Annotated in this window: 51 protein-coding genes (2 of these 51 only partly in view); 28 read left to right on the forward strand and 23 right to left on the reverse strand. The window is 65.8% G+C overall.

The genetic code is table 11. The features are described from left to right. Positions 1 to 162, reverse strand: partial view of a hypothetical protein gene (locus tag V6W80_RS02985; RefSeq protein WP_338545810.1) — the 5' end (the start) only. It extends 642 nt beyond the left edge of the window; the window shows 162 of its 804 coding nt (coding positions 1-162); it begins with the start codon at positions 160 to 162; the stop codon falls past the left edge of the window. A 132-nt stretch (positions 163 to 294) separates the two neighbouring features. Here V6W80_RS02985 and pip point away from each other — a divergent pair, with 132 nt between their 5' ends. The 4 genes from pip (at position 295) to mdoH (ending at position 6,018) form a co-directional block, all read left to right on the forward strand. Beyond that, positions 295 to 1,260: a prolyl aminopeptidase gene (gene pip, locus V6W80_RS02990; protein WP_068384959.1), complete on the forward strand. Its 966-nt coding sequence runs from the start codon at positions 295 to 297 to the stop codon at positions 1,258 to 1,260. Beyond that, positions 1,257 to 1,694: a D-aminoacyl-tRNA deacylase gene (gene dtd / locus V6W80_RS02995; RefSeq protein WP_338545811.1), complete on the forward strand. Its 438-nt coding sequence runs from the start codon at positions 1,257 to 1,259 to the stop codon at positions 1,692 to 1,694. The genes pip and dtd overlap by 4 nt, the downstream gene beginning before the upstream one ends. 213 nt (positions 1,695 to 1,907) lie before the next feature. Next, positions 1,908 to 3,428: a glucan biosynthesis protein G gene (locus tag V6W80_RS03000; protein WP_430707799.1), complete on the forward strand. Its 1,521-nt coding sequence runs from the start codon at positions 1,908 to 1,910 to the stop codon at positions 3,426 to 3,428. Next, positions 3,421 to 6,018 (forward strand): glucans biosynthesis glucosyltransferase MdoH, encoded by a 2,598-nt coding sequence (mdoH, locus tag V6W80_RS03005; protein WP_338545812.1) that lies wholly within the window; start codon positions 3,421 to 3,423, stop codon positions 6,016 to 6,018. The genes V6W80_RS03000 and mdoH overlap by 8 nt, the downstream gene beginning before the upstream one ends. 85 nt (positions 6,019 to 6,103) lie before the next feature. Here the strand turns inward: mdoH and V6W80_RS03010 are convergent, their stop codons facing one another. The 9 genes from V6W80_RS03010 to ubiE form a co-directional block, all read right to left on the reverse strand. After that, positions 6,104 to 6,814 (reverse strand): 16S rRNA (uracil(1498)-N(3))-methyltransferase, encoded by a 711-nt coding sequence (locus V6W80_RS03010; protein WP_338545813.1) that lies wholly within the window; start codon positions 6,812 to 6,814, stop codon positions 6,104 to 6,106. After that, entirely contained in the window at positions 6,811 to 7,608 is a 798-nt protein-coding gene (tatC, locus tag V6W80_RS03015; protein WP_093254243.1) for a twin-arginine translocase subunit TatC, read from the reverse strand. The genes V6W80_RS03010 and tatC overlap by 4 nt, the downstream gene beginning before the upstream one ends. Further along, positions 7,605 to 7,961: a Sec-independent protein translocase protein TatB gene (gene tatB, locus V6W80_RS03020; RefSeq protein WP_093254239.1), complete on the reverse strand. Its 357-nt coding sequence runs from the start codon at positions 7,959 to 7,961 to the stop codon at positions 7,605 to 7,607. Before tatB ends, tatC begins: the two co-directional genes overlap by 4 nt. A 9-nt stretch (positions 7,962 to 7,970) precedes the next feature. Further along, the gene (locus tag V6W80_RS03025) at positions 7,971 to 8,237 is read right to left on the reverse strand and encodes a twin-arginine translocase TatA/TatE family subunit (RefSeq protein ID WP_338545814.1); all 267 of its coding nucleotides are present in this window, start codon (positions 8,235 to 8,237) and stop codon (positions 7,971 to 7,973) included. 27 nt (positions 8,238 to 8,264) lie between these two features. After that, complete coding sequence (locus tag V6W80_RS03030; protein WP_338545815.1) at positions 8,265 to 8,597, reverse strand: phosphoribosyl-ATP diphosphatase; 333 nt, start codon at positions 8,595 to 8,597, stop codon at positions 8,265 to 8,267. After that, positions 8,590 to 8,991, reverse strand: coding sequence for a phosphoribosyl-AMP cyclohydrolase (gene hisI / locus V6W80_RS03035; protein ID WP_093254229.1), 402 nt, complete (start codon positions 8,989 to 8,991; stop codon positions 8,590 to 8,592). The genes V6W80_RS03030 and hisI overlap by 8 nt, the downstream gene beginning before the upstream one ends. A gap of 277 nt (positions 8,992 to 9,268) precedes the next feature. Beyond that, on the reverse strand, positions 9,269 to 10,867 hold the full coding sequence (ubiB, locus tag V6W80_RS03040; RefSeq protein WP_017641040.1) for a ubiquinone biosynthesis regulatory protein kinase UbiB: 1,599 nt from the start codon (positions 10,865 to 10,867) through the stop codon (positions 9,269 to 9,271). Beyond that, the gene (locus tag V6W80_RS03045) at positions 10,864 to 11,499 is read right to left on the reverse strand and encodes a ubiquinone biosynthesis accessory factor UbiJ (protein WP_017641039.1); all 636 of its coding nucleotides are present in this window, start codon (positions 11,497 to 11,499) and stop codon (positions 10,864 to 10,866) included. Before V6W80_RS03045 ends, ubiB begins: the two co-directional genes overlap by 4 nt. Continuing rightward, the gene (gene ubiE, locus V6W80_RS03050; RefSeq protein WP_017641038.1) at positions 11,499 to 12,269 is read right to left on the reverse strand and encodes a bifunctional demethylmenaquinone methyltransferase/2-methoxy-6-polyprenyl-1,4-benzoquinol methylase UbiE; all 771 of its coding nucleotides are present in this window, start codon (positions 12,267 to 12,269) and stop codon (positions 11,499 to 11,501) included. Before ubiE ends, V6W80_RS03045 begins: the two co-directional genes overlap by 1 nt. A gap of 151 nt (positions 12,270 to 12,420) precedes the next feature. Between ubiE and V6W80_RS03055 the strand changes: the two genes are divergently transcribed. Beyond that, positions 12,421 to 12,699, forward strand: a complete 279-nt coding sequence (locus tag V6W80_RS03055) for a polyhydroxyalkanoic acid system family protein (RefSeq protein ID WP_017641037.1) — start codon at positions 12,421 to 12,423, stop codon at positions 12,697 to 12,699. 7 nt (positions 12,700 to 12,706) lie between these two features. Here V6W80_RS03055 and V6W80_RS03060 read toward each other — a convergent pair whose 3' ends face one another. The 6 genes from V6W80_RS03060 to V6W80_RS03085 all read right to left on the reverse strand — a co-directional run bounded on the left by V6W80_RS03060 (position 12,707) and on the right by V6W80_RS03085 (position 20,402). Continuing rightward, entirely contained in the window at positions 12,707 to 13,078 is a 372-nt protein-coding gene (locus V6W80_RS03060) for a DUF971 domain-containing protein (protein ID WP_338545816.1), read from the reverse strand. A gap of 227 nt (positions 13,079 to 13,305) precedes the next feature. Next, on the reverse strand, positions 13,306 to 14,655 hold the full coding sequence (gene hslU, locus V6W80_RS03065) for an ATP-dependent protease ATPase subunit HslU (protein WP_064309272.1): 1,350 nt from the start codon (positions 14,653 to 14,655) through the stop codon (positions 13,306 to 13,308). A 19-nt stretch (positions 14,656 to 14,674) separates the two neighbouring features. Next, positions 14,675 to 15,208, reverse strand: coding sequence for an ATP-dependent protease subunit HslV (gene hslV, locus V6W80_RS03070; protein WP_017641034.1), 534 nt, complete (start codon positions 15,206 to 15,208; stop codon positions 14,675 to 14,677). Between the two features lie 230 nt (positions 15,209 to 15,438). Beyond that, entirely contained in the window at positions 15,439 to 16,176 is a 738-nt protein-coding gene (locus tag V6W80_RS03075; protein WP_026083841.1) for an SPOR domain-containing protein, read from the reverse strand. 15 nt (positions 16,177 to 16,191) lie between these two features. Then, a complete protein-coding gene (gene argS, locus V6W80_RS03080) occupies positions 16,192 to 17,949 on the reverse strand; it encodes an arginine--tRNA ligase (protein ID WP_338545817.1) in 1,758 nt (585 codons plus the stop codon). Positions 17,950 to 18,188: 239 nt separating this feature from the next. Further along, the gene (locus V6W80_RS03085) at positions 18,189 to 20,402 is read right to left on the reverse strand and encodes a primosomal protein N' (protein ID WP_257704603.1); all 2,214 of its coding nucleotides are present in this window, start codon (positions 20,400 to 20,402) and stop codon (positions 18,189 to 18,191) included. A gap of 157 nt (positions 20,403 to 20,559) precedes the next feature. Between V6W80_RS03085 and rpmE the strand changes: the two genes are divergently transcribed. From rpmE to V6W80_RS03100, 3 genes are all read left to right on the forward strand, one after another. Next, on the forward strand, positions 20,560 to 20,775 hold the full coding sequence (rpmE, locus tag V6W80_RS03090) for a 50S ribosomal protein L31 (RefSeq protein ID WP_007161618.1): 216 nt from the start codon (positions 20,560 to 20,562) through the stop codon (positions 20,773 to 20,775). Then, entirely contained in the window at positions 20,775 to 21,578 is an 804-nt protein-coding gene (locus tag V6W80_RS03095) for a thermonuclease family protein (protein ID WP_338545818.1), read from the forward strand. The genes rpmE and V6W80_RS03095 overlap by 1 nt, the downstream gene beginning before the upstream one ends. Positions 21,579 to 21,690: 112 nt before the next feature. Further along, positions 21,691 to 22,959: a malic enzyme-like NAD(P)-binding protein gene (locus V6W80_RS03100; RefSeq protein ID WP_017641029.1), complete on the forward strand. Its 1,269-nt coding sequence runs from the start codon at positions 21,691 to 21,693 to the stop codon at positions 22,957 to 22,959. A 53-nt stretch (positions 22,960 to 23,012) separates the two neighbouring features. On the opposite strand, the gene V6W80_RS03105 is transcribed toward V6W80_RS03100, so the two are convergent. Next, complete coding sequence (locus V6W80_RS03105; protein WP_017641028.1) at positions 23,013 to 25,433, reverse strand: penicillin-binding protein 1A; 2,421 nt, start codon at positions 25,431 to 25,433, stop codon at positions 23,013 to 23,015. Between the two features lie 167 nt (positions 25,434 to 25,600). On the opposite strand from V6W80_RS03105, the gene V6W80_RS03110 reads away from it, so the two are divergent. The 18 genes from V6W80_RS03110 to V6W80_RS03195 all read left to right on the forward strand — a co-directional run bounded on the left by V6W80_RS03110 (position 25,601) and on the right by V6W80_RS03195 (position 49,513). Further along, positions 25,601 to 26,665: a pilus assembly protein PilM gene (locus V6W80_RS03110; protein WP_338545819.1), complete on the forward strand. Its 1,065-nt coding sequence runs from the start codon at positions 25,601 to 25,603 to the stop codon at positions 26,663 to 26,665. Next, a complete protein-coding gene (locus tag V6W80_RS03115) occupies positions 26,666 to 27,253 on the forward strand; it encodes a PilN domain-containing protein (RefSeq protein ID WP_017641026.1) in 588 nt (195 codons plus the stop codon). Next, positions 27,250 to 27,903, forward strand: a complete 654-nt coding sequence (gene pilO, locus V6W80_RS03120) for a type 4a pilus biogenesis protein PilO (RefSeq protein ID WP_017641025.1) — start codon at positions 27,250 to 27,252, stop codon at positions 27,901 to 27,903. The genes V6W80_RS03115 and pilO overlap by 4 nt, the downstream gene beginning before the upstream one ends. Next, the gene (locus tag V6W80_RS03125; protein ID WP_026083837.1) at positions 27,900 to 28,418 is read left to right on the forward strand and encodes a pilus assembly protein PilP; all 519 of its coding nucleotides are present in this window, start codon (positions 27,900 to 27,902) and stop codon (positions 28,416 to 28,418) included. The genes pilO and V6W80_RS03125 overlap by 4 nt, the downstream gene beginning before the upstream one ends. Further along, positions 28,418 to 30,682, forward strand: a complete 2,265-nt coding sequence (gene pilQ, locus V6W80_RS03130; RefSeq protein ID WP_338545820.1) for a type IV pilus secretin PilQ — start codon at positions 28,418 to 28,420, stop codon at positions 30,680 to 30,682. The genes V6W80_RS03125 and pilQ overlap by 1 nt, the downstream gene beginning before the upstream one ends. A gap of 5 nt (positions 30,683 to 30,687) precedes the next feature. Continuing rightward, entirely contained in the window at positions 30,688 to 31,206 is a 519-nt protein-coding gene (aroK, locus tag V6W80_RS03135; RefSeq protein WP_059313511.1) for a shikimate kinase AroK, read from the forward strand. A 52-nt stretch (positions 31,207 to 31,258) separates the two neighbouring features. Next, the gene (aroB, locus tag V6W80_RS03140; RefSeq protein WP_338545821.1) at positions 31,259 to 32,353 is read left to right on the forward strand and encodes a 3-dehydroquinate synthase; all 1,095 of its coding nucleotides are present in this window, start codon (positions 31,259 to 31,261) and stop codon (positions 32,351 to 32,353) included. Positions 32,354 to 32,371: 18 nt separating this feature from the next. Beyond that, entirely contained in the window at positions 32,372 to 33,970 is a 1,599-nt protein-coding gene (locus tag V6W80_RS03145; RefSeq protein WP_338545822.1) for an AAA family ATPase, read from the forward strand. 215 nt (positions 33,971 to 34,185) lie between these two features. Further along, complete coding sequence (gene gltB, locus V6W80_RS03150; protein ID WP_338545823.1) at positions 34,186 to 38,634, forward strand: glutamate synthase large subunit; 4,449 nt, start codon at positions 34,186 to 34,188, stop codon at positions 38,632 to 38,634. A 90-nt stretch (positions 38,635 to 38,724) separates the two neighbouring features. Then, the gene (locus V6W80_RS03155) at positions 38,725 to 40,143 is read left to right on the forward strand and encodes an FAD-dependent oxidoreductase (RefSeq protein ID WP_064309265.1); all 1,419 of its coding nucleotides are present in this window, start codon (positions 38,725 to 38,727) and stop codon (positions 40,141 to 40,143) included. Positions 40,144 to 40,513: 370 nt separating this feature from the next. Next, positions 40,514 to 41,581 carry a uroporphyrinogen decarboxylase gene (gene hemE / locus V6W80_RS03160; protein ID WP_184292003.1) on the forward strand — a complete coding sequence of 356 codons (1,068 nt, stop codon included), beginning with the start codon at positions 40,514 to 40,516 and terminating at the stop codon, positions 41,579 to 41,581. A gap of 92 nt (positions 41,582 to 41,673) precedes the next feature. Then, the gene (locus tag V6W80_RS03165) at positions 41,674 to 42,687 is read left to right on the forward strand and encodes an Ldh family oxidoreductase (protein WP_184292005.1); all 1,014 of its coding nucleotides are present in this window, start codon (positions 41,674 to 41,676) and stop codon (positions 42,685 to 42,687) included. A 113-nt stretch (positions 42,688 to 42,800) separates the two neighbouring features. Beyond that, positions 42,801 to 44,324: an MFS transporter gene (locus tag V6W80_RS03170; RefSeq protein WP_338545824.1), complete on the forward strand. Its 1,524-nt coding sequence runs from the start codon at positions 42,801 to 42,803 to the stop codon at positions 44,322 to 44,324. A 191-nt stretch (positions 44,325 to 44,515) separates the two neighbouring features. Next, the gene (locus V6W80_RS03175) at positions 44,516 to 44,989 is read left to right on the forward strand and encodes an RNA pyrophosphohydrolase (protein ID WP_007161635.1); all 474 of its coding nucleotides are present in this window, start codon (positions 44,516 to 44,518) and stop codon (positions 44,987 to 44,989) included. 111 nt (positions 44,990 to 45,100) lie between these two features. After that, complete coding sequence (gene ptsP, locus V6W80_RS03180; RefSeq protein WP_160924102.1) at positions 45,101 to 47,380, forward strand: phosphoenolpyruvate--protein phosphotransferase; 2,280 nt, start codon at positions 45,101 to 45,103, stop codon at positions 47,378 to 47,380. 76 nt (positions 47,381 to 47,456) lie between these two features. Then, positions 47,457 to 48,239, forward strand: coding sequence for a TSUP family transporter (locus V6W80_RS03185; protein WP_184292310.1), 783 nt, complete (start codon positions 47,457 to 47,459; stop codon positions 48,237 to 48,239). 19 nt (positions 48,240 to 48,258) lie between these two features. Then, positions 48,259 to 49,071, forward strand: a complete 813-nt coding sequence (gene lgt / locus V6W80_RS03190) for a prolipoprotein diacylglyceryl transferase (protein WP_017641011.1) — start codon at positions 48,259 to 48,261, stop codon at positions 49,069 to 49,071. Between the two features lie 85 nt (positions 49,072 to 49,156). Beyond that, the gene (locus V6W80_RS03195) at positions 49,157 to 49,513 is read left to right on the forward strand and encodes a hypothetical protein (protein WP_017641010.1); all 357 of its coding nucleotides are present in this window, start codon (positions 49,157 to 49,159) and stop codon (positions 49,511 to 49,513) included. Between the two features lie 10 nt (positions 49,514 to 49,523). On the opposite strand, the gene V6W80_RS03200 is transcribed toward V6W80_RS03195, so the two are convergent. From V6W80_RS03200 to V6W80_RS03225, 6 genes are all read right to left on the reverse strand, one after another. Beyond that, a complete protein-coding gene (locus V6W80_RS03200) occupies positions 49,524 to 49,775 on the reverse strand; it encodes a YfhL family 4Fe-4S dicluster ferredoxin (protein WP_017641009.1) in 252 nt (83 codons plus the stop codon). Positions 49,776 to 49,874: 99 nt separating this feature from the next. After that, the gene (gene coaD / locus V6W80_RS03205) at positions 49,875 to 50,360 is read right to left on the reverse strand and encodes a pantetheine-phosphate adenylyltransferase (RefSeq protein WP_338545825.1); all 486 of its coding nucleotides are present in this window, start codon (positions 50,358 to 50,360) and stop codon (positions 49,875 to 49,877) included. A gap of 99 nt (positions 50,361 to 50,459) precedes the next feature. Next, complete coding sequence (locus tag V6W80_RS03210) at positions 50,460 to 51,464, reverse strand: hydrolase (protein ID WP_338545826.1); 1,005 nt, start codon at positions 51,462 to 51,464, stop codon at positions 50,460 to 50,462. After that, entirely contained in the window at positions 51,461 to 52,030 is a 570-nt protein-coding gene (gene rsmD / locus V6W80_RS03215) for a 16S rRNA (guanine(966)-N(2))-methyltransferase RsmD (RefSeq protein ID WP_257704566.1), read from the reverse strand. Before rsmD ends, V6W80_RS03210 begins: the two co-directional genes overlap by 4 nt. Position 52,031: 1 nt before the next feature. Then, on the reverse strand, positions 52,032 to 53,471 hold the full coding sequence (locus V6W80_RS03220; protein ID WP_338545827.1) for a M16 family metallopeptidase: 1,440 nt from the start codon (positions 53,469 to 53,471) through the stop codon (positions 52,032 to 52,034). Continuing rightward, positions 53,468 to 54,829 carry a M16 family metallopeptidase gene (locus V6W80_RS03225; protein WP_338545828.1) on the reverse strand — a complete coding sequence of 454 codons (1,362 nt, stop codon included), beginning with the start codon at positions 54,827 to 54,829 and terminating at the stop codon, positions 53,468 to 53,470. Before V6W80_RS03225 ends, V6W80_RS03220 begins: the two co-directional genes overlap by 4 nt. Positions 54,830 to 55,031: 202 nt before the next feature. Between V6W80_RS03225 and ftsY the strand changes: the two genes are divergently transcribed. Both ftsY and ftsE read left to right on the forward strand, forming a co-directional pair. Continuing rightward, positions 55,032 to 56,483 carry a signal recognition particle-docking protein FtsY gene (ftsY, locus tag V6W80_RS03230; RefSeq protein ID WP_338545829.1) on the forward strand — a complete coding sequence of 484 codons (1,452 nt, stop codon included), beginning with the start codon at positions 55,032 to 55,034 and terminating at the stop codon, positions 56,481 to 56,483. After that, positions 56,480 to 57,092, forward strand: the 5' portion of a protein-coding gene (ftsE, locus tag V6W80_RS03235) for a cell division ATP-binding protein FtsE (protein ID WP_007161647.1). 62 nt of this gene lie beyond the right edge of the window; the window shows 613 of its 675 coding nt (coding positions 1-613); its start codon is at positions 56,480 to 56,482; its stop codon lies beyond the right edge, outside the window. The genes ftsY and ftsE overlap by 4 nt, the downstream gene beginning before the upstream one ends.

The following is a 57,092-nucleotide window of genomic DNA, read 5'->3' on the forward strand; positions in this document are numbered from 1 at the left end:
GGTGACATGCACCCCGGTGAGCCGAGGCCCGAGGCGCTCGATCAGAGCGGCGACGCGCTGCAGGCCGGCTACCGCGCCGGGTACCGGCAGGGCCGCACTCGGCAGGTCGCAGAAATCGTTTTGCGGATCGATCAGCAGCAACTGCAGCTTGGCGTGGGACATGGCGATCTCCTTGGGCGACTGGCCGTCGATGGTGCGGGTGCCGCTGGACGCGAGGCAAGCCCGGGCAGCGTGGAAACCCGGTAAGGTGCAGGTCTATGATGAAGGGGCCGACCCTGCCCCGCGGAGCGCGACATGCTGAATCTGTACCCGGAAATCAAGCCTTACGCCCGCCACGAGCTGGCCGTCGAAGCCCCCCATGTGCTCTATGTCGATGAGAGTGGCTCGCCCGACGGTCTGCCGGTGCTGTTTATCCACGGCGGACCTGGCTCCGGATGCGATCGCCTGAGTCGGCGTTTCTTCGATCCCAATCTCTACCGCATCGTCACCTTCGATCAGCGTGGCTGTGGTCGCTCCACGCCCTATGCCAGTCTGGAAAACAACAGCACCTGGCACCTGGTCGAGGACATCGAGCGCCTGCGCGAGCACCTGGGTATCGAGCAATGGGTGCTGTTTGGCGGCTCCTGGGGATCGACCCTGGCGCTGGCCTATGCCCAGCGCCATCCCGAGCGGGTCCGCGCCATGATCCTGCGCGGCATCTTTCTCTGTCGTCCGGTGGATCTGCACTGGTTCTACCAGGATGGCGCCAGCCGGCTCTTTCCGGATTTCTGGCAGGACTATCTGCACCCCATCGCCGAGGAAGAACGCGGCAATCTCATTCAGGCCTACTACCGGCGCCTGACCGGTCCGGACGAGCTGGCGCAGATGTCCGCCGCCCGTGCCTGGTCGTGCTGGGAAGGCCGCACCGTGACCCTGAGGCCCAATCCCGACGTGCTGGAGAAATTCAGCGAGCACGCCCTGGCCATCGCCCGTATCGAATGCCACTACTTCGTCAACGACGCCTTTCTCGAACCGGACCAGCTCCTGCGCGACATGCCCAGGATCGCCCATATCCCGGCGGTGATCGTGCACGGTCGCTATGACATGGTCTGTCCCCTGGACAATGCCTGGGCCCTGCACCATGCCTGGCCCGGCAGCGAATTGCAGATCATCCGCGATGCCGGCCATGCGGCCAGCGAACCCGGTATCTGTGACGCCCTGGTGCGGGCGACCGACCAAATCGCCCGCCAGCTGCTCGATCTGCCCCAGGAGGCCGAGTGAAGGCATTGCTGCAACGGGTCGCTCGCGCCAGCGTCGAGGTGGCGGGGGATACGGTCGGCGCCATCGGCCCGGGCCTGCTGGTCCTGGTCGGCATCGAGCCGGCGGATGACGAGGCCGCCTGCGCCCGGATGCTCAAGCGCCTGCTGGAGTACCGGGTGTTCGCCGACAGCGAGCAGCGCATGAATCTGTCGCTGCAGGACGTCGGCGGCGGGCTGCTGCTGGTCTCGCAGTTCACCCTGGCCGCCGATACCCGCAGCGGGCGGCGGCCGAGCTTTTCCACCGCCGCACCGCCGGCTCAGGGCGAACGGCTGTTCGATTACTTGGTGAGCCTCGCCCGTGACCTGCATCCCGAGGTCCAGACCGGTCGTTTCGGCGCCGATATGCAGGTTTCCCTGGTCAACGACGGACCGGTGACATTTTTATTGTCGATTTAGTGAGGGCGCCCCTTACAGCGCCCTGCCAAGTGTCTATGATTGCGCAGTTCGAGTTTGAACGGTCGTCCAACTGGGGAATCATTGACCCTTGCGGGAGTCGGACCTCTGCCTATCCGTTTCGCGACCACCGGTCGCCGAACGTATTCGTACGCTGATTTAGGAGGCTGCGTGTTATCTCATTCCAAAGTTAAGCCGGGCAAGCAGGGCTTCGCCCTGATCGGGCTCTCCGTCGCACTGGGTCTCTTCAGTGCCCAGGCCCTGGCCTTCAGCCTGGACGACGTGGCCGCCAAAGCCAAAGAACTCTCCGGCCAGAAATTCGTCGCGCCCAAGAGCAACCTGCCCGCATCCTTCAGCGGCATGAAGTATGCCGATTATCAGCAGATCACCTTCAATCAGGACAAGGCCTACTGGAAGGATGCCAAGACGCCCTTCCGGCTGAATTTCTATCACGAGGGCATGCACTACAGCGTGCCGGTGAAGATCAACGAGGTCACTGCCAGCAGTGTCGAGGAGATCAAATACGATCCCTCGATGTTCAACTTCGGCAACCTGCAGATCGACCAGGCCCAGCTCAAGGATCTCGGCTTCGCCGGTTTCAAGGTGCTTTATCCGCTGAACAAGGCGGACAAGCATGACGAGCTGATGACCATGCTCGGCGCCAGCTATTTCCGCGTGATCGGCAAGAACCAGGTCTATGGCCTGTCCGCCCGTGGCCTGGCCATCGACACCGCCCTGCCGTCCGGCGAGGAATTCCCGCGCTTCACCGAATTCTGGGTCGAACAGCCCCAGTCGGATCGTCGCAACCTGGTGATCTATGCACTGCTCGATTCGCCGCGGGCCACCGGTGCCTATCGCTTCGTGCTGACGCCTGGCAAGGACAGCACCGTCGACGTCGAAGCCAAGGTGTTCCTGCGCGACAACGTCAACAAGCTCGGCATCGCGCCGCTGACCAGCATGTACCTGTTCGGCCCCAACCAGCCGAGCGCCCAGGTCAACTACCGGCCGGCGCTGCACGACTCCAACGGCCTGGCCATCCATGCCGGCAACGGCGAGTGGCTGTGGCGCCCGCTGAACAATCCGCGCCGGCTGTCGGTCAGCACCTACACCATCGAGAATCCGCGCGGCTTCGGTCTGCTGCAACGTGGTCACGAGTTCTACAAGTACCAGGACCTGGACGAGCGTTATGACAAGCGCCCCAGCGGCTGGGTAGAGCCCAAGGGAGACTGGGGCAAGGGGCACGTCGAACTGGTGGAAATCCCCACCCCGGACGAGACCAACGACAACATCGTGGCCTTCTGGACGCCGGACACCCTGCCGCAGAAGGGCCAGCCGATCGATGTCAGCTATCGCCTGCACTTCACCACCGACGAACCCAATCTGCACACCAAGGACCTGGCCTGGGTCGCCCAGACCCGCCTGTCCACCGGCGACGTGCGTCAATCCAACCTGGTGCGCCAGACCGATGGCAGCCTGGCCTACATCATCGACTTCGAAGGGCCGAATCTCGACGATCTGCCCGAGGATTCGCAGGTCGGCTCCCAGGTCAGCCTGGACGCCAACGGTGAACTGGTCGAGAACTCTGTGCGCTACAACCCGGTTACCAAGGGCTATCGCCTGACCCTGAGACTCAAGGTCAAGGATCAGACCAAACCGGTGGAAATGCGCGCCAATCTCGCCCAGGGTGATAAACCGCTCAGCGAAACTTGGACTTACCAGCTACCTGCCAATGAATAACACCACCCGCGATACCTTGGTCGCCGCTGCTGGCGACTACCTCGAACACCTGCCGTTGCCCGCCGGGCAACGGCAGGTGCTGGACCAGACCGCCGACGTCGAGTCGCTGCACCGGCAACTGGCCGGTGCCCGCGGCGAGGGTGCCCAAGGCGCCGACGCGGTGATCGCTTCCACCGAGGCACGCCTGGCCGCCGGTTGGGACGATACCCTGGACGATGGCGAGCTGCTGGGCAGCGATGCCCAGGGTCGGGTGTTCATCAAGGCCACCCCGCCCATGACCCGCTCTATGATGGTGCCCGATCCCTGGCGCACCAATCCCGTGGCGCGGAGCTGGAAGCGCCTGCTCGGCCGCAAGGACCACAGTCGCTGGCAACCCGATCCGGAAGCCGATGCCCATGCGCACTGGCGCAAGGTAGGGTCCTTCCGGCGCTTCATCCTGTTGATCCTGATGCTGGTACAGACCGGCATCGCCACCTGGTACATGAAGGCCGTGCTGCCCTATCAGGGCTGGGCGCTGGTCGATCTCAGCGAGATCTACAGTCAGGGCTGGGGCGAATCCATTCGCCAGGTGCTGCCCTATGTGGTGCAGACCAGCATCCTGCTGCTCTTCGCCTTGCTGTTCTGCTGGGTGTCCGCCGGTTTCTGGACCGCCCTGATGGGCTTCTGGCAACTGCTCAGCGGGCGCGACAAGTACAGCATCTCGGCCAGCTCCACCGGTACCGAGCCGATCGATCCCCAGTCGCGTACCGCCCTGGTGATGCCCATCGCCAACGAAGACGTTCCGCGGGTCTTCGCCGGTCTGAGAGCCACCTACGAGTCGGTCCGCGCCAGCGGTGAGCTGGAGCACTTCGACTTCTTCATCCTCAGCGACAGCAACGATCCGGACAAGTGCGTGGCCGAAGAGAAGGCCTGGCTGGAGCTGTGCCGCGAGGTCGGTGGCTTCGGCCACATCTTCTATCGCCGCCGTCGGCGTCGGGTGAAGCGCAAGAGCGGCAACATCGACGACTTCTGCCGTCGCTGGGGCAGCCAATACAAGTACATGGTGGTGCTCGACGCCGACAGCGTGATGAGCGGCGAGTGCCTGGCCAGTCTGGTCCGGCTGATGGAAGCCAATCCCCGTGCCGGCATCATCCAGACCGCGCCCAAGGCGTCCGGCATGGATACCCTGTACGCGCGCCTGCAGCAGTTCGCTACCCGGGTGTACGGACCGCTGTTCACCGCCGGCCTGCATTTCTGGCAGCTGGGTGAGTCCCACTACTGGGGCCACAACGCGATCATCCGGGTCAAGCCGTTCATCGACCATTGCGCTCTGGCTCCGCTGCCGGGCACCGGCTCCTTCGCCGGCGCGATTCTCTCCCACGACTTCGTCGAAGCCGCGCTGATGCGCCGTTCCGGCTGGGGCGTGTGGATCGCCTACGACCTGCCGGGCAGCTACGAAGAGTTGCCGCCCAATCTGCTGGACGAACTCAAGCGCGACCGCCGCTGGTGCCATGGCAACCTGATGAACTTCCGGCTGTTCCTGGTCAAGGGCATGCACCCGGTGCACCGTGCGGTGTTCCTGACCGGGGTGATGTCCTACCTGTCGGCGCCGCTGTGGTTCCTCTTCCTGGTGCTGTCCACGGCGCTGCTGGCGATCCACAAGCTGCTGGAGCCCCAGTACTTCTTCCAGCCACGGCAGCTGTTCCCGGTCTGGCCCCAGTGGCATCCGGAGCAGGCCATCGCGCTGTTCTCCACCACCCTGATCCTGCTGTTCCTGCCCAAGCTGCTCAGCGTGGTGCTGATCATCGCCAAGGGCGCCAAGGAATTCGGCGGGGGACTGCGGCTGTTCCTCTCCATGATGCTGGAAATGCTCTTCTCGGTGCTGCTGGCACCGGTGCGGATGCTGTTCCACACGGTGTTCGTGACCGCCGCCTTCCTCGGCTGGTCGGTGCAGTGGAATTCGCCTCAGCGGGACGACAACGACACGCCCTGGAGCGAAGCCTTCCGCCGTCATGGTTCGCAGATGCTGCTCGGTCTGATCTGGACCGCCGGCGTGGCCTGGCTGGACCCGCGCTTCCTCTGGTGGCTGTCGCCCATCGTGGTGTCGCTGATCCTGTCGGCGCCGGTGTCGGTGATTTCCAGCCGTACCAACCTGGGGCTGGGCAGTCGCCGGCATCACCTGTTCCTGATCCCGGAAGAGTACGCACCGCCGCGCGAGCTGGTGGCGACCGACGAGTACCTGCACCTGAACAACCGCAACGCCCTGACCAAGGGCTTCCTGCGCGCCGCTGTCGATCCGGTGCTCAATGCCCTGGCCATCGGCATGGCCCGCGGTCGCCACGGCAAGGTGGTGGAGCCGGCACGCCGGCTGCGCGAAGAGCGGGTGGCCCGGGTCCTGGCCGCCGGTCCCGAGAAGACCAAGGGCGACGACCAGTGGCGTCTGCTCAGCGATCCGGACGGCATGGCGCAACTGCACCTGCAGGTCTGGAAGGCCGAAGAGCACCGCAACTGGCGGGAAGCCTACGCCACCCTGCGGCCGCGCTCCCACAGCGACTCGGCCGCGGATGCCGCAGCCAGTCCGGCCAGTCTGAGCCCGCGGCCCGCCTCCTGAGGAGGCACTCCGCGCATTGAAAAAGCCCCGGTGTCGCGAGACGCCGGGGCTTTTTCTTGTCCCTGATCGGGCTAAGACAGGCGGGCTAGAACAGGCGGGCGAGGAGGGCGGGTACGGCGTTCTCGACGCGCAGGATGCGCTCACCGAGCTGCACGGGCGCCAGGCCGGCTTCCTGCAGCTTCTCGACCTCATAGGGAATCCAGCCACCCTCGGGACCGATCGCCAGCGTCACGGGCTCGCTGAGGGCACGTGGGCAGGCGGGATAACTGCCCGGATGGCCGACCAGGCCGCGGGTGCCGGCTGCCAGTGCGGGCAGGCGGTCCTCGACGAAGGGCTTGAATCTCTTTTCGATCAGCACCTCCGGCAGCACCGTGTCTCGCGCCTGCTCCAGCCCCAGACGCAGTTGCTCCTCGATGGCCGCAGGTTCGAGAAAGGGGGTCTGCCAGAAGCTCTTTTCCACCCGGTAGCTGTTGAGCAGCACCAGGCGTGCGACGCCCATGGCGGACACGGTCTGCAGCACCCGGCGCAACATCTTGGGACGGGGCAGGGCGAGCAGGAGGGTGAGCGGCAGCTTGGCCGGCGGTGGCTGGTCGAGGGTGACGGTCAGGCAGGCCTGGCCGGTGTCGAGGGACTCGATCTGGCCGATACCCATCAGCCCATCCAGCAGGCCGACGCGCATCCGGTCACCCGCGGCCGCCTGATGGACCTCGCGCAGATGGGCGAGACGGCGCGGATCGCGCAGCACGACCCGGTCGGCGGCCATGAAGTCGGCCGCTTCGAGCAGGATCAGATTCACGGGCGTTCGGCGGGCGGCTGGGCTTCAGGGCTGGCGTCTTCGTCGGCCAGCGGGCGCTCGCGCTTCTGTACGAAGCGACCGAACAGCAGGCCGATCTCGAACAGCAGCCACATGGGTACGGCCAGCATGGTCTGGGAGAAGACGTCCGGCGGGGTCAGGATCATGCCGACCACGAAACAGCCGATGATGACGTAGGGACGGATCTTCTTCAGGTAGGCCACGTCGACCACGCCGATCCAGATCAGCAGCACGGTGGCCACGGGAATCTCGAAGGCCACGCCGAAGGCGAAGAACAGCGTCAGGATGAAATCCAGATAGGCGTTCAGGTCCGGCATCATCATGGCGCCTTCCGGCGTGATGCTGCTGAAGAAGTGGAAGATGATCGGGAACACCAGGAAGTAGGCGAAGGCCATGCCGGCGTAGAACAGCACGATGCTGGAGATCAGCAGCGGGATGGCGACCTTCTTCTCGTGGCGATAGAGCCCGGGCGCGACGAAGCCCCAGACCTGGTGCAGGATCACCGGCATGGCGATGAACAGCGACACCACCAGGGTCAGCTTGAAGGGCGCCAGGAAGGGGGAGGTGACGTCCGTGGAGATCATGGTCGCGCCCTCGGGAAGGACGCGGCGGATCGGCTCGGAGGCGAAGGCATAGATCTTCTGGGCGAAGTAGAACAGGCCGAGGAAGATCAGAAAGGTCGCCAGCACGCATCTGAGGATGCGGGTGCGCAATTCGGTGAGGTGCGAGACCAGGGGCATTTCCTGGTCATCGTGATCGGAAGGCTTGTCGCTCATGGTGCTCTTGGCGGCGTCTGGGGCGGATCCTGCGGGCGTTCGGCAACCACGTCCTGGGGCATAGGCGGAGCAGCGGCAGCGGGCGGCGTCTGGGCTTCCGGGGTAGAAGCGGCAGGCTTGGGCCGGTTGTCGCGCTGTTCCATGGACAGGATATGCTCGTTGCGCAGCTGCTGGCGAATTTCGTCAGCGCCGATCTCGCGCTCCACTTCCTGGCGGATGCTGTTGAAGCTGCGCCGCAGCCGACCGATCCACAAGCCTGCGGTGCGCGCCGCGCCTGGCAGGCGTTCCGGACCCAGCACCAGCAGGGCGACGAACCCCACCAGCATCATTTCGGGAAAGCTGATTCCGAACATGGGTGGGCCTTAGTCCTTGCGCACCACCGGCTCTTCGACCTTGCGGTGCTCGGCATCGAAGGTCTGGGGGCGATTCAGCGGGGCGTTGGGGTTGGCCGTGCTGGCGGTGGGCGTCGGCTGTTCGGTCTTGTCGTCCTCGTCGGTGTGCATGGCCTTGCGAAAGCCCTTGATGGCCTCGCCCACGTCGGAGCCCAGATGCTTCAGGCGTTTGGTGCCAAAGACGATTACCACGACGAGCAGGATGACGAGCCAGTGTTTCCAGTCGAAGATACCCATGGTCTTTCCTCGTTGCGAAGCTTGGGGTCAGGATTGAATGCGAGCGGCCTTTTCGGCGTGCCCGGAGAGGCCGAAACGACGATCCAGTTCGTCCAGCACGGCCTGGGGATGCTGGCCAAGGGCCGAGAGCATGATCAGGCTGTGGAACCAGAGATCGGCGGTCTCGTAGATGACGTCGTCGTACTGCTGACTGATGGCGGCATCCTTGGCGGCGAGAATGGTCTCGACGCTTTCTTCGCCGACCTTTTCCAGGATCTTGTTCAGGCCCTTGTGATAGAGGCTGGCCACATAGGAGGAGTCCGGGGCGGCCTGCTTGCGTTCTTCCAGCACCTGCGCCAGGCGCGCAAGGGTGTCAGTCATGGCCGTGCCCTCCGGCATAGATGGCTTGGGGATCCTTGATCACCGGGTCGACGGTTGCCCACTGGCCATCGCGCAGCACGCGATAGAAACAGCTTTCCCGGCCGGTGTGGCAGGCGATGCCACCCAGTTGCTCCACCTGCAGCACCACTACGTCGGCGTCGCAGTCCAGGCGCAATTCGATGACGCGCTGCACATGACCGGATTCCTCGCCCTTGCGCCAGAGGCGATTGCGCGAGCGCGACCAGTAGACCGCACGGCCTTCGGCGGCGGTCAGGGCCAGGGATTCGCGGTTCATCCAGGCCATCATCAGGATGCGCCCCGAGGTGGGGTCCTGGGCAATGGCCGGTACCAGGCCGTCGCTGTTCCAGTGGATCTCGTCTAACCAGTCGCTCATGAGTCTGTTCAATACTACGAATTAGGGTACTTGGCTCTGTCCGAAAAATGCCTGCGCTCGGTCATACGGCGTTAAAAATCCGTTCGGAATGCTCATTTACCGTTCGTAAACTCCGCTTCCTCACGGATTTTTGCCTTGCCTGACCTTCGCTCGGCGACTTTTCAAACAGGCCCTAGCCTCGCACAAGACGCAACTCGAATACAGCGGCAGGGCACCAGTGGCTGAGGGCGTGTATTTCGCCCGATAAAAATGACAGGACGGTTACAGCTTAAGGAGTTCAGCGCCTGATCACCAGAACCAGGCCACCGACCAGCATGGCCCAGGCGGGCCAGGCATGGGGCTGGGGTTCGAGGCCCAATTGGGCGGCACCCACCAGCAGGACCGCGCCGATGACCCGCACGATCCAGTCGTCGTTGCGTCTGCCCCAGGGGTTCGGTGGATCCTTGCGATGCGGCTGGGTGATGCGTTCCAGGGTATCGCGGGCCATCTGCGCCAGATGCGGGATCTGTTCCAGTTGCTGCTGGATGTTGCGGGCGACCTGCGGCGGACTCAGCCGCTTGCGCATCCACTTTTCCAGATAGGGCTTGGCGGTGGACCAGAGGTCCAGATCCGGATAGAGCTGGCGACCCAGCCCTTCGATGTTGAGCAGGGTCTTCTGCAGCAGCACCAGCTGTGGCTGGATCTCCATGTTGAAGCGGCGCGCCACCTGGAACAGCCGCAGCAGCAGCTGGCCGAAGGAGATGTCCTTGAGCGGCTTCTCGAAGATCGGCTCGCAAACGGTGCGGATGGCCGCTTCCAGTTCGTTGACCTGGGTATTGGCCGGTACCCAGCCGGAGTCGATGTGCAGCTGGGCGACCTTGCGGTAGTCGCGCTGGAAGAAGGCCCAGAGGTTGCGCGCCAGGTAGTCCTGGTCCTCGGGGGTCAGGCTGCCGATGATGCCGCAATCCACCGCGATGTAGAGCGGATCCCAGGGCTTGGCGGTGCTGACGAAGATGTTGCCCGGGTGCATGTCGGCGTGAAAGAAGCTGTCGCGGAACACTTGGGTGAAGAAGATCTCCACGCCGCGCTCGGCCAGCAGCTTGAAGTCCGTGCCCTGGTCGCGTAGGGCGGCCAGATCGGTCACCGGGATGCCGTAGATGCGCTCCATGACCAGCACCCGCTCGCGGCACCAGTCCCAGTACACCTGGGGCACGTAGAGGCGCTCGGAACCCTCGAAATTGCGTCTGAGCTGGCTGGAGTTGGCCGCCTCGCGCAGGAGGTCCAGTTCGTCGTAGATGGTCTTCTCGTAGTCGCTGACCACGTCCATCGGATGCAGGCGGCGGGCTTCGGCGGAGAGCTTTTCAGCGGTGCGCGCCAGCAGGAACAGCCAGGCGATGTCCTGGCTGATGATGTTCTTCAACCCGGGCCGCACCACCTTGACCACCACTTCCTCGCCGGTGCGCAACTGGGCGGCATGGACCTGGGCCACCGAGGCCGAGGCCAACGGCTGGTGATCGAAGCGGGCGAAGGCCTGCTTGATGGGTACGCCAAGCTGGGACTCGATGAGCGCCACGGCCTTTTCCGGCGGAAAGGGCGGGACCTTGTCCTGCAGGAACATCAGTTCGTCGGCGATATCCTCGGGCATGAGATCGCGCCGGGTGGAGAGGATCTGGCCGAACTTGACGAACACTGGGCCCAGACCTTCCAGCGCCAGGCGCAGGCGGGCACCGCGCGGCAGGGTCTTGCTCGGCCGCGGCAGCCAGCGCCAGGGCAGCACGTAGCGGGTGGCGCGCAGGTACCAGGGCAGCGGCAGGGCGTAGACGATGTCGTCCAGCCGATAGCGGATCACCACGAAGAAGATCCGCAACAGGCGGTTGAGGGCAGCGAACAGCTTCATTCGTCGGGGTTATCCCTGGCGTTGCGGGCGGTGCCCAGGCGGGCGAGGCGGGCGTCGAGACGATCCACGTCCAGGCGCAGGGCATCGATCTCGGCGAAGCGGGCCTCGCCTTCCAGGCGGCCGACCAGCTGACGACTCTCCTCGTTCAGCCAGTTGGACAGCGTCAGCTGCAGACTGTCACGCGTCTGTTCGCCGAGTGCCTGGCTGCGTCGGGCCAGATCACCCAGGAGTGCGGCTGGCAGCGGGCCGAGCCAGCGACTGACTTCGTGCTGCCAGTCCAGCTCCAGCTTCTGCAGGATGTCGGACAGTTCGATCAGCAGGGCGCTGTCGCCCTCCAGGCGCACGTCCGGCTGGTGCAGCACGCGTTGCTTGTCGCGGGCCAGAGCCAGTTCAGCGAGGCGCGTCGCCGGGGCGCTCAGGGTGCAGTCGATGTCGCCCTCGTGATGGGCGGCGAAGTGCAGGCCGTCACCCGCGGGCAGGATGTACAGGCGTAGCGCCGGTTGCCGGGTCTGGACCGCGATCACCCGTCCGGTCAGGCCGGCCAGGCGCGGCAAGGCCACCGGATCGAGCGCCAGCAGCGGATTCAGGCCACGCTCCAGTGCGGCCAGCAACGCCTGGGTGACGAGGGCCATCAGGGCTTGATGCCGCGATGCAGGGCGACCACGCCGCCGGTCATGTTATGGAAGGTGACCCGGGCGAAGCCGGTCTCTTCCATCATGGCCTTGAGGGTCTGCTGATCGGGGTGCATGCGGATCGATTCGGCCAGGTAGCGATAGCTTTCGGCGTCACCGGCCACCAGCTTGCCCATCAGCGGCAGGAAGCCGAAGGAGTAGGCGTCATAGGCCTTGGACACCAGCGGATTGGTGGGCTTGGAGAATTCCAGCACCAGCAGCCGGCCACCGGGCTTGAGCACGCGCAGCATGGAGGCCAGGGCCTGGTCCTTGTGGGTGACGTTGCGCAGACCGAAGGCGATGGTGATGCAGTCGAAATGGTTGTCGGGGAAGGGCAGCTTCTCGGCATCGGCCTGGACGAAGCGCACGTTGCTGGCGACGCCTTCGTCGAGCAGACGGTCGCGGCCGACCCTGAGCATGGAATCGTTGATGTCGGCCAGGACCACCTCGCCGGTGGGGCCGACCAGGCGGGCGAACTGCTTGGTCAGGTCGCCGGTACCGCCGGCAATGTCCAGCACTCGGTTGCCGCGGCGCACGCCGGAGAGTTCGATGGTGAATCTCTTCCACAGCCGGTGGATGCCCGCCGACATCAGGTCGTTCATCACATCGTACTTGGCCGCGACCGAATGGAAGACTTCCGCGACCTTGTAAGCCTTCTGGCTCTCCGGAACGCTCTGGTAGCCGAAGTGGGTCTGGGATTCGGCCTCGGGGCCTTTGCGCGGATCGCTCATGGGGCTACACCTGGGACAGGGACAAGAGGGCATTCTAGCAGGCCGATCGCCCGGGATGTCCGGCTAAAACGGGGGCTGACCGCTCGGTTCTCGCGATTGGCGACGTGGCGGGCCCTCGCTATAGTCAGGGCCCCTTATCCGGAGTTCCCCGATGTCCCAGATCACCATCGAACGCAGCCATTCGCTCGGCCTGGAAGGCGCTCGCCAGAAAGCCGACCAGCTGGCGGAAAAACTCACGCGCGACTATGGGGTGGCCTGCGCCTGGGAAGGCGATACCCTGACATTCACGCGCAGCGGCGTAGACGGGCGGATCGAGGTCGGTGAAGACCGGGTGCGGGTACTGGCGACCCTGGGCATGATGTTCTCGATGCTCAGTGGCCAGATCGAAAAGGAAATCGAGCGCAAGCTGGACAAGGCCCTGGCGGCCTGAGCCAGCGCTAGAGCATCAGCTTGACCGCGCTGACGTGCGGATCCCGCGTCTTGCCGGCGCGGGCCAGCTGTTCCAGGTAGTCGGCCCAGAGCTGGTCGCGGCGACTGCCTAGTTCATAAAGATAGTCCCAGCTGAACAGACCACTGTCGTGGCCGTCATCGAAGGTCAGCTTGATGGCGTAGCGCCCCGCTGGTTCGACGGCGCTGATGCCGACCTGCTGCTTGCCCCACTGCAATACCGGGTTGCCGTGTCCCTGGACCTCGGCCGAAGGCGAGTGCACCCGCAGAAATTCGGCGGGCAGCTCGAAGGTTTCCGCGCCATAGCTGACGCTGAGGATCTTGGAGGCCTTGTGGAGCTGGATGGCGGTAGGGGTACGCATGCTGAGGTTCTCTGGGCGGCGATTCAGTCTTTGCTTGCGGCCAACGCGGCCCTGGCGGTCCGCCAATGTGGCCGCTTCTACCGGCCGCGTAGGTTGGGTTGAGCGCAGCGAAGCCCACCATGGGTTCAGGGCGCAGGCAACGTTGGGCTTCGACGATAGAGCTGTCTCAACCCAACCTACGGTCTGTTGCAGCCGTGGCCGCGATCAACCAGGCATCAGGCCTGCCGTCACAGTATATAGCGCGACAGGTCTTCGTCCTGGGCCAGTTCGCCCAGATGGCCGTTCACATAGGCCGCGTCGATGACGATGGGTTCGCCATTCTGCTGACCGGCGAGGTCGGCGGCGCTGAAGGACACCTCTTCCAGCAGGCGTTCCAGCAGGGTGTGCAGGCGCCGGGCACCGATGTTCTCGGTCTTCTCGTTGACCTGCCAGGCGATCTCGGCGATGCGGGTGATGCCGTCGGCGGCGAATTCCACCAGCAGCCCCTCGGTCTTGAGCAGTTCGCGATACTGCTCGGTGAGGGAGGCATGGGGCTCGGTGAGGATGCGCTCGAAGTCCTGCGGGGTCAGCGCCTTGAGTTCGACGCGAATCGGCAGACGACCCTGCAGCTCCGGTACCAGATCGCTGGGCTTGGACAGGTGGAAGGCACCCGAGGCGATGAACAGGATGTGGTCGGTCTTGACCATGCCCAGCTTGGTGTTGACGGTGCAGCCTTCGATCAGCGGCAGCAGGTCGCGCTGCACGCCCTCGCGGGAGACATCGGCACCGCTGGTGTTGCCGCGCTTGGCGACCTTGTCGATCTCGTCGATGAAGACGATGCCGTGCTGCTCGACGGCTTCCAGGGCGCGGCCCTTGAGTTCTTCCTCGTTGACCAGGCGCGCGGCTTCTTCATCGCGCACCAGCTTGAGCGCTTCCTTGACCTTGAGCTTGCGCTGCTTGGTCTTGCCCTTGTGCATGCCGGCGAAGAGATTCTGCAGCTGGCTGGTCATCTCCTCCATGCCGGGCGGGGTCATGATCTCGACGCCGGCCGGGGTGTCGGCCACCTCGATGTCGATTTCCTTGTCGTCCAGCTGGCCTTCGCGCAGGCGCTTGCGGAACAGCTGGCGGGTGTTGCTATCGGTGGCGGTCGGCTGGGGTTCGTTGCTGAAGCCCACCGAAGGCCGCGCCGGCGGCAGCAGGGCATCGAGGATGCGCTCTTCGGCGGCATCTTCGGCGCGATGGCGGTTACGCACCATCTCCTGTTCGCGCAGCATCTTCACGGCGGCATCGGCGAGATCACGGATGATGGACTCGACGTCGCGGCCGACATAGCCGACCTCGGTGAATTTGGTGGCTTCCACCTTGAGGAAGGGCGCGTTGGCCAGCTTGGCCAAGCGCCGGGCGATCTCGGTCTTGCCCACACCTGTGGGGCCTATCATCAGGATGTTCTTGGGGGTGACCTCGGGGCGCAGCTCGACGGGCAGCTGCATGCGCCGCCAGCGGTTGCGCAGGGCGATGGCCACGGCGCGCTTGGCGTCGTCCTGGCCGATGATGTGGCGGTTGAGTTCGTGGACGATCTCGCGGGGGGTCATGGACATGGGCAGTCTCTAAACCGGATCACGCCTGGGGCGCGTCCAGCTCCTCGATGGTCAGGTTGCGGTTGGTGAACACGCAGATGTCACCGGCGATATTCAGCGAGGTCTCGGCGATCTCGCGGGCACTGAGGTCGGTATGCATGAGCAGGGCGCGGGCGGCGGCCTGGGCATAGGCGCCACCGGAGCCCATGGCGATCAGGCCTTCTTCGGGTTCCACCACGTCGCCGTTGCCGGTGATGATCAGGGAGGCGTCCTTGTTGGCGACTGCCAGCATGGCTTCCAGGCGGCGCAGGGCACGGTCGGTGCGCCAGTCCTTGGCCAGCTCGACGGCGGCGCGGACCAGATGACCCTGGTGCTTTTCGAGTTGCGCCTCGAAGCGCTCGAAGAGGGTGAAGGCGTCGGCGGTACCGCCAGCGAAACCGGCCAGCACCTCGCCCCGGTACAGCCGCCGGACTTTCTTGGCATTGCCTTTCATGACGGTGTTGCCCAGGGAAACCTGGCCGTCGCCGCCGATCACGACCTTGCCGTTGCGGCGTACAGAAACGATGGTGGTCAAGGGAATCTCTCCGCGTTGCTTGGGGCATCGGCCCCGGTTACGCGGAGATATGGGGATGGCCGCGGCGCCCTTCAAGCATCACGGCGAGGGGATTCGCCGGGCGAGAGCCGGTTCACGGCCTGGCGAGCTAGCGCCAGACCAGGCGAAAAAACCTGAGGACCCGGAGTTATAGGCATTCCAGAGGTCTTTTCACTCCGTCTGGCCGACGTGCAGCCGGCCGTGGACCGGTTTCAGTGACCGCGGCGTTGCTGCAGCAACAGATTCTTGAAGCCGCTGCCGGCGAGTTGTTTCTGCGCCTGGGTCAGCTGATCACGATCGCTGTAGGGACCGACCAGCACTCGGTACCAGGTGTCGTCCTTGACCTTGCCCGACTCCACCCGCACGTCCTGGCCGAGCATGATGATCTGGGCGCGGACGCGGTCGGCATCGGCCTGGGTACGGAAGGAGCCGGCCTGGAGGAAGAACAGGGTCACCGGCGGCTGGGCCTTGGTGGTGGCTTCCTTGGGCGGCGTCGCAGCGGGCTGGCCCGGAGCGGTGCCTGGCGTGGTCGGCGTCGCGGTGGTCGGCTGGCCGGGCTGCGCCGGGGTCGCCGCGGCATCCGGTTTGGCCGGAGTGGTCGGCTTGGCGGCCGGGGTGCGCGGCACGGCGTCCGGCGGCACGATCACCTCGGATTCGGGCAGCAGGGTATAGAAGTCGTACTTGGGCTTGATCGGCGTGGGCGGCGTGCCTTCGGTCTTGCCAGCAGCGGTCGACGCCTTGCCGTTGCCCGCCGCGGCCGCCGGGCGGCCTTCTTCCGGCTTGGCGCGTTGCACCGCCTTGTTGCCCGGTTCGAGCTTCATCAGGAACACGACGAAGGCGCCGATGGCCAGACCCGACGCGAGCCAGACCCAGCCGGGCAGGGGCTGTTTCTTGGGAGCCGAGGTGTTGCGACTGGCGCCGCGCTTGGGTGGGGCTTTCTTGGCCATCAGGCGGTGATCCGTCTCTTACATGCGTTCCAGGGTATGCAGACCGAGCAGTTCCAGGCCCTGCTTGAGGGTGCGTCCGGTAAGGGCGGCCAGGCGCAGGCGGCTCTGGCGCAATTCGGGGTCCTCGGCGGTCAGGATCGGGCAGTTCTCGTAGAAGCTGGAGAACAGCCCGGCCAGGTCATAGAGGTAGCTGCACAGCAGGTGCGGGGTGCCCTTGTCGGCGACGCTGGCGAGGATCTCGCCGAATTGCGCCAGGCGGCCGCCCAGGTCCTGCTCCTGCGGGGCGTCCAGGCGGATGCGGCCGGTGGGCTCGCTCTGCCCGGCCTTGCGCAGCACGCTGGCGACCCGGGTGTAGGCGTACAGCAGGTAGGGCGCGGTGTTGCCCTCGAAGCTGAGCATCTGCTCGAAGTTGAAGCTGTAGTCGCTGGTGCGGTGCTTGGACAGGTCGGCGTACTTGACCGAGGCGATACCCACCACGCGGCCGATGTGGCGCAGTTCGTCTTCGCTGAAGGGTGTCTCGCCACGCTCGGCGCGTCCGGCATTGCGCTCCTTGACCAGTTGGTAGGCACGCTCTTCGGCTTCGTCGAGCAGGTCGACCAGCTTGACGGTGCCGCCATCGCGGGTCTTGAAGGGGCGGCCATCAGCGCCGTTCATGGTGCCGAAGCCCATGTGTTCGAGTTGCATGGCCGGATCGACGAAGCCGGCGCGGCGCGCGACCTCGAAGGCCATCTGGAAGTGCAGGGCCTGGCGCTGGTCGACGAAGTAGAGCGCGCGATCGGCCTGCAGCTGGCGGCTGCGATAGCGCATGGCTGCCAGGTCGGTGGTGGAATAGAGATAGCCACCGCCGGCCTTCTGTACGATCACCGGCAGCGGATTGCCCTCGGCGTTCTTGAATTCGTCGAGGAAGACGCAACGGGCGCCGTCGCTTTCGGTTAGCAGTCCGGCGGCCTCCAGATCGGCGACCACCTGGGCCAGGTCGTCGTTGTAGGCGCTCTCGCCCTTGACGTCAGCTGGGGTCAGCTTGACGTTGAGGCGGTCATAGACCTCCTGGCAGTGGGACAGGGAGACGGCGTTGAAGCGCTCCCAGAGGCGCAGGCAGTGGGCATCGCCCGCCTGCAGTGCTACTACCAGCTCGCGGGCCCGCGCGGCGAACTCCGGCGAGGCGTCGAAGCGGCCCTTGGCCGCGCGGTAGAAGACCTCCAGGTCGGCCAGCTCGCCTTCGGCGGCCTGGGGCTGTTCTTCCATGTAGGCCAGCAGCATGCCGAACTGGGTACCCCAGTCGCCGACGTGGTTCTGGCGGATCACCTCGTCGCCGAGGAATTCCAGCACCCGCGCTACGGCGTCGCCGATGATGGTGGATCTCAGGTGGCCGACGTGCATCTCCTTGGCCAGGTTCGGCGAGGAGAGGTCCACCACCACGCGCTGGCGTGGGTCGTGCGTGGGCACGCCCAGTTGCGGATCGGCGAAGGCCGCATCCAGCCGCGCGGCCAGTTGCGCATGATTCTGGAAGAAGTTGAGAAAGCCGGGGCCGGCGATCTCCACCTTGCTCACCGCCGGGTCGGCGGGCAGGGCGGCCAGCAGCTTCTCGGCCAGTTCGCGTGGCTTGGCGCGGGCCGGCTTGGCCAGCAGCAGGGCGACGTTGCTGGCGAAGTCGCCGTGGCTCTTGTCCTTGGTGTTCTCGACCTGGATGGCCGGCGCCACGTCGGCCGGCAGGGTGCCGTCGGCGATCAGGCGGTCGAGGGCGTGCTGGATGAGCTGGCGGATGCTGTCTTTCATGGTCATTGGCCTTCGGCGTGCGCCGAGCGCGCACTGCGATGAAAACCCGGCATTATCCGTGGCGAGCCCGGCCTTGCCAATGGTAAGAGCCTGTTCAACGTCTCGCGAGCTAGAGCCAAACAAGGCGGAAATGCCTGAGGAAGCGGAGTTTACGAGTGGTAAATGAGCATTCCGAAGGCATTTCTAACGCCGCTTGGCCGACGCGCAGCAGACGCTGAACAGGCTCTAAGCCAATGCCGCTAGAAGAGATCGATGGGATCCACATCCAGCGACCAGCGCACCTGGCGGGCTTCGGGCAGGCTTTCCAGCTGGACGACCCAGATGCCCAGCAGCCGGTGCAGAGGCGCACGGCTGCTGCTCTGCAGCAGCAGCTGGGCGCGATGGCGACCGGCGCGCCGCTCCATGGGCGCCGGTACCGGGCCGAGCAACTCCACCTGGGGCAGGGCGAGATTGACCGCCAGGCCTTCGGCGACGTGATAGGCCGCTTCGAGAAAATTCTCCACCTGATCCTGGCGATGGGCATCGGCGCGCAGCAGCGCCAGATAGGCGAAGGGCGGCAGACCGGCGGCGCGGCGCTCCTGCAGCGCCTGGCGGGCAAAGGCCGGATAGCCTTCCTCGGCCAGCTGCACCATCAGCGGATGATCGGCCAGGTGGGTCTGGATCAGCACCTGGCCCGGTTCCTCGGCGCGCCCGGCGCGCCCGGCAACCTGGACGATCTGCTGCGCCATGCGCTCGCTGGCGCGGAAGTCGGCGGAAAACAGCCCACTGTCAGCGTCCAGCACGGCCACCAGGGTCACCTTGGGAAAGTGGTGCCCCTTGGCGAGCATCTGGGTGCCCACCAGGATGCAGGGCACCCCGCTATGAATGGTGCGCAAGAGCTTGCCCAGGGCGTCCTTGCGCGCGGTGGTGTCGCGGTCGATGCGCAGCACCGGGATGTCCGGGAAGAGCAGCTGCAGGCGTTCCTCGGCGCGCTCGGTGCCGGCGCCCACCGGTCGCAGGTCGAGCTTGCCGCAGGAAGGGCAATGACGCGGCGGCGCCTGGCGGTGATCACAATGATGGCAGCGCAGCTCACCGGAGCCGCGGTGGTAGGTCATGCGCGCATCGCAGCGCGGGCACTGGGCCAGCCAACCGCAGTCGTGGCAGAGCAGGGTAGGGGCGAAACCACGCCGATTGAGGAACACCAGCACCTGCTGGCCGCGCTCCAGGGTCGCGCCCATGGCCTTGAGCAGTGGCTGGGACAGACCGCTGTCGAGCGGGCGACTGCGCACGTCCAGGCGCTCGAAGCGTGGCGGCTGGGCACCGCCGGCGCGCAGTGACAGGCGCAGGTGGGCATAGCGCCCCTGATCGGCGTTGTGCAGGCTCTCCAGCGAAGGGGTGGCCGAGCCCAGTACCACCGGCAGATTCTCGAAGCGTGCGCGGACCACGGCCAGGTCACGGGCGTGGTACCTGAGGCCTTCCTGCTGTTTATAGGAGGCGTCGTGTTCTTCGTCGACGATGATCAGCCCGGGGTGCTTGAGCGGGGTGAACAGCGCCGAACGGGTGCCCACCACGATATCCAGTTCGCCATCGCGAGCGGCCAGCCAGATGTCCATCCGCTCGCGATCGGTCAGCGCCGAGTGCAGCAGGGCGATGCGCGCATTGAAGCGTTGCTCGAAGCGGCCCAGGGTCTGGGGGCCCAGGTTGATCTCGGGAATCAAGAGCAGCGCCTGGCGTCCCGCTTCCAGGGTGGCGCGGATCAGCTGCAGATAGACCTCGGTCTTGCCGCTGCCGGTCACACCTTCCAGCAGATAGCAGTGGAAGCCGCTGCCGGCGCGGACCGCTTCGTAGGCCAGGCGCTGCTCGCCGTTGAGCGGCAATTCGGCCTGGGCGAGCCAGGAGCCCTGGTGCCGGGTCGGCTGGTGATAGCGGGTCTCCACCTTGACCAGGCCCTTGGCCTGGAGGAGGTCGAGACTGTCCTTGACCAGGCCGAGCTGGCCGAGCAATTCGTGCAGCACGCCATGGGGATGCTGGCGCAGGGTCTTGAGCGCCTCGCGCTGGCGCGGCGCCCGGGCCAGGCGTGGATCTTCCGGGCGGGCATCGGGCTGGGCGATCCAGAAACGCTGCAGCCGGCGCTCGGCCGGCTCCCCCTGACGCAAAAGGGCAGGAAGTGCCCAGCTCAGGGTGTCGCCGAGGCTGTGCTGATAGTACTGGGCGGACCACTGGCAGAGTTCGAACAGGGCGCTGGGCAGCGGCGGGCGCTCGTCGAGCAGTTGCAGGGCCTTGCGCAGCTTGTCCGGCGGCACCTCGGTTTCCTGGGCCACCTCGATCAGCACCCCGACCACCTCACGGCGACCGAAGGGCACCCGCAGTCGCACGCCGGGGCGCAACTGCTCCTCCACCGCGCCCTTGGGCGGCAGATAGTCGAACAGGCGGCGCAGGGGGGAAGGCAGCGCCAGGCGCAGGATCAGGGGCACGGCAGGGCTCACAGACGTAAAGCCCGATGGTAGCAGACAGGCGGTGAGGGGGCTGCTTGCGCCTCCTATCCGCTCTGGTATGATTTGCAGCCCAAATCTGTGCGGTATCCGGCAATGGCGCCGGGTGGCGGCACAGCTAGACCCCGAGGATAGTTCCATGAAAGCTGATATCCATCCGCAGTACGATGCCATCGAAGCCACCTGCAGCTGTGGCAACGTCATCAAGACCCGCTCGACCCTGAGCAAGAACATTCACCTGGACGTCTGCTCCGAATGCCACCCGTTCTACACTGGCAAGCAGAAGGTCCTGGACGCTGGCGGCCGTATCGATCGCTTCAAGCAGCGCTTCGGCGTGTTCGGCAGCAGCAAGTAATGCGCTGCCGTCGACCATCTCCGCATGGCTCGACACTGAAAAAGGCGTCCTTCTGGGGCGCCTTTTTCGTTTCTACCCTGGCAATTGCGCCGCTGGCCCTGGCCGCGGCGTGCCCCTTGCTGCCGGGCGGCCAGGAGGTCGAGGTGCGGCAGGTGGTGGACGGCGATACCCTGCGCCTGATCGGCATCAACGCACCGGAGTTGGGCAGGTCCGGCGGCACGGCGCAGCCCTATGCCGAGGATGCGCGTCGACGCCTGCAGGCGCTGGTGAACGCCAGTGACGACCGCCTGCGCCTGGTCCCGGGTCGCGAGGCGACCGACCACTACGGTCGTACCCTGGCCCATCTCTATGACCGCCAGGGCCGCAATCTCGAAGCCCAGTTGATCGCCGAGGGTCTCGGCTATGCGGTGGCCATCGCGCCCAATACCCGACTGGCCGGCTGTCAGGTCGCGGCGGAAGGCGCGGCGCGCAAGGCTCGACTCGGTGTTTGGAAAAAGGACCCCACCCTTTCCGCCACGCATATCCAGGAGAGTGGTTTCGCCGTGGTGCAGGGGCGCCTGCAGGGGATCGAACGCAACCGGGGCGGACTCTGGCTGCAGTTCGACGGCGATCTGGTGGTCAATGTGCCGAATCGCTTTGTGGATGCCTTCGCTGAGCTGCCACTGCAGCAATGGATCGGGCGCCAGCTCGAGGCACGGGGCTGGATCGTCGATCGCAGCCGGCGCCAGGAAGCGGGGCGGGCACGCTGGCAGCTGACCCTGAGCGATCCGCACATGCTGGGTTTGCGGGTTGAATCGTTTTAGCCGAAAGTCGTATTGCGATTGATTTCAGGCATATGGCCGATTGCTTGTGGCACCTTGAGTCTTTGCGTATTCTCGCCCGACCCAAGACCCACACCACGCGGATATACCAATAATGTCTGATCTCAAAACCGCCGCCCTCGAATACCATGCTCAGCCGCGTCCCGGCAAACTCAGCGTCGAGCTGACCAAGCCCACCGCGACCGCTCGTGACCTGTCCCTGGCCTACAGCCCCGGCGTCGCCGAACCGGTCCGCGAGATCGGCCGCGATCCCGAACTGGCCTACCGCTACACTGGCAAGGGCAACCTGGTCGCCGTGATCTCCGACGGTACCGCCATCCTCGGCCTGGGCAACCTCGGCCCGCTGGCCTCCAAGCCGGTGATGGAAGGCAAGGGCGTGCTGTTCAAGCGCTTCGCCGGTGTGGACGTCTTCGACATCGAGGTGGACGCCGAGAGCCCCCAGGCCTTCATCGACACCGTCAAGCGCATCTCCATCACCTTTGGTGGCATCAACCTGGAAGACATCAAGGCGCCCGAGTGCTTCGAGATCGAGCGCGCCCTGATCGAACAGTGCGACATCCCGGTCTTCCACGATGACCAGCACGGCACCGCCATCGTCACCGCCGCCGGCATGCTCAACGCCCTGGAAATCGCCGGCAAGCGCCTGGAAGACGCCAAGATCGTCTGCCTGGGTGCCGGCGCTGCTGCCATCTCCTGCATGCGCCTGCTGGCCAGCATGGGTGCCAAGGTCGAGAACATCTACATGATCGACCGTCAGGGCGTGGTCCACAGCGGCCGCAACGACCTGAACCAGTACAAGGCGGCCTTCGCCACCGAGACCAGCAAGCGCACCCTGGACGACGCCCTCGAAGGCGCTGACGTCTTCGTCGGTCTGTCCGGCCCCAACCTGCTGTCGGCCGAAGGCCTCAAGCGCATGGCGGCCAACCCTATCGTCTTCGCCTGCTCCAACCCGGATCCGGAAATCACCCCCGAGCTGGCCCACGCCACGCGCGATGACGTGATCATGGCGACCGGTCGTTCCGACTACCCGAACCAGGTCAACAACGTCCTGGGCTTCCCCTTCATTTTCCGTGGTGCCCTGGACGTCCGCGCCCGCGTCATCAACGAAGAGATGAAGATCGCCGCCGCCCTGGCCCTGCGCGACCTGGCCAAGCTGCCGGTGCCCAAGGAAGTCTGCGCGGCCTACAACGTCGACAGCCTGAGCTTCGGTCGCGAGTACATCATTCCCAAGCCCATGGATGCCCGTCTGATCACCCTGGTATCCGATGCCGTAGCCAAGGCCGCCATCGAGACCGGCGTGGCCACGCTGCCCTACCCGGCGAACTATCCGCTGAAGTCGGTGGATGACGTCTTCGCCAAGTAAGGCCCGAAGCAATAAAAAACCCCGCCACGGCGGGGTTTTTTATTGGCTGGAGATCAGAAGATGTCCATGGGCACGTTTTCGCTGGAGGGCAGCGGCGTGCCGGGCGCGACGCCGGGCGGCAGTTCGTCCAGACTCGGCGGGGTGTCTTCGCTCTTGAACAGCTCGAAGTAGGCGTTGGGCGTGCCCGGTGGTGCGGCGCGACCGGTGGTGGGGTCGACGCGGATGGAGACGATGCCGTCCGGTTCCTTGAGCTGATGCGGTGGCTTGTCCTTGAGCGCGGCGCCCATGTAGCTCATCCAGATCGGCAGGGCCACGGTACCGCCGAATTCCTGGCGGCCCAGGGTCTCGGGTTGGTCGAAGCCGGCCCACACCGTGGTCACGTAGTCGCCGTTGTAGCCGGAGAACCAGGTGTCCTTGGATTCGTTGGTGGTGCCGGTCTTGCCGGCCAGGTCGTTGCGGCCCAGTTCCAGCGCCTTGCGCCCGGTGCCGCGCTTGATCACGTCCTGCAGCATGCTGTTCATGATGAAGGCGTTGCGCGGATCGATGACCTGGGGCGCGAACACCGGCGCCGGATTGGCCGGGTCGGCGGCGGCGGTGTCGGCCGCCGGCGTGACCTCGACGCCCGGCGCGGTCGTGGCCTGCGCCTGCTGGGGCACCCGTGGCGCAGCCATGCGATAGACCACCTTGCCGTCGCGGTCGGTCACGTGATCGACCACGTAGGGCGTCACCTTGTAGCCCTCGTTGGCGAACACCGACCAGCCAGTGGCCACTTCCAGCGGCGTCAGGCCCGGGGTGCCGAGGGCGAGCGACAGGTTGCGCGGCAACTGGTCGCGCTCGAAGCCGAAACGACTGACGTAATCCAGCGCATAGTCGATGCCGATGGCCTGCAGCACCCGGATGGACACCAGGTTGCGCGAGCGATAGAGAGCCTCGCGCAGGCGGATCGGGCCGAGGAAGGTGTTGTTGTCGTTCTTTGGCCGCCAGGCTTCGTCGGGATTCTCGTCCATGAAGACGATGGGCGCATCGTTGACCAGGCTGGCGGCGGTAAAGCCCTTCTCCAGCGCCGCGCTGTAGATGAACGGCTTGAAGCTGGAACCGGGCTGGCGCCGGGCCTGGGTGGCGCGGTTGTAGTTGCTCTGCTCGAAGGAGAAGCCGCCGATCAGGGCGCGAATGGCGCCATCCTGGGGGTCGAGGGAGACCAGGGCGCTCTGCGCCTTGGGAATCTGCGAGAACTTCAGGCTGCCATCGTCCTGGCGCTGCACCCGGATCAGGTCGCCGACCTTGACCACGTCGGCCGGACCGTTCGGGCGTGGCCCCAGGCTGTTGGCGCTGAGGTAGGGGCGTGCCCATTTCATCGAGTCCCAGGAGACCGCCTCTTCCTTGCCCTCGCGGGTCAGGACCAGGATGCCGCTCTTTTCCACCTGGGTGACCAGGGCCGGATCCTGACCGCCGACGATGCGCTGCTTCTGGATCAGCGCGGTCCATTCGGCGCGGCTGCGATTGGGCCACTGGGCCTCGGGGCCGCGATAGCCGTGGCGGCGGTCGTAGTCGGTCAGGCCGTCACGTACGGCTTCGAACGCATCCGTCTGCAGCCGGCTGTCGATGGTGGTGTAGACCTGGTAGCCATCGGTGTAGGCATCGCCACCATAGCGACCGACCATTTCCGCCCGTGCCATCTCGGCGATGTAGGGGGCGTTGAGCTCAGGCACGGCGACGTGATGATAGGCCTCGAGCGGCTCGGCGATGCCGGCCTGGTAGGCCGCCTGATCGATATAACCGAGCTTGAACATGCGTTCGAGAATCCAATTGCGTCTTTCCAGGCTACGCTCAGGATTAGCGACCGGGTTGTAACGCGACGGCGCCTTGGGCAGACCGGCGATCATCGCCATCTGGGCGACGGTCAGGTCCTTGATGGACTTGCCGTAGTAGACCTGGGCGGCGGCCTCGATGCCGTAGGCGCGGTTGCCCAGGTAGATCTTGTTGACATAGAGCTCGAGGATCTCGTCCTTGGTCAGTTGGCGCTCGATTTGCAGCGCCAGGAGGATCTCGGTGAATTTGCGCGAGAAGCTGCGCTCGCTGGTCAGGAAGTAGTTCTTGGCGACCTGCATGGTAATGGTGCTGCCGCCGGTCTGGATGTGTCCGGTCTTGACCAGCTGGCTCACCGCCCGTGCCAGGCTTTTCACATCCACGCCATAGTGATTGGCGAAGTTGTCATCCTCGGCGGAGAGCAGGGCATGGATGAAATCGGGCGGTATCTCGTTGAAACGCAGCGGCGAGCGACGCATTTCGCCGAATTCGGCGATGAGTTTGCCGTCCGCGCTGAACACCCGCAGAGGGATCTGCAGTTGCACGTTACGCAGGGCATCGATGGAGGGCAGGCTGGGGCTGAGGTAGAGGAAGGCACCGCTGAGACCCAGCAACAGGCTGCAGACCAGGGCGACCAACGACCACCAGAAAAATTTCAGAACACGCATCAAGAGACTTTTCGAATGGAAAGAAGGAAAGGGCGACAGGTGACGGTCAGCCTACACGGCGTCGCCATTATAGGCGCGTTTGGCGGTTGGCCGCTATTTGCTCGGGTGTCAAGTCTGTTATCTAATGCCCGTCCGCGGAAGACCACCGTCGCTCATAGGGAACTGATGTGCTAGGGCTATTCAGAAAGAAGGCGAATACGCTGCTGGGTATCGACGTCAGTTCGACATCCGTGAAACTCATCGAGTTGAGCCGTGCAGGCGGGCGCTACCGGGTGGAAGCCTATGCGGTCGAACCCCTGCCGGCCAATGCCGTGGTGGAAAAGAACATCGCCGAGCTGGAGGGCGTGGGCCTCGCCATCGGCAGGGTGCTGGTCAAGGCGCGCAGTTCCGCGCGCAGCGCCGCCGTGGCCGTCTCCGGTTCGGCGGTGATCGCCAAGGCCATCGAGATGGATGCCGGCCTCACCGACGACGAGCTGGAAAACCAGATCAAGCTGGAAGCCGATCAATACATCCCCTATCCCCTGGACGAGGTCGCCATCGACTTCGAGGTGCAGGGGCCGTCGCCACGCAACGCCGAGCGCGTCGAGGTGCTGCTGGCCGCCTGCCGGAAGGAAAACGTCGAGGTCCGCGAGGCGGCCCTGGCGCTGGCCGGCGTTTCGGCCAAGGTGGTCGACGTCGAGGCCTATGCCCTGGAGCGCGCCTACCAGTTGCTGGCCAATCAGCTCGGCGGCCACGTCGACGACCTGACCGTGGCGGTGGTCGACATCGGCGCCACCATGACCACCCTGAGCGTGCTGCACAACGGCAAGACCATCTACACCCGCGAGCAGCTGTTTGGCGGCCGCCAGCTCACCGAAGAGATCCAGCGTCGCTATGGGCTGTCGGTGGAGGAGGCCGGTCTGGCCAAGAAGCAGGGTGGCCTGCCTGACGACTACCAGAGCGAGGTGCTGACGCCCTTCCGCGAGGCGGTGGTGCAGCAGGTGGCGCGCTCGCTGCAGTTCTTTTTCGCCGCCGGGCAATACAATGATGTGGACTACATCTTGCTTGCTGGAGGAACCGCGTCAATTTCCGGACTCGACCGCTTGATCCAGCAGAAAATCGGCACCCCCACGGTCCTGGCCAATCCCTTCGCCGACATGACCGTCAGCAACAAGGTCAATGCGGCGGCCCTGGCGGGTGACGCCCCGGCGCTGATGATCGCCTGCGGCCTGGCCATGAGGAGTTTCGACTAAATGGCCCGCATCAACCTCTTGCCCTGGCGGGAGCAGCTGCGCGAAGAAAGGCGCAAGCAGTTCCTGGTGATCCTGGGCGGCATCTTCGTGCTCTCGTGCGGCGCCGTGTTTCTCGGGGATCAGTACCTGTCCGGCGAGATCGCCCGTCAGGAGGCGCGCAATGCCTTCATCCAGCAGAACATCGCCCAGCTGGACGTGCGCATCAAGGAGATCAGCGAGCTCAAGACCCGTCGCCAGCAACTGCTGGCACGGATGAAGATCATCCAGGACCTGCAGGGCAACCGCCCGGTCATCGGCCACGTCTTCGATCAACTGGTGCGCACCCTGCCGGACGGCGTGTACTTCCGCGAGCTGAAGATGCAGGGCGACACCCTGTCCATCAGCGGCGAGGCGGAATCCAACAACCGGGTCTCCAACCTGATGCGTAATCTGGACGCCTCCGACTGGTTCGCTTCGCCTACGCTGATCGAGGTGAAGGCGACCACTGCCGGGGCGGTGGATCAGGCCAACACCTTCCAGCTCACCGTCAAGCAGACCCAGCCCGGCGCTCCTGCGCCGGCCCCGCTCGCTAAGGGAGGCAAACCATGAGTCTCGCCGATTCCCTGGCCAGCCTGCGCAAGGTCGACATCAACGAACTCAGCCTGGAGAACCTCGGTTCCTGGCCCAAGCCGGTCAAGGTCATCGCCTGCCTGCTGATCGTGCTGGTGGTGCTCCTGCTCGGCTATCAGTTCCACCTCAGCGACATGCAGGCGCAGCTGGACAGCCAGCGCACCCAGGAAGAGACCCTCAAGCAGCAATACGCCAGCAAGGCCTTCCAGGCCGCCAATCTGGATGCCTACAAGCAGCAGATGGTCGAGATGGAAGAGTCCTTCGGCGCGCTGCTGCGTCAGCTGCCCGGCGATACCGAGGTGCCGGCGCTGCTGGAGGACATCACCCGGACCGGCCTGGGCAGTGGCCTGGAATTCGAGCAGATCAAGCTCCTGCCCGAGGTGACCCAGCAGTTCTATGTCGAGTTGCCGATCCAGATCACCGTGGTGGGCAACTATCATGATCTGGCGACCTTCGTCAGCAGCGTCTCCAGCCTGCCGCGCATCGTCACCCTGCACGACTTCGACCTCAAGCCGGTGGATGACCGAAACGCCAATGGCGGCGGCACGGTATCCGGGACCGGTGGCAAGTTGCGCATGAACGTCCTGGCCAAGACCTATCGCTACAACGACAAGGGGCTCGGCAAATGAGGACGCCTCTGTTGCTCTGCCTGCTGACCGGCGTGCTGGTCGGCTGCGGTTCCAGCGATACCAGCGATCTGCAGGCCTTCATGGACGAAACCCGCGCCAAGCCGCGCGGTTCCATCGAGCCGCTGCCGCAGTTCCGCGCCTACGAACCCTTCACCTATGCCGCTGCGGCGCTGCGCAGCCCCTTCCAGGCGCCGGTACGCATCGACCCCACGGTGCGCCAGCGCGGGACCGGCAACATCAAGCCGGACGTGAATCGGCCGAAGCAGTTTCTCGAAGGCTTCAACATCGAGACCTTCAGCATGGTGGGCATCCTGGCCAACGCCAGTGGCCGCTATGCGCTGGTCAACGGCGCCGGGGGCGTACATCGCGTCAAGGTGGGGGACTACCTGGGCCGCAACGACGGGCGCATCACCAAGATCACCGACGGTGAGATCGACGTGATCGAAATCGTCCCGGATGGCGAGGGTGGCTGGCTGGAGCGGCCGCGCACCATCACCTTGAAGGAAAAGACTTAATGGGCGGGGCAAGTACAGTGAAGACGAATAGCGCAAGACGGCTGGGACTGGGATTGGCCCTGTTGCTGGGTAGCCTGGCCGGCCAGGTCCTGGCCGCCGATCTGCAGGCCTTGAACGTCGCCTCCCTGCCCGGGGATCGCATCGAACTCAAGCTGACCTTCGATCAGCCGGTACCGATCCCCAAGGGCTACACCATCGAGCAGCCGGCGCGGATCGCCCTGGACCTGCCCGGCGTGGCCAACAAGCTGGGTACCAAGAGCCGCGAGCTGGGCAATGGCAATGCCCGCAGCGTGACGGTGGTCGAGGCGGGCAACCGGACCCGGCTGATCATCAACCTCACCAATCTGGCCAGCTACGACACCCGTGCCGACGGTCGCAACCTGTTCGTCACCATCGGCGGCACCGCGGGTCGCCAGGCGGCCGGTGCCCAGGCCAACCTGACGCCGAATCTGCCGCGCGCCGCGGCGCCGGCCACCGTGACCGCGCCGTCGTCCGCCCCGCTGCCCAGCGCCGTCACCCGCACGCCGCTGCCGCCGACTCAGGCCACTTCCACCGTGGCGGCCATGACCGCGCCGCGGCCGCAACTGCGCGGCAAGGCGATCCGTCATCTCGACTTCCAGCGGGGTCCCCAGGGCGAGGGCAACGTGGTCATCGACCTGAGCGAGACCGGCATCAACCCGGACATCCAGGAGCAGGGCGGCAAGATCCGCCTGACCTTCGCCGGCACTCAGTTGCCCGAGGAGTTGCGGGTACGGCTGGACGTCAAGGACTTCGCCACCCCGGTGCAGTTCGTCAACGCCTCCGCCGACAGCAGCGGGGCGTCCATCGTCATCGAACCGACCGGGACCTACGACTACCTGGCCTACCAGACCAACAATCGCCTGACCCTGAGCGTCAAGCCGCTCACCACCGAGGAAAAGGAAAAGCGCGCAGCCGATCGCTTCACCTACACCGGCGAAAAGCTGTCGCTGAACTTCCAGGACATCGACGTCCGCTCGGTGCTGCAGCTGATCGCCGACTTCACCAACCTCAACCTGGTGGCGAGCGACACCGTGCAGGGCAACATCACCCTGCGCCTGCAGAACGTACCCTGGGATCAGGCGCTGGATTTGATCCTCAAGACCAAGGGCCTGGACAAGCGCCAGATCGGCAACGTGCTGCTGGTCGCGCCGGCCGACGAGATCGCCGCGCGTGAGCGCCAGGAGCTGGAATCCCAGAAACAGATCCAGCAGCTCGCTCCCCTGCGACGCGACCTGATCCAGGTCAACTATGCCAAGGCCGCCGACATCGCCAAGTTGTTCCAGTCGGTGACCAGTGCCGACAAGACCGCCGACGAGCGTGGCTCCATCTCGGTGGACGAGCGTACCAACAGCATCATCGCCTACCAGACCCAGAATCGCCTGGACGAACTGCGGCGCATCGTCTCGCAGCTGGACATCCCGGTACGTCAGGTGATGATCGAGGCGCGGCTGGTGGAAGCCAACGTCGACTACAGCAAGCAGCTGGGCGTGCGCTGGGGCGGAACTCAGTTCCGCAGCAATGGCTACCTCTATGGTAAAGACGGAGCGACGGGTTTCACCCGAGACGCGACAACTGGAAATCTGCAAGCGTCCGCACCAGGAACAGCGACTGTAGGTAACGTAACACTGCAGAATGGGGCTCTTGCACCAACGCCGTTCGTGGACATGGGTGTCGCGGGCAGCACCTCTGGTATCGGTATCGGCTTTATCACAGGTAGTGGCGTGCTTGACTTGCAGCTTTCTGCTTTGCAGGCCAGTGGCAATGGGGAAATCATTTCCCAGCCCAAGGTAGTAACCTCGGACAAGGAGACCGCCAAGATCCTGCGCGGTACCGAGATTCCCTACCAGGAAGCCAGCTCCAGCGGTGCCACCAGCACCAGCTTCAAACAGGCAGCCCTGTCGCTGGAGGTGACGCCGCAGATCACCCCGGACAACCGCATCATCATGGAGGTCAAGGTCAACAAGGATGCGCCTGACTACCAGAACGCCTTTAATGGTGTGCCGCCGATCAGCAAGAACGAGGTCAATGCCAAGGTGCTGGTGAGCGATGGCGAGACCATCGTGCTGGGTGGGGTGTTCTCCAATACCCAAACCCGGTCTACCACCAAGGTGCCCATGCTGGGTGATATCCCCTATGTGGGTCGGCTGTTTCGCCGGGATGCGGTCACGGACAGCAAAGTCGAGCTGCTGATCTTCCTCACGCCGCGTATCATGAACAACCAGGCGATAGCGGTTGGTCGATGACATAAGTGCGTAATCTGTTTCTCGTAGGACCGATGGGCTCGGGCAAGAGCACCATCGGTCGGCTCCTGGCGAAGGAATTGCGGCTGCCGTTCAAGGATTCCGACAAGGTAATCGAAGAACGCACCGGTGCCGACATCCCCTGGATCTTCGATGTGGAAGGCGAGCAGGGCTTTCGCGAGCGTGAACACGCCGCGATCGCCGAGCTATGCGCGGAAAACGGTCTGGTGATGGCCACCGGGGGCGGCGCCGTGCTGCGCGAAGACAATCGCCAGGCACTCAAGCATGGCGGGCGGGTCATCTACCTGCATGCCTCCATTGAGCAGCAGATTGAGCGTACCTCGCGGGACCGCAATCGGCCGCTGCTGCAGACCGCCGATCCCGCGGCCGTATTGCGCAATCTCATGGCCATGCGTGATCCGCTGTATCGCGAGATCGCCGACATCATCATCGAGACCGACGAGCGGCCACCGCGGCTGGTGGTGTTGCAGATACTCGACCGTCTGAAAGCCCTGGCACCACATTAAAGCCGCGGGCGTTCTGCGCTATGCTAGGCGCCCTTTGAATCAAGGTGATGGCATGCGGACTCTTCACGTCGAGCTCGGTGAGCGCAGCTACCCGATCTACATCGGCCAGGGCCTTCTGGATCGACCGGAATGCGTCCTGCCCCATCTCGCCGGACGCAAGGTGGCGATCGTCACCAATGACACCATCGCGCCGCTTTATCTGGAGCGCCTGCTGCGCACCCTGGGCGATCGGCTGGTCAGCACCATCGTGCTGCCCGACGGCGAGGCGCACAAGAATTGGGAAACCCTGCAGCTGATCTTCGATGGTCTGTTGCAGGATCGCCATGACCGCAAGACCACCCTCATCGCCCTGGGCGGCGGGGTGATCGGCGACATGGGCGGCTTCGCCGCGGCCTGCTATCAGCGTGGGGTGGACTTCATCCAGGTACCCACCACGCTCCTGTCCCAGGTGGATTCCTCGGTGGGCGGCAAGACCGGCATCAACCACCCGCTGGGCAAGAACATGGTCGGCGCCTTCTATCAGCCGAAGGCGGTAATCATCGACACCGACAGCTTGGCGACCCTGCCGGCGCGCGAGCTGTCGGCTGGCCTGGCCGAGGTCATCAAGTATGGCCTGATCTGTGACGAACCCTTTCTCGGCTGGCTCGAAGAGCACGTCGAGGCGCTGCTGGCACTGGATCAGACCGCGCTCACCGAAGCCATCGAGCGCTCCTGCGCGGCCAAGGCCCAAGTGGTGGGCAGCGACGAGCGCGAGTCGGGCCTGCGGGCGATCCTCAACCTCGGCCATACCTTCGGACATGCCATCGAGACCCACCAGGGCTATGGCGTCTGGCTGCATGGCGAGGCGGTCTCCGCCGGCATGGTGATGGCGCTGCAGATGTCCCTGCTGCTGGGCTGGTTGAGTCCTGCGCAGCGTGACCGGGCGATCCGCCTGCTGGTCAAGGCCAAGCTGCCCGTGGTGCCCCCGGCCGATATGCAGCCGGCCGATTTCGAACGCCTCATGGCGGTGGACAAGAAGGTCCTGGACGGACAACTACGGCTGGTGCTGCTCAGTGACCTGGGCCAAGCCGTGGTGACCGCTGACTTCGCCCGCGACATTCTCGAGCAGACGCTGCGTACCGATTACCAAGCGCTGACCGCCCAGTAAGGAGAACAAGAGAGTCCCATGTCCAATCTGCATGCCGACGAAGCCTTTCTCGGTCACTATCAGTTCACTCACGACCCGTTCGCTGCCCGCGTTCCTGGTTTCAAATTCTTTCCGGCGCAGCGCAAGCCGGTGCTGGGCCAGTTGCATCACCTGGCTCGCTACAGCCAGCTCCTGCTGGTGGTCAGTGGTCCCGAGGGCAGTGGCAAGACCTTGCTGCGCCAGGCGCTGGCGGCCAGCACCAAGAAGGAAGCCGTGCATTGCGTGGTGATTTCCGCGCAGAACGGCGGTGACGCCCGCACGGTGTTGGCCCAGGTCGCCAAGGGCGTGGGTGCCGACAGCCAGACGCCTGCAGCCATTCTCGAACAGGCGGCGGAAGTGCGCCTGGCGGGACAGGAGGTCTACATCCTGGTGGATGACGCCGAGGCCCTAGCCACTCCCGCGCTGGAAGCCCTGCTGGAGTTGGCTGGCGGCACCGAAAAGGAGCGCCTGCACGTCTTCCTGTTTGGCGAGGCGGAAGTGGTGATGCGCCTGGAAGACATCGCCCAGGGCGAAGAGCGCTATCACGCCATCGAATTGCTGCCCTACAGCGAGAGCGAGGCCGAGGAATACCTGGCCCAGCGTCTGGAGGGTGCCGGTCAGGGCCTGGAGATCTTTACCGACGAGCAGCTCGCGACCATCCACGAGCGCTCCGGCGGCTGGCCCGGTCGGCTCAACGAAGAAGCCCGGGATGTGCTGGTAGCCGGCATGAGCGCCCGGCGCAAGAAGGCCGCGACACCGGTGAAAGGCTCGCGCAATCTGCTGGCGGCCCTGCCGCGCAAGCATCTGGTCATTCTCGGGGTGGTGGTGCTGGCGGTGGGCGCCGCCGCCCTGTCGCTCAAGGGCGGCAAGAGCGAGGCCCCGGCGACCGCGACCACGGGGCAGGACCTGCCTATGGGCGGTCAGAACACCGCCTCTGCCGGTAAGGACGCCCAGGGGGCGCCCATCCAGTTCGACGGCTCTTCCAAGCCGCTGCCCCTGCCGCTGGTGGGTGAGTCGCAGCCGGTCATCCGTGAACCCCTCGCGGAAGCGGCGGGCGGTCGTCAGGCGGGTACCGCCGCGGGCAACGACATGGGTGCGGGCGGCGTGCCGCCGACCGTGACCACCGATGCCCCACCCATCAGTGACGAGGACGAACTGCCCAGCCGCACGCCGGCGCGTACTCCGGCGGCCAGCGCTCCGGCAGTGGCGGCTCCGGCGCCCCGTCACACCGCACCTGCGCCTACCCCTGCACCGGCACCGACCAAGCCGGCTCCGGCTGCAGCGCCCGCTCATGCGGGCAGCGCAGCAGCGGGTTGGTACGGCAGCCAGTCGGGCAGCAAGTACGCCCTGCAGGTAGTGGGCACCAGTACCGAGAAGGCAGCGCAGGACTTCATCGCCCGCCAGACCGACAGTGGCAGCTTTCACTACTTCAAGAAAAGCTACCAGGGCAAGGCGCTCTATGTAGTGACCTACGGCAGCTTCGCCAATCGTGCGGCAGCCGAGGCGGCGGCCAAGCAGTTGCCGGCCAAGGTGCAGGCCAGCAAGCCCTGGCCACGGACCTTCGCCAGCATCCAGCAGGACATCGCCACCAGCCGTTGATTCTTGCTTGCCGCGAAAGAAAGCCCTGGCGCTATCACGAGAGTGACGCCGGGGCTTTCTATTTTGCGTCATGGAATTTTCATCAGGTGTCATCAGTGTTTGTCGAAGGCGTTTTTTTCGCTACACTGGTCAGCCTTTGACTGTCCGAAAAAAGTTCAAATAAGCGGACAGTTTTGTGATGCCTTCGCAATAACCTGATTGCCGGTGAGAGCGCTATGAAAGCAGGCCTGTTCAATCCCGATAGCTTCAAGGACAACTGCGGCTTCGGCCTGATCGCCCATATGCAGGGCGAGCCCAGCCACAACCTGCTGGAAACGGCCATTGAAGCCCTGACCTGCATGACCCACCGGGGCGGTATCAACGCGGACGGCAAGACCGGCGACGGTTGCGGTCTGCTCATGCAGAAGCCGGATGCCTTCCTGCGCGCCATCGCCCAGGAGCAGTTCGGCGTCGACTTGCCCGAGCAATATGCCGCGGGCGTGGTGTTCTTCAACCAGGACGAGGCCCGTGCCGAACAGGCTCGCGCCAACATGAACCTGGAGATCGAGGCCGCTGGCCTGACCCTGGTCGGTTGGCGCAAGGTGCCCATCGATACTTCCGTGCTGGGTGAACTCGCTCTGGCGCGACTGCCCCGCATCGAGCAGGTGTTCGTCGCCGGTCCCGGTCTCGACGACCAGCAGTTCGCCGTCAAGCTGTTCTCCGCCCGCCGCCGTTCCTCGGTGCGCAATGCCGAGGACGCCGAACACTACATCTGCAGCCTGTCGTCCCGGGTCATCGTCTACAAGGGCCTGATGATGCCGGCGGACCTCGCCGCCTTCTATCCGGACCTCGGCGATCCGCGCCTGGCTACCGCCATCTGTGTGTTCCACCAGCGCTTCTCCACCAACACCCTGCCAAAGTGGCCGCTGGCGCAGCCCTTCCGCTATCTCGCCCACAACGGCGAGATCAACACCATCACCGGCAACCGCAACTGGGCCCAGGCGCGGCGGACCAAGTTCGTCAACGAACTGATCCCGGATCTCGACCAGCTCGGTCCGCTGGTCAATCGCGTCGGGTCCGACTCCTCCAGCATGGACAATATGCTGGAGCTGCTGGTGACCGGCGGCATGGACCTGTTCCGCGCCGTGCGCATGATCATTCCGCCGGCCTGGCAGAACGTCGAGACCATGGACGCCGATCTGCGCGCCTTCTACGAATTCAACTCCATGCACATGGAGCCCTGGGACGGTCCGGCCGGCGTGGTGCTGACCGAAGGTCGCTATGCGGTCTGCCTGCTCGATCGCAACGGCCTGCGTCCGGCGCGCTGGGTGACCACCAAGAACGGCTACATCACCCTGGCCTCGGAAGTGGGCGTCTGGAACTATCAGCCCGACGACGTCATCGCCAAGGGCCGGGTCGGCCCGGGCCAGATACTGGCCGTGGACACCGAGACCGGTGAGGTGCTGCAGACCGACGACATCGACAATCGCCTCAAGGCGCGTCATCCCTACAAGCAGTGGCTGCGCAAGAACGCCATGCGCATCCAGGCGACCCTGGACGACAACGATCACGGTTCGGCCTTCTACGACCAGGATCAGTTGCGCCAGTACATGAAGATGTTCCAGGTCACCTTCGAGGAGCGTGACCAGGTCCTGCGCCCGCTGGGCGAGCAGGGTCAGGAAGCCGTGGGTTCCATGGGCGACGACACCCCCATGGCGGTCCTGTCGCGGCGTATCCGTTCGCCCTATGACTACTTCCGCCAGCAGTTCGCCCAGGTCACCAACCCGCCGATCGACCCGCTGCGCGAGTCCATCGTCATGTCCCTGGAGACCTGCCTGGGTGCCGAGCGCAACGTCTTCGAGGAAACCGCCGAGCACGCCGATCGCGCCATCCTGAGCAGCCCGGTGGTCTCGCCGGCCAAGTGGCGGACCATCCTCAACATGCCCAAGCCTGGCTTCGAGCATGTCAAGATCGACCTCAACTACCCCGAGTCCATGGGCCTCGAGGCGGCGCTGCGCAACATCGTCGAGCAGGCAGAGGAGGCCGTGCGTGCCGGCAAGGTATTGCTGGTGCTGACTGACCGCCACATCGAGCCGGGCAAGCTGCCGGTACACGCGGTGCTGGCCACCGGCGCCGTGCATCACCACCTGGTCAACCTGGGCCTGCGTACCAGCAGCAACATCCTGGTGGAGACCGCCACCGCCCGTGATCCGCACCACTTCGCCGTGCTGCTGGGCTTTGGCGCCACCGCGGTCTATCCGTTCCTGGCCTATGAGGTGCTGGGTGACCTGATCCGCACCGGCGAGGTGCTGGGCGACCTCTACGAGGTGTTCAAGTACTACCGCAAGGGCATCACCAAGGGCCTGCTCAAGGTGATCTCCAAGATGGGCATCTCCACCGTCGCCTCCTATCGCGGCGCCCAGCTGTTCGAGGCCGTGGGCCTGGCGGACGAGGTCACCGACCTCTGCTTCCCCGGTGTCACCAGTCGCATCAAGGGCGCGCGCTTCGTCGACCTGGAAGCCGAGCAGAAACTGCTGGCCGGCGAGGCCTGGAACAACCGCAAGCCGATCCAGCCGGGTGGCCTGCTCAAGTTCGTCTATGGCGGCGAATACCACGCCTACAACCCGGACGTGGTCAACCTGCTGCAGGCCGCCGTGCAACAGGGCGACTATGCCAAGTTCCGCGAATACACCGCGCTGGTGGACCAGCGTCCGGTGGCGATGATCCGCGACCTGCTCAAGGTCAAGACCAGTGACCAGCCCCTGGCGCTGGACGAGATCGAGCCGCTAGCCAACATCTTCACCCGCTTCGATGCGGCCGGCATCTCCCTGGGCGCCCTGTCGCCAGAGGCCCACGAGGCCCTGGCCGAGGCCATGAACCGCCTGGGTGGACGCTCCAACTCCGGTGAGGGCGGCGAGGATCCGGCGCGCTACGGCACGGTCAAGAGCTCCAAGATCAAGCAGGTGGCCACCGGCCGCTTCGGCGTCACTCCCGAGTACCTGGTCAATGCAGAGGTCCTGCAGATCAAGGTGGCCCAGGGCGCCAAGCCGGGCGAGGGCGGTCAGCTCCCCGGTGGCAAGGTCAACGGCCTGATCGCCAAGCTGCGCTATGCGGTACCTGGCGTGACGCTGATCTCGCCGCCGCCGCACCACGACATCTATTCCATCGAGGACCTGTCGCAGCTGATCTTCGACCTCAAGCAGGTCAACCCCAAGGCGCTGGTATCAGTCAAGCTGGTGTCCGAGCCTGGCGTAGGTACCGTGGCCGCCGGTGTGGCCAAGGCCTATGCCGACCTCATCACCATCTCCGGCTATGACGGCGGTACCGGTGCTTCGCCGGTGACCTCCATCAAGTACGCCGGCTCGCCCTGGGAATTGGGCCTGGCCGAGGCGCACCAGACCCTGCGCGGTAACGATCTGCGCGGCAAGGTGCGGGTGCAGACCGACGGCGGCCTGAAGACCGGCCTGGACGTGATCAAGGCGGCCATCCTCGGCGCCGAGAGCTTTGGCTTCGGCACCGCGCCGATGATCGCCCTGGGTTGCAAATACCTGCGCATCTGCCACCTGAACAACTGCGCCACCGGTGTCGCCACCCAGAACGACCGACTGCGCAAGGAGCACTTCATCGGCACGGTGGAAATGGTGATGAATTTCTTCACCTTCATCGCCGAGGAGACCCGCGAATGGCTGGCCAAGCTGGGCGTACGCAGCCTGGGCGAGCTGATCGGCCGTACCGACCTGCTGGAAATCCTGCCGGGCGAGACCGCCAAGCAACAGCACCTGGACCTCACCCCGCTGCTGGGTAGCGACCACATCCCGGCGGAGAAGCCGCAATACTGCCAGGTGGAAAAGAACCCGCCGTTCGACCAGGGTCTGCTAGCCGAGGAAATGGTGCGTCTGTCCCTGCCGGGCATCGAGCAGCTCGAAGGCGGTGACTTCAGCCTCAGTATCGGCAACTGCGACCGCTCCATCGGTGCCCGTGTCTCCGGCGAAATCGCCCGGCGTCACGGCAACCAGGGCATGGTCAAGGCGCCGCTGACCTTCCGCTTCAAGGGCACCGCTGGCCAGAGCTTCGGCGTCTGGAATGCCGGCGGCCTGCACCTGTATCTGGAAGGCGATGCCAACGACTACGTGGGCAAGGGCATGACCGGCGGCAAGCTGGTCATCACCCCGCCCCAGGGCGCGGGCTTCAAGAGCCAGGAATCGGCCATCATCGGCAATACCTGCCTCTATGGCGCCACCGGTGGCAAGCTGTTCGCCGCTGGCACCGCCGGTGAACGCTTCGGGGTGCGTAACTCCGGGGCCCACACCGTGGTGGAAGGCACCGGCGACCACTGCTGCGAGTACATGACCGGCGGCTTCGTCTGCGTCCTGGGCAAGACCGGCTACAACTTCGGCTCGGGCATGACCGGCGGCTTCGCCTATGTGCTGGACCTGGACAACGGCTTCTATGACCGGGTCAACCACGAACTGGTAGAGATCCAGCGCATCAACAGCGAGGCCATGGAGGCCTACCGCAGCCACCTGGAAGGGGTGCTGGCTGAATACGTGCGCGAGACCGGCAGCGCCTGGGGCAGCCATCTCCATGAGAACCTGGACGACTACCTGCGCAAGTTCTGGCTGGTGAAGCCCAAGGCCGCCAGCCTGGCGTCGCTGCTGGTCAGCACCCGCGCCCGTCCGGAATAACGACTTCGATGCCGGCGCCTCAAGGCGCCGGTTTCACCGTGATAGCTCGTGGCGCCCTGCTGAAGGGGCGTCGCTTCAAGAGGTTTGGAAATGGCTGAACGTCTGAACAACGACTTCCAGTTCATCGAGGTCGGTCGCAAGGATCCAAAGAAGAAGCTGCTGCGCCAGCGCAAGAAGGAATTCGTCGAGATCCACGATCCCTTCAAGCCGCAGCAGGCTGCCGAGCAGGCGCATCGCTGTCTGGGTTGCGGCAACCCCTATTGCGAATGGAAGTGCCCGGTGCACAACTTCATTCCCAACTGGCTCAAGCTGGTGTCCGAAGGCAACATCCTGGCGGCGGCGGAACTGTCGCACCAGACCAACACCCTGCCCGAGGTCTGTGGTCGCGTCTGCCCGCAGGATCGGCTCTGCGAGGGCGCCTGTACCCTCAACGACGGTTTCGGCGCGGTGACCATCGGCTCGGTGGAGAAGTACATCACCGACACCGCCTTCGCCATGGGTTGGCGCCCGGACATGTCCAAGGTCAAGCCCACCGGCAAGCGGGTCGCCGTGATCGGTGCCGGTCCGGCCGGCCTGGGTTGCGCCGACATCCTGGTACGCAATGGCGTGACCCCGGTGGTGTTCGACAAGCATCCCGAGATCGGTGGCCTGCTGACCTTCGGCATCCCCGAATTCAAGCTGGAAAAGACCGTGCTCAGTCGCCGTCGCGAGGTCTTCGGCGGGATGGGCGTGGAATTCCGTCTGAACACCGAGGTGGGCAAGGACGTGACCATGGATCAGCTGCTCGAGGAATTCGATGCGGTTTTCCTGGGTATGGGCACCTACACCTACATGAAGGGCGGCTTCCCCGGCGAAGACCTGCCTGGCGTCCACGACGCCCTGGATTTCCTGGTGGCCAACGTCAACCGCAACCTGGGCTTCGAAAAAGATGCGGCCGACTTCGTCGACATGAAGGGCAAGCGCGTGGTGGTTCTGGGCGGAGGTGACACCGCCATGGACTGCAACCGCACCTCCATCCGCCAGGGCGCCAAGAGCGTGACCTGCGCCTATCGCCGCGACGCCGCCAACATGCCGGGCTCGCGCAAGGAAGTGAAGAACGCCAAGGAAGAGGGCGTGAAGTTCCTCTTCAACCGCCAGCCCATCGCCATCATCGGCGAAGACAAGGTGGAAGGCGTCAAGGTGGTGGAAACCCGTCTGGGCGAGCCCGATGCCCGTGGCCGCCGCAGTCCCGAGCCGATCCCCGGTTCCGAGGAGATCCTGCCGGCCGATGCGGTGGTCATCGCCTTCGGTTTCCGCCCGAGTCCCGCGCCCTGGTTCGAGCAGTTCAACATCGACATCGACAGCCAGGGCCGCGTCGTCGCGCCGGGGCTGCACGAGTTCAAGCACCAGACCAGCAACCCGAAGATCTTTGCCGGTGGCGACATGGTGCGCGGCTCCGACCTGGTGGTGACCGCCATCTTCGAAGGCCGCAACGCCGCCGAGGGCATCCTCGACTACCTGGGCGTCTGAGGCCAGGCCGCTGGACAAGAGCCGACCGGTGCAAGCCGGTCGGCTTTTTTTTGGGGTGGGATCCTGCCGGCACGGGGCTTCGTGCAGTATCCGCCAAGCAATCGCGGCCATGGGCCGCTCCTACGAAAAACGTCACTCTGTAGGAGCGGTCGCTACGGCGCACCGGCATGGCCACGATTAGCCCGCCGAGCCGTAGGATTGAAAACCGCACAGCGTTTTCCATCTGGATGACCGTCCGGCGATAGGCGAGGCTGCACCGTCACCCTACGGAGCACCCCATCACCCCGATAGATAAAAGGCACGCCCCCCTGCCGTGCCTTTTGCCAGCCGCTTTGCGACAATGCCAGCACTTTTGCTGCCGGATGTCGCCATGACTGCCCTGAAGAACGACCGTTTTCTGCGTGCCCTGCTCAAGCAGCCGGTGGACGTCACCCCGGTGTGGATGATGCGCCAGGCCGGGCGCTACCTGCCCGAGTACCGCGCCAGCCGGGCCCGCGCCGGTGACTTCATGAGTCTGTGCAAGAACCCGCAATTCGCCTGCGAGGTAACCTTGCAGCCGCTGGAGCGCTATCCCCTGGATGCGGCCATCCTCTTCTCCGACATCCTCACCATCCCCGATGCCATGGGCCAGGGCCTCTATTTCGAGACTGGCGAGGGTCCGCGCTTTCGCAAGGTGATCGATACCCCGGCCGACATCGAGGCGCTGCCGATCCCCGATGCCGAATCCGACCTGGGCTACGTGATGGACGCCGTGCGCACCATCCGCACGGCGCTGGACGGCCGGGTACCCCTGATCGGCTTTTCCGGCAGCCCCTGGACCCTGGCTACCTACATGATCGAAGGCGGCTCCAGCAAGGATTTCCGCAAGGCCAAGGCCATGCTCTACGACACCCCCGAGGCCCTGCACCTGCTGCTGGATAAGCTGGCCCAGGCGGTCACCTCCTACCTCAACGGCCAGATTCGTGCTGGCGCCCAGGCGGTGCAGATCTTCGATACCTGGGGCGGCAACCTATCCGCCGCGGCCTACCAGGAGTTCTCCCTGGCCTATATGCGCAAGATCGTCGCCGGGCTGATCCGCGAGCATGAAGGACGACAGGTACCGGTGATCCTCTTCACCAAGAACGGCGGTCTCTGGCTGGAAAGCCTGGCCGACAGCGGCGCCGAGGCCCTGGGCCTGGACTGGACCTGCGACATTGGCGAAGCGCGCCGCCGCGTGGGTGCCAAGGTTGCCCTGCAGGGCAACATGGATCCCAGCGTGCTCTACGCCAAGCCGGCGGCCATTCGCGCCGAGGTGGGGCGTATCCTGGAAAGCTATGGCCAGGGCAGCGGCCACGTCTTCAACCTGGGTCACGGCATCACTCCCGAGGTGGACCCGGCTCACGCCGGCGCCTTCATCGAAGCCGTGCACGAGTTGTCGGGGCGCTACCACCAGGGCTGACTGTGCCGGGATCGGCATGACCGGTCCCAAGTCGAGCGAGCGGGCCGTGGCTGGTTGCGGCATAGTCGGGGTTTTCCCGATGGAGCGCCGCCATGGCCCAGATGACCCCGGAAGAGCTGCAGCACCTGGCCGAAGAGGTGCTTGCGGCCCAGGGTTTCAGTCAACCGCAGAGTACAGCCATCGCCGCCATGATGGTGGCCGGCCAGCGTGATGACTGTGCCTCCCACGGCATCTATCGGCTGCTGGGCATCGTCAAGACGCTCAAGGCCGGCAAGGTGGTGCCGGATGCCGAACCCCGCATCGAGGACGTGGCGCCGGCCATCGTCAGGGTCGATGCCGGGGGTGGCTTCTCGCCGCTGGCCTTCCACGCCGGTCTGCCGCTGCTGGAAGCCAAGGCGCGCGCCTGTGGCCTGGCGGCCCTGACGATCAACAACTGCGTGCACTTCTCGGCGCTCTGGGTGGAGATGGAAGCCCTCACCGCCAGGGGCCTGGTGGCCCTGGCCTGCAATCCGACCCAGGCCTATGTCGCCCCGGCCGGCGGTCGTCGCCCGCTGTTCGGTACCAATCCCATCGCCTTTGGCTGGCCGCGGCCGGAAGGGCAACCCTTCGTCTTCGATTTCGCCACCAGTGCCGTGGCTCGCGGCGAGATCGAACTGCATCGTCGCGCCGGCAAGGCCTTGCCCGAGGGCTGGGGAGTGGATGCCGAGGGTGCTCCCAGCAGCGATGCCCGCACCGTGCTGGAGGAGGGCGCCATGCTCACCTTTGGTGGTCACAAGGGCTCGGCGCTGTCGGCCATGATCGAATTGCTCGCCGGACCGCTGATCGGCGATCTCACCAGCCCGGAATCTTCCGCGGTCGACGCCGGGGCGGGCGGACTGCCTTATCACGGCGAACTCATCCTGGCCTTCGATCCCCAGCGTTTTCTCGGCGCAGCGGTAGGCGACTACCAGCAGCGCGCCGAGCAGTTGTTCGCCGGCATCGAGGCCCAGGGCGCCCGCCTGCCGTCGCAGCGCCGCTACCAGGCGCGGGCTCGCAATACCACCCGTGGCTGGGTGGAGGTGCCGGACGAACTCCTAGCAGACGTCCGGGCCCTGCTACCTGGCTGAGCCGGGACGCGATGCGCATCACCTGAAGGAGGCTGCGACAACGCGGCCTCTGAACCCCGTGCCAGACGCAGGGTCCACGACTGGCCCCCCCTTAGTGCCAGCCCTGGGTCTTCATGTACGCCGACGACACCGATCGCCCCCATCACCGCGGCCTGTTGCTGCTGAGCATCACCCTGATGGTGCTGGTGTACTTTCTCGACAACCTGTCCATCGCCCTGGCCAACCGCTATGTCTATGGCGGCCTCGGCATCGACCCGCGCAGCTACAGCCTGGCGACCGCCTGCTACAGCGTCGCCGTCATCGTCACCAGCGCGCCGCACCAGTGGTTCGCCCAGCGCCTGGGCTATCGCAACCTGATCTTTACCGCCGTCGGCATCCATCTGGTCGGCCAGGTATGCTGCCTGGTGGCCACGGATCTTCCGACCTTCATCGCCGGACGCGTCCTGATGGGCGCCGGCGCCGCCACCTTCTTTGCCGGGGCGCGGGTGCTGGTGCAGATGTATTTCTCCGGTCCGCAGCTGCCGACCGGGATCCGCGCCTTCGCCTCGGGCGTGCCCCTGGGGGGTGCGCTGGCGTCCTTCACCACCGCGGAATTGCTGGAAGGCCATCAGTGGCGCGCCATCTTCATGGTGCCGGCGCTGGCCTGCGCGTTGGTGGCCATTTGCGTCTGGCTGTCGCTGCCGCGGCGTTCCCACCCGCTGGAGAATTCCGGGGCGCCGTCGCTGCTATCCATGGTGCTGCTGGCGGGTGGCAGTCTGCTGTTGACCACCACCACCCAGCGGCTGGCCTTCGATTTCTTCAGCGATGGTCCGTGGCTGGCCCTGGAGCTGCTGCTGGGCACGGCCATCCTCGGGCTCTACGTCTATTACGAGCGCGGCCTGGTGCGGCCGACCCTGGACTTCAAGCATGCCATCACCCCCGGCTTTCTCGCCGGCATGCTGTTCATGATGCTCAATTACTTCCTGCTCGGGGCCTACAACTTCATCATTCCCCAGTACGTGGTCAACGGTCTGCAGCTGCCGGTCTATACCGCCGGGGGCGTCATGGCGCTCGGCTGGCTGTGCGGCCTGGCACCCTTGCTGATGATCACGTCGGTGCGGCTGCGCGAGCGCTTTCCCTGGGGCGGCTTTCGCAAGTACCTGGTGGCGGGCTATCTGCTGCTGGCCGGCTACGGCTTCTGGATGGTGCACCAGCACGCCGACGTGCCCCTCTATCAGCAGCTGGTGCCGGGCCTGATGATGCATGGCACCTACCTGATCGGTACCTTCGCGGTGATCATCATGTACACCTTCATGCGCGTCGAACCGGCCTATTTCAGCCAGGCCTACCAGATCAAGAACATGACCCAGCAGCTGGTCATGCCCATGGGTATCGTGCTGTCCAACGTCTTCCTGCAGTGGCGCGACGCCTTCCATGCCACGGTGCTCAGCGCTGCGGTCAACCCCTATGCCCCGAACTACCAGGCCTACGTCGAACGCTATCGGCAGGCTACCGGCGCCGACAGCGCCCTGGCGCAGATCTCCAGTCTGGTCACCCGCCAGAGTCAGGTGCTGGGCTATCTCGACTATTTCTGGCTGGTCGGCTGGATCGGTCTGGCGCTGGCGGTCTACATGGCCGTACAGCGGCATTTCCGCTAGCGCACGACGATTGCCCGCCCTTAAGCCGACGTTCAGCTGGCGACCACCATAATGCGGGCCTTTGCAGGTCGCGGCGGTTGCCGGGAGCCTGCGCCGGTCGGCCGCGCCCCGGTCGGTCCGGAGCTTGCATTGCTGGGCTGTCGGGCTTTGTGGAACAATGCGGGCAACGATATTTTTCAAGGGTGGCAGCCGTGATCGACGCTGATGGTTTTCGCCCCAATGTCGGCATCATTCTCGCCAACGATGCCGGCCAAGTACTGTGGGCTCGCCGCATCAACCAGGATGCCTGGCAGTTTCCCCAGGGTGGGATCGATGACCGGGAAACGCCCGAAGAGGCGCTGTACCGGGAGCTCAACGAAGAGGTGGGGCTTAGCCCCGATGATGTCCGTATCCTGGCCTGTACCCGGGGCTGGTTGCGCTATCGTCTGCCGCAGCGCATGGTGCGCACCCACAGCCGTCCGCTGTGCATCGGCCAGAAGCAGAAGTGGTTTCTGCTGCGGCTGACCGCGGAAGAGCAGCGGGTGCGGATGGATGTGACGGGCAAGCCGGAATTCGATGGCTGGCGCTGGGTAAGCTACTGGTACCCTCTGGGCCAGGTGGTGACCTTCAAGCGAGAGGTCTATCGGCGGGCGCTCAAGGAGTTGGCACCCCGCTTGCTGGCCTGATTGCCGGTACGGCCGGTGCGAAAGAGGTGAGGAGAAGCTGTGGTCATGCAGGATGAACGACACGTGATGCACGCCGGCGGATCCGCCGGGCGTCGGCTGCGGAGGCGCTAGATGCTTGCAGTTCTGCGCAAGATCGTCCAGGAGGTCAATGCCGCCAAGGATCTGGGGTCGGCACTGTCCATCATCGTGCAGCGCGTCCGCGCGGCCATGCAGTCGCAGGTCTGCTCCGTCTATCTGCTGGATCCGGACACCAACCGTTTCGTGCTGATGGCCACCGAAGGTCTCAACAAGAAGTCCATCGGCCGGGTCAGCATGGCCCCCAACGAGGGCCTGGTCGGTCTGGTCGGCACCCGCGAAGAGCCGCTCAATCTCGAAGACGCCGCCAGCCACCCGCGCTTTCGCTATTTCGCCGAGACCGGTGAGGAACGCTATGCGTCTTTCCTCGGTGCACCCATCATCCACCACCGTCGGGTCATGGGCGTGCTGGTGGTGCAGCAGAAGGAACGCCGTCAGTTCGACGAGGGCGAGGAAGCCTTCCTGGTCACCATGAGCGCCCAGCTCGCCGGGGTGATCGCCCATGCCGAGGCCACCGGGACGATCCGTGGTCTGGATCGGCAGGGCAGGGGCATCCAGGAAGCCCGCTTCGTCGGCATCCCCGGCTCGCCCGGGGTCGGCGTCGGCAAGGCGGTGGTGGTCCTGCCACCGGCCGACCTGGAAGTGGTCCCGGACAAGACCGTGACCGACATCGACGCCGAGCTGCAGTTGTTCCGCTCGGCGCTGGAAGGCGTGCGGGCGGACATGAAGGCGCTGTCCAAGCGGCTGTCCACCCAGTTGCGCAAGGAAGAGCAGGCGCTGTTCGACGTCTATCTGATGATGCTCGACGACGCCGCCCTCGGTAACGAGGTGACCACCATCATCAAGAGCGGCCAGTGGGCCCAGGGCGCCCTGCGCCAGGTGGTGATGGAGCACGTCCAGCGCTTCGAGCTGATGGACGACGCCTACCTGCGCGAACGCGCCGCCGATGTGCGCGACCTCGGGCGCCGGCTCCTAGCCTATCTGCAGCAGGCCCACCAGGCCTGCCTGATCTACCCGGAAAACACCATCCTGGTCAGCGAGGAGCTCTCGCCGGCCATGCTCGGCGAGGTGCCCGAGGGGCGCCTGGTCGGCCTGATCTCGGTGCTGGGTTCGGGCAACTCCCACGTTGCCATCCTGGCGCGTGCCATGGGCGTGCCCACCGTCATGGGCGCGGTGGACCTGCCGTATTCCAAGGTGGACGGCATCGACCTCATCGTCGATGGCTACCACGGCGAAATCTTCACCAACCCTTCGCCCACGCTGATCAAGCAGTACGGCGACGTGGTGGAAGAGGAGCGCCAGCTGACCCAGGGCCTCGATGCCCTGCGCAGCCTGCCCTGCGAGACCCTCGACGGCCACCGCATGCCACTGTGGGTCAACACCGGCCTGATGGCCGACGTGGCCCGCGCCCAGCAGCGGGGCGCCGAAGGGGTCGGGCTGTATCGCACCGAAGTCCCCTTCATGGTCAACGAGCGCTTTCCCAGCGAGAAGGAGCAGCTCTCCATCTATCGCGAGCAGCTGGCGGCCTTCCATCCGGCGCCGGTGACCATGCGCACCCTGGACGTTGGCGGCGACAAGGCGCTGTCCTATTTCCCGATCAAGGAAGACAACCCCTTCTTGGGCTGGCGCGGCATCCGTGTCACCCTGGATCATCCGGAAATCTTCCTGGTGCAGACCCGTGCCATGCTCAAGGCCAGCGAAGGCCTGAACAACCTGCGCATCATGCTGCCGATGATCTCCGGCGTGCACGAGGTGGAGGAATCCCAGCATCTGCTGCATCGTGCCTGGTGCGAGGTGCGTGACGAAGGTGTCGACATTCCCATGCCGCCGGTGGGCGTCATGGTCGAGGTGCCCTCGGCGGTCTACCAGGCCCGTGATCTGGCGCGCCAGGTGGACTTCATCTCGGTAGGCTCCAACGACCTGACCCAGTACCTGCTGGCGGTGGATCGCAACAATCCGCGGGTGGCCGATCTCTACGACTACTTCCACCCGGCGGTGCTGCAGGCGCTGCAACAGGTGGTCGATGGCGCCCATGCCGAAGGGGTGCCGGTCAGCATCTGCGGCGAGATGGCCGGCGATCCGGCGGCGGCGGTGCTGCTCATGGGCATGGGCTTCGATACCCTGTCGATGAACGCCACCAACCTGCCCAAGGTGAAATGGCTGCTGCGCCAGGTCACCCTGGAAAAGGCCCGGGAACTGGTGCAGCAGATGCGCCAGATCGACAACCCCCAGGTCATCCACAGCGCCCTGCATCTCGCCTTGCGCAACCTCGGACTGGGTCGGGTGATCAACCCGGCGGCCAGCGTCCAGAGCTGAGCGTGTCCGGCGGGAAGGCCGCTTCCCGCCGGGCAGGCAGCGGCGTACCATGCCGCCTCCTGCGCCCGAGGTGATGATGGATCTCTTGCTCTTCCTGGTGCTCGGCGTCTGCGCCGGGCTGCTGGCCGGTCTGTTCGGGGTCGGCGGCGGCCTGATCATCGTGCCGGTGCTGGTCTACAGCTTTACCGCCCAGGGCCTCAATCCGGATATCCTCACCCACCTGGCGGTGGGTACCTCGCTGGCCACCATCGTCTTCACCTCGCTCAATTCCGTCTGGGCCCATCACCGGCTTGGCGCCGTGCGCTGGCGGCTGTTCGCCTGGATGGCCCTGGGCATCGTCTTCGGCAGCGCCCTGGGCGCCCTGACCGCCGCCGCCATCCACGGCCCGCTGCTGCAGAAGATCATCGGCACCTTCGCCATCCTCATCGCCCTCCAGCTGGCGCTGGACCTGCGCCCCAAGGCCCAGGCCGGTGAGCCGGGCAAGCCGGCGCTGACGGTGGCCGGGGTGGTGATCGGCTGGGCCTCGGCCATCTTCGGCATCGGCGGCGGCTCGCTTACCGTCCCCTTCCTGATCTGGCGCAGCCTGAGCATGCCGCAGGCGGTGGCCACCTCGGCGGCCTGCGGCCTGCCCATTGCCCTGTCCGGGGCGCTGTCCTTCATCCTGGTCGGCTGGCAGCAGCCGGGCCTGCCCGCCTGGAGCCTGGGCTATGTCTATCTGCCGGCCTTGCTGGGTATCGCCCTGACCAGCATGTTCTCGGCCCGTTTCGGTGCGCGACTGGCCCATCGCCTGTCGCCCCGGCTGCTCAAGCGCCTGTTCGCCCTGTTGCTGTTCGGCGTCGGTCTCAACTTCTTACTCTGATCCCCTTCAAGGAGGCACCATGCTGCCGTATCCGCAAATAGACCCGGTGGCCCTGTCGCTGGGACCGCTGAAGATCCACTGGTACGGGCTCATGTACCTGGTGGGGATCGGTGGCGCCTGGTGGTTGGCCAAGCGTCGGCTCAATCGCTTCGATCCGCGCTGGACCAGCGAGACCCTGTCCGACCTGGTGTTCTGGGTGGCGCTGGGGGTCATCGCCGGGGGTCGACTCGGCTACGTGCTGTTCTACAACCTGGCGGAGTACATCGCCAATCCGACGCTGATCTTCGAGGTGTGGAAGGGCGGCATGTCCTTCCATGGCGGGCTGCTCGGGGTGATCCTGGCGGTCTGGTGGTTCGGCAAGCGCCACAACAAGGGCTTCTTCGAGCTGATGGATTTCATCGCGCCGCTGGTGCCCATCGGCCTGGGTGCCGGCCGCATCGGCAACTTCATCAACGCCGAACTCTGGGGCAAGCCGACCGATGTGCCCTGGGCGATGATCTTCCCGCCCTACAGCGATCCGGCCCAGTTGCCGCGCCATCCCTCGCAGCTCTACCAGTTCGCCCTGGAAGGCGTGGCGCTGTTCGTGATCCTCTGGCTGTATTCGCGCAAGCCGCGGCCGACCATGGCCGTGTCCGGCCTGTTCGTGCTCTGCTACGGCATCTTCCGCTTCATCGTCGAATTCGTGCGGGTGCCCGATGCCCAGCTCGGCTATCTGGCCTGGGGGTGGCTGACCATGGGGCAGGTGCTCTGCGTGCCCATGGTGCTCGGCGGTATCGCGCTCATGGTCTACGCCCATCGCCGCGCGCCGCAGCCGGTCGTCCGCGCCGAATGACGTCTGGGGACCGCCCGCATGACAAGTGCGGGCGGCCTGTTATAGTTCAGGGACCACCATCACAACCGCGCAAGGGATCAGCCGTATGAATCCGTTCCGTAGCCTGGCTGCCGTGCTGGCGCTGGCCCTGACGATGCAGGTCCTGCCGGCGCAGGCGCAACAGGCTCAGGGTGACGTCACCGAGTATCAGACCGCCGACCAGGCGTTCGGTGAAGCCCAGGCTCCCGCCGCCTTTTCCATGATCGGCGATCTCTTGATCGCGCGGCCGCTGCTGATCGCCGCCACCGTGATCGGCGCGGGCGTCTTTGTGGTCAGTCTGCCATTCACCGCCGCGGGCGGTAACATCGGCAAGGCCGGCAAGGCCCTGGTGGTCGAGCCGGGCAAGGCGGCCTTCGTGCGTTGCCTGGGCTGCACCCAGAGCGGCTACGGGCGTACCGAGTAAGGCCCTGGCGCTAGCCCTGGCCGCTGATCTTCAGGTATTTGTCGTGCAGCTGCTCCTTGGTCTCGACATGGTTTTCGTCGAGAGGGATGCAGTCCACCGGACAGACCTGCTGGCACTGGGGTTCGTCATAATGGCCCACGCACTCGGTGCACAGGTTCGGATCGATCACGTAGATCTCCGCGCCCTGAGAGATGGCGCCGTTCGGGCACTCAGGCTCGCACACGTCGCAGTTGATGCAATCGTCGGTAATGATGAGGGACATCGTCGGCTCCTCGCCACGCGAACGCGCAGCGATCCAAAAGTCAGGCGCGCATTTTGCCCCATCCGCGCGCCGGCTGCACCCGACAGTCCTTGGGGTTAATCAGGCGGCCGGGGCAAAACGCTCCAGCAGCGCCTGATGCACGGTGGGATGGACGAACTTGGTCACGTCGCCACCGAGGGCCGCGATCTCGCGCACCAGGGTGGAGGAGAGGTAGGAATAGTGTTCCGACGGGGTCAGGAACATGCTTTCCGCCTGGGGCGCCAGCACCCGGTTCATGTTGGCCAGCTGGAATTCGAACTCGAAATCCGACACGGCGCGCAGGCCGCGCAGGATGATGGTCGCCTTCTGCTGTTCCACCAGGGTGGCCAGCAGGCAGCTGAAGCCGATCACCTCGACGTTGGGCAGGTGCGCGGTCACCGCCTTGGCCAGCTCGACCCGGCGTTCCAGCGGAAACAGCGGGTTCTTCTTGGGGCTGGCCGCCACCGCCACCACGACTTCGTCGAACAGCCGCGAGGCGCGCTCCACCAGATCGCCATGGCCCTTGGTGATGGGGTCGAAGGTGCCGGGGTATAGCACTCGGTTCATGACTCTGTCCTGGGGGCGAAGCTGTTGGGGCTTGGATGGTAGCTCAGGGGCGGGGTGAGGCCAAGGCGACAGCCGCCAGGATCGCCGACCCGTGGGCGTTTATCGGCCGGATGGCGCTGCCCGTTGGCTGACCAGCCAGTCGGGGATGCGCCTTTCCAGATAGTAGTCCGGGTCGCGGAAGGAGCCGCCGACGAAACCCACGTGGCCGCCGTGGGGCAGGCGCTCGAACAGGGTGTCGGGCGCCAGTTCGGCGCGGGCGGGCAGGGCGTCGGTGCCGATGAAGGGATCGTCCTCGGCCTGGATCAGCAGGGTGGGGATGCGGATACCCCCCAGGTAATAGCGGCTGGAGGCCTGGCGATAGTAGTCCCGGGCATCGCGAAAGCCATGCAGGGGCGCGGTGTATCTGTCGTCGAAGTCCCAGAAGGTCTTGAGCCCCTCGGGCGGGCCCAGGCGGGCGAGGATCTCGTGCTGCTCGGGATGGCGCTCGCGATCGAACAGTGCCTGCTTGTCGCGCACATAGCGCGCCAGTTCACGGATGAAGTGCCGCTGATAGATACGCGAGAAGCCGATGCCGATGCGATCGGCGCAGAGGTCCAGACGAAAGGGCACCGACACCGCCACCGCGGCTCGTAGTCCGCTTTCCGCGCCGCGCTCACCGAGGTACTTGAGCAGCACATTGCCACCGAGGGAAAAGCCCACCGCATACAGCGGAGCCTCCGGACGACTGGCCTGCAGATGGCGCACCACCGCGGCCAGGTCTTCGCTGACGCCGGAGTGATAGCCTCGCGGCAGGCGGTTGGGTTCGCCGGAGCAGCCGCGCCAGTTGAGGCCGACGCTGGCCCAGCCGCGGGCGGCGAGGGCGAATTGCAGGCCAAGTACGTAGTGGGAGCCGGAGCTGCCGGTGAGGCCGTGGGCGATCAGCACCAGGGGCGCCTGTGGGTCCTCGGCGTGATACCAGTCCAGATCGAGGAAGTCGCCATCCTCCAGCCATAGCCGTTCGCGCGGGCGAGTGATGGGCGGCAGGCGGCGCCACAGCGAGCCCCAGAGGGTCTGCAGGTGCGGACCGGGCAGCCAGCGCGCCGGGCGAAAGGGGGCGCTGTTCACGCCTGGCGGTGCCAGAGGGCGTAGTGGACGTTGCCGGTCTTCTTCTCGCGGTGCAGTTGCCAGGTCGCGGGCAGGCTCAGGCGCGAGGGCTGGGTCTCGCTCTCGGTGTAGATCCAGGCGTCCGCGGCGAGCCAGCCCTGGGCTTCCAGGGTCGCGCAGGCCGGCTCCAGCAGGTCCTGGCCAAAGGGCGGATCGAGAAACACCAGGTCGAAGGGCGTCGCCGCCGGCTTGGCCAGCGCCTGCAGGGCGTCGGTTTGGCGTACCTCGGCCTGGGCGCAGCCGAGGGCCTGCAGATGGCCGCGCAGGGCATTGGCGGCCTGGGCATTGAGGTCGAAGGCCAGCGCCGGGCCGGCGCCGCGGGAGAGGGCTTCCAGCAGTAGGGCGCCACTGCCGGCGAAGGGGTCCAGCACCCGGGCGCCCGGGGTGACGGCGGCCAGCCAGTTGAACAGGGTCTCGCGGACCCGATCCGGGGTGGGTCTCAGGCCCAGGGCATCGGGAAAGACGAAGCGCCGGCTGCGCCAGTCGCCACCGATGATGCGCAGTTGGTTGGCGGTCTTCTGGGCCATGCTAGTGCTCCGGAACGCCGCTGGGCGGCAGGTTGGGAAGAGGGCGGGGTGGCGGCAGCGGCTGCTGGGCGACCCGTGGGCCGGCGCTGACCACGACGAAGTTGGCCGGATCCAGGTGGCGCTGTAGGGCGGCATGCACCTGTTCCACCGTCAGCCGGCGGACCTGCTGGAGGAAGTCATCGAGGTAGCTGCTGGGCAGGTCATAGAAGCCGATGTTGCCCAGTTGGGCGACGATGGCGCCGTTGCTGGCGTTGGCCAGTGGGAAGCTGCCTTCGATCTGCCGCTTGGCGCGGTCCAGTTCGGCCTGGGTAGGGCCCTGGGCCAGGTAGTCGCGCAGCAGGTCACGGACCAGGGCCAGGGTGGCATCGCCTAGTTCGGCGCGGGTCTGCAGGCCGAGGGTGAAGGGGCCAGGCTGACGCATGGGGGTGAAGCCCGAGCTGACGCCGTAGGTGAGACCGCGGCGTTCGCGCAATTCGGTCATCAGGCGACTGCCGAAACCGCCACCGCCAAGGATCTGGTTGCCGACGAAGAGGGCGGCGTAGTCGGGATCGCGGCGGGTGATGCCGAGTTGGCCGAGCAGCAGGCGCGTCTGCTGCGCCGGGATCTCCAGCTGCACCCGGGCCGGTGCGGCAGGCGCTGGCACCGGCAGTGGCGGCAGGGCCGGGCCGCGGGGCAGGGCGCGCGACAGCTGGGCGGCGATCTGCTCGGCGCGGGCGCGATCCAGGTCGCCGGTGAGGGCGATCACGGCATTGCCGGCGGCATAGGCACGGGCATGGAAGGCCGTAAGGCTGGCCGCGTCGAGGCGTGCCAGTCCGGCTGCCGTGCCCCGTGGCGAATGGGCATAGGGATGGCTGCCATAGAGACGTTCCTGCAGCGCTTCGCCGGCCAGGCTGGCCGGCTCGCGACGGCTGGCGGCGATCAGCGTCAGCAACTGGTCGCGGATGCGTTGGATGGCCTCGGCGGGAAAGGTCGGGCGACCGACCACGTCGGCCAGCAGTGCCAGGGCCGGTTCGCTGTGGGCCGGATCGGCGAGGGTGCGCAGCCCGGCCACCGCCTGGTCACGATAGGCGCCGTTGCTGAAATCGGCGCCCAGGCGCTCGAAGCCGTCGGCGATGGCGCCGGCATCGCGTCCCGGGGTGCCTTCGTTGAGCAGGCCGTTGGTCAGCATGGCCAGGCCCGGCGTGGCGCCGTCCTGGCTGCTGCCGGCGGCGAAGATCAGGCGCACGTCAAACATCGGCAATTCCGGCGCCGGCACGAACAGCACCTGGGCGCCCTCGGCGGTGCGCCAGCGCTGGATGTCCAGCTGGCGCCCCAGGGGCGGTGCCTCCTTGAGGGTCTTGAGGCTGTCCACGGCGGGATAGGCGCGCGCCAGGTCGCCGACCGGGGTGGGGGACTGACAGCCCGCGAGCAGGCACAGCGCAAGGCACAGCATACGCTTCATCGACGGGCCTCCGCGGTGGGTTCGGGGCGCAACTGGCCCAGGGTCAGGCGCTCGCGGGTGAAGTAGGTACGGGCCACGCGGCGCAGGTCGTCGGGAGTGACCTGGCCCAGCTCGTCGAGCAGCCGATCGCCCTGGCGCCAGCCGAGGCCGACGCTTTCCAACTGGCCGATGCTGCTGGCCTGGGCGGTGATGGAGTCGCGGCCATAGACCAATCCGGCTACCAGCAGGGCGCGGACCCGGGCCAGTTCCTCGGCGCTGGGCGGCTCGCGCTTGAGCAGCTCCAGCTGCGTCCAGAAAGCCGCTTCGAGCTGGTCGAGGGTCTTGCCGCGCTGGGTATTGGGGGTGCCGCTGAGCAGGAAGAGGCTGTCGCCGCGGGTATAGGCGCCATAGGCGGCGCGCACGCTGCTGGCCACTTCCTCGCCGCGTTCGAGACGACTGGGCAGGCGTGCCCCCGAGCCGCCGCTGAGCAGGGCGGCCAGCAGTTGCAACGCATAGGCATCGCGCGGCTGGGCGGCGGTGGCCAGGCTGGGCACGTTGAAGCCCATCAGCAGGCTGGGCAGCTCGCGGGCCTGCAGGGCCAGGCGGCGTTCGCCCGGCGCGGGCAGTTCCAGCGGTCGTCGTAGCGCGGGCAGGTCGCTGCGGGGGATGCCACCGAACCAGCGCTGCACCTCGGCGCGGATCGCCTGGGGCTCGACGTCGCCCACCACCACCAGGGTGGCGTTATTGGGTGCGTACCAGGTCTGGTACCAGCGGCGCAGGTCGTCGACGCCGAGGCGCTGCAGGTCCTGGGGCCAGCCGATGGTGGGGTTGCGATAGCCGCTGGCCGGGTAGGCCGCGGCCTTGAAGCGTTCGAAGGACAGTGCCTCGGGGCGGTCGTCGGTGCGCAGCCGGCGTTCCTCCTTGATCACCTCCAGCTCGCGGCTGACCTCGTCGGGCGCCAGGCGCAGGTGCTGCATGCGATCGGCTTCCAGCTCCAGGGCCACCGGCAGGCGATCGCGGGCGAGCAGCTGGTAGTAGACGGTGTAGTCATCGGTGGTGAAGGCATTCTCCTCGGCGCCCAGATCGCGCAGCAGGTGCGAGGCCTCGCCGGCACCGAGCTTGCGGCTGCCCTTGAACATCAGGTGTTCCAGGGCATGGGACAAGCCGGTCGCGCTGGGCGCCTCCAGGCTCGACCCCACGCGATACCAGAGTTGCACCACGGCGACCGGCGCCCGGTGATCTTCGCGGACCACCAGCTTGAGGCCGTTGTCGAGGGTGAATTCCTCGGTGTTCTGCCGGCTGGCGGTGGCCAGGGCGAGGGTGGGGAGCAAGCTAAGCAGGACGACCAGGGCGGTCCGACGGAAGCGGGAGGCGGGCATCGCGAGAGCAGGCCTTGTAGCGCGGTAGGGGACGAAGCGGCTGCGTCCTGGGGACGGTCGCGCGTTTTTCGCCGACGGGGAGGTCTTCCGCCCGGCAGGCTGCTAGGATACGCATCCCTTTTCCCGACGGCCATGCCTGACGGTCGAGCCCCGCCTGGCGGAGCTCCCGCAGCTGGCTCGTCCGTTCGATACAGAGCCCTGCATGTTTGGATCCGACGACAAGAAGTCTCCCCCCGCGGAGAAGAAAGGCCTGTTCGGCTGGTTCCGCAAGAAGACTGCCGAACCCGTAGCGACGCCGGCCGAAGCCCCCGCCGCCGCGCCCGAAGCCGAAGAGCGCTTGCCCGAGCCGCTGACCAGCGAACCGGTGCAGCATCCGGAGCCGGTACCCGAGCCGCCGGAGGCGATCCCCTCGCTGACCCCGGTCGCCGAAGAGGAGGCCCCGTCGCCGGTGGCCCTGACGGCGCTGGTCGAGCCGCTGGTGGCCGATCCCATCCTGCCGCCGGTCGAGGTCGAGCCGGTAGTTGTGCCCGAGACAGAGCCCGAGCCGGTATCGGCGCCGGTCGCGCCACTGGCACCGGTAGTTCCTGCGCCTGTCGTAGAGCCCGAGCCTGCTCCAGCCCCGGTCGTACCCGTCGCCCCGGTACGTCCTGAGCCTGAGGTGGTTGCGCCGGAACCCGAACCCGCTCCACCCGCCGTTGCCGCCGCTCCGGCCGAACCAACCAAGCTGGGTTTCTTCGCTCGTCTGCGTCAGGGGCTGTCCAAGACCAGCGCCAGCCTCGGTGAGGGCATGGCCAGCCTGTTCCTCGGCAAGAAGGTCATCGACGATGACCTGCTCGAAGAGCTGGAAACCCGCCTGCTGACCGCCGACGTCGGCGTCGAGGCCACTGGCGTCATCATGCGCAACCTGACCCAGAAGGTGGCGCGCAAGCAGCTGGCCGACAGCGAGGCGCTCTATCAGGCCCTGCAGCAGGAGCTCACCGAGATGCTGCTGCCGGTGGAACAGCCGCTGGTGATCGACACCTCGCACAAGCCATACGTCATCCTGGTGGTCGGTGTGAACGGCGCCGGTAAGACCACCACCATCGGCAAGCTGGCCAAGCGCCTGCAGAACGACGGCAAGAAGGTCATGCTGGCCGCTGGCGACACCTTCCGCGCCGCCGCCGTGGAGCAGTTGCAGGTCTGGGGCGAGCGCAACCGCATCCCGGTGATCGCCCAGCACACCGGTGCCGACTCCGCCTCGGTGATCTTCGACGCGGTGCAAGCCGCCAAGGCCCGTGGCATCGATGTGCTGATCGCCGACACCGCCGGCCGCCTGCACACCAAGGACAACCTCATGGAAGAGCTGCGCAAGGTGCGCCGGGTGATCGGCAAGCTGGACGAGGCGGCGCCCCACGAGACCCTGCTGGTGCTGGACGCCGGTACCGGCCAGAACGCCCTCAACCAGGCCAAGCAGTTCCACAACGCCGTGCCCCTGACCGGCCTGGCCCTGACCAAGCTCGACGGCACCGCCAAGGGCGGGGTGATCTTCGCCCTGGCCAAGCAGAGCGCCCTGCCGATCCGCTATGTCGGCGTTGGCGAGAGTATCGACGACCTGCGGCCCTTCGAGGCGCGGCCCTTCGTCCAGGCCCTGTTCGCGGAGCGGGGCGTCTCATGATCCAGTTCGACCGCGTCTCCAAGCGCTATCCCAACGGTCACGTCGGCCTGCAGGAACTGAGCTTCCGTGCCGAACGCGGCGAAATCCTCTTCGTCACCGGGCATTCCGGCGCCGGCAAGAGCACCCTGATGCGGCTGATCCTGGCCATGGAAAGGCCCACCGGCGGCAAGCTGACCCTGGCCGGCCAGGACATCTCGCGCATCACCAATGCGCAGATTCCCTTCCTGCGCCGGCAGATCGGCGTGGTCTTCCAGAACCACCAGCTGCTCTATGACCGCACCGTGTTCGACAACGTCGCCCTGCCGCTGCAGATCCTCGGCCTGTCCAAGCCCGAGATCGCCAAGCGCGTGGCCGCGGCGCTGGAGCGGGTCAGCCTCAAGGACAAGCTCGACGACTATCCGGCCGAGCTCTCCACCGGCCAGCAGCAGCGGGTCGGCATCGCCCGCGCGGTGGTGCATCGGCCGGCCCTGCTGCTCGCCGACGAACCCACCGGCAACCTCGATCCGCGCCTGGCCTCGGAGATCATGGGCGTCTTCGAGGACATCAACAGCCTCGGCACCACGGTGCTGATCGCCAGTCACGACCATGCCCTCATCGCCCGGCTGCACC

Source organism: Pseudomonas benzopyrenica (assembly GCF_036884265.1).
In the GTDB taxonomy this organism is placed as follows: Bacteria; Pseudomonadota; Gammaproteobacteria; order Pseudomonadales; family Pseudomonadaceae; genus Chryseomonas; species Chryseomonas benzopyrenica.

Excerpts from the sequence above, each read along its gene's own strand:
- V6W80_RS03125 (WP_026083837.1), top strand. The coding sequence starts at position 27,900 with ATGAGGACGCCTCTGTTGCTCTGCCTGCTGACCGGCGTGCTGGTCGGC.
- V6W80_RS03045 (WP_017641039.1), bottom strand. The coding sequence starts at position 11,499 with ATGGCCCTCGTCACCCAGGCGTTGCTGGCCGCACTGGAGCGTGGCCTG.
- V6W80_RS03200 (WP_017641009.1), bottom strand. The coding sequence starts at position 49,775 with ATGTCCCTCATCATTACCGACGATTGCATCAACTGCGACGTGTGCGAG.
- V6W80_RS03220 (WP_338545827.1), bottom strand. The coding sequence starts at position 53,471 with ATGAAGCGTATGCTGTGCCTTGCGCTGTGCCTGCTCGCGGGCTGTCAG.
- pilQ (WP_338545820.1), top strand. The coding sequence starts at position 28,418 with ATGGGCGGGGCAAGTACAGTGAAGACGAATAGCGCAAGACGGCTGGGA.
- V6W80_RS03195 (WP_017641010.1), top strand. The coding sequence starts at position 49,157 with ATGAATCCGTTCCGTAGCCTGGCTGCCGTGCTGGCGCTGGCCCTGACG.
- V6W80_RS03105 (WP_017641028.1), bottom strand. The coding sequence starts at position 25,433 with ATGCGTGTTCTGAAATTTTTCTGGTGGTCGTTGGTCGCCCTGGTCTGC.
- ftsY (WP_338545829.1), top strand. The coding sequence starts at position 55,032 with ATGTTTGGATCCGACGACAAGAAGTCTCCCCCCGCGGAGAAGAAAGGC.
- rsmD (WP_257704566.1), bottom strand. The coding sequence starts at position 52,030 with ATGGCCCAGAAGACCGCCAACCAACTGCGCATCATCGGTGGCGACTGG.
- ptsP (WP_160924102.1), top strand. The coding sequence starts at position 45,101 with ATGCTTGCAGTTCTGCGCAAGATCGTCCAGGAGGTCAATGCCGCCAAG.
- tatC (WP_093254243.1), bottom strand. The coding sequence starts at position 7,608 with ATGAGCGACAAGCCTTCCGATCACGATGACCAGGAAATGCCCCTGGTC.
- V6W80_RS03100 (WP_017641029.1), top strand. The coding sequence starts at position 21,691 with ATGTCTGATCTCAAAACCGCCGCCCTCGAATACCATGCTCAGCCGCGT.
- lgt (WP_017641011.1), top strand. The coding sequence starts at position 48,259 with ATGCTGCCGTATCCGCAAATAGACCCGGTGGCCCTGTCGCTGGGACCG.
- V6W80_RS03145 (WP_338545822.1), top strand. The coding sequence starts at position 32,372 with ATGTCCAATCTGCATGCCGACGAAGCCTTTCTCGGTCACTATCAGTTC.
- V6W80_RS03030 (WP_338545815.1), bottom strand. The coding sequence starts at position 8,597 with ATGACTGACACCCTTGCGCGCCTGGCGCAGGTGCTGGAAGAACGCAAG.
- V6W80_RS03095 (WP_338545818.1), top strand. The coding sequence starts at position 20,775 with ATGCGCTGCCGTCGACCATCTCCGCATGGCTCGACACTGAAAAAGGCG.
- V6W80_RS03165 (WP_184292005.1), top strand. The coding sequence starts at position 41,674 with ATGGCCCAGATGACCCCGGAAGAGCTGCAGCACCTGGCCGAAGAGGTG.
- rpmE (WP_007161618.1), top strand. The coding sequence starts at position 20,560 with ATGAAAGCTGATATCCATCCGCAGTACGATGCCATCGAAGCCACCTGC.
- V6W80_RS03060 (WP_338545816.1), bottom strand. The coding sequence starts at position 13,078 with ATGCGTACCCCTACCGCCATCCAGCTCCACAAGGCCTCCAAGATCCTC.
- gltB (WP_338545823.1), top strand. The coding sequence starts at position 34,186 with ATGAAAGCAGGCCTGTTCAATCCCGATAGCTTCAAGGACAACTGCGGC.
- mdoH (WP_338545812.1), top strand. The coding sequence starts at position 3,421 with ATGAATAACACCACCCGCGATACCTTGGTCGCCGCTGCTGGCGACTAC.
- aroB (WP_338545821.1), top strand. The coding sequence starts at position 31,259 with ATGCGGACTCTTCACGTCGAGCTCGGTGAGCGCAGCTACCCGATCTAC.
- V6W80_RS03115 (WP_017641026.1), top strand. The coding sequence starts at position 26,666 with ATGGCCCGCATCAACCTCTTGCCCTGGCGGGAGCAGCTGCGCGAAGAA.
- V6W80_RS03155 (WP_064309265.1), top strand. The coding sequence starts at position 38,725 with ATGGCTGAACGTCTGAACAACGACTTCCAGTTCATCGAGGTCGGTCGC.
- argS (WP_338545817.1), bottom strand. The coding sequence starts at position 17,949 with ATGAAAGACAGCATCCGCCAGCTCATCCAGCACGCCCTCGACCGCCTG.
- hemE (WP_184292003.1), top strand. The coding sequence starts at position 40,514 with ATGACTGCCCTGAAGAACGACCGTTTTCTGCGTGCCCTGCTCAAGCAG.
- coaD (WP_338545825.1), bottom strand. The coding sequence starts at position 50,360 with ATGAACCGAGTGCTATACCCCGGCACCTTCGACCCCATCACCAAGGGC.
- V6W80_RS03225 (WP_338545828.1), bottom strand. The coding sequence starts at position 54,829 with ATGCCCGCCTCCCGCTTCCGTCGGACCGCCCTGGTCGTCCTGCTTAGC.
- hslU (WP_064309272.1), bottom strand. The coding sequence starts at position 14,655 with ATGTCCATGACCCCCCGCGAGATCGTCCACGAACTCAACCGCCACATC.
- hisI (WP_093254229.1), bottom strand. The coding sequence starts at position 8,991 with ATGAGCGACTGGTTAGACGAGATCCACTGGAACAGCGACGGCCTGGTA.
- pip (WP_068384959.1), top strand. The coding sequence starts at position 295 with ATGCTGAATCTGTACCCGGAAATCAAGCCTTACGCCCGCCACGAGCTG.
- tatB (WP_093254239.1), bottom strand. The coding sequence starts at position 7,961 with ATGTTCGGAATCAGCTTTCCCGAAATGATGCTGGTGGGGTTCGTCGCC.
- V6W80_RS03025 (WP_338545814.1), bottom strand. The coding sequence starts at position 8,237 with ATGGGTATCTTCGACTGGAAACACTGGCTCGTCATCCTGCTCGTCGTG.
- ubiE (WP_017641038.1), bottom strand. The coding sequence starts at position 12,269 with ATGAGCGATCCGCGCAAAGGCCCCGAGGCCGAATCCCAGACCCACTTC.
- ubiB (WP_017641040.1), bottom strand. The coding sequence starts at position 10,867 with ATGAAGCTGTTCGCTGCCCTCAACCGCCTGTTGCGGATCTTCTTCGTG.
- V6W80_RS03055 (WP_017641037.1), top strand. The coding sequence starts at position 12,421 with ATGTCCCAGATCACCATCGAACGCAGCCATTCGCTCGGCCTGGAAGGC.
- pilO (WP_017641025.1), top strand. The coding sequence starts at position 27,250 with ATGAGTCTCGCCGATTCCCTGGCCAGCCTGCGCAAGGTCGACATCAAC.
- V6W80_RS03185 (WP_184292310.1), top strand. The coding sequence starts at position 47,457 with ATGGATCTCTTGCTCTTCCTGGTGCTCGGCGTCTGCGCCGGGCTGCTG.
- V6W80_RS03170 (WP_338545824.1), top strand. The coding sequence starts at position 42,801 with ATGTACGCCGACGACACCGATCGCCCCCATCACCGCGGCCTGTTGCTG.